At 64.0% G+C, this 55,720-nt stretch carries 57 protein-coding genes and 1 tRNA gene (2 of these 58 cut by a window edge); 30 read left to right on the forward strand and 28 right to left on the reverse strand.

All coding sequences use genetic code 11. The annotated features are described in order from the left end of the window. From P6U30_RS14645 to P6U30_RS14655, 3 genes are all read right to left on the reverse strand, one after another. Positions 1-131, reverse strand: the beginning of a protein-coding gene (locus tag P6U30_RS14645) for a transglutaminase domain-containing protein (RefSeq protein ID WP_407169685.1). 709 nt of this gene lie to the left of the window's left edge; 131 of the gene's 840 nt are visible here — the first part of the coding sequence; its start codon is at positions 129-131; the stop codon falls past the left edge of the window. Positions 132-170: 39 nt separating this feature from the next. Then, complete coding sequence (locus P6U30_RS14650; protein WP_407151751.1) at positions 171-1,115, reverse strand: alpha-E domain-containing protein; 945 nt, start codon at positions 1,113-1,115, stop codon at positions 171-173. Between the two features lie 387 nt (positions 1,116-1,502). Further along, entirely contained in the window at positions 1,503-2,921 is a 1,419-nt protein-coding gene (locus P6U30_RS14655) for a circularly permuted type 2 ATP-grasp protein (protein WP_407169686.1), read from the reverse strand. 225 nt (positions 2,922-3,146) lie between these two features. On the opposite strand from P6U30_RS14655, the gene P6U30_RS14660 reads away from it, so the two are divergent. The 3 genes from P6U30_RS14660 (at position 3,147) to P6U30_RS14670 (ending at position 5,140) form a co-directional block, all read left to right on the forward strand. Continuing rightward, positions 3,147-3,902 carry a competence/damage-inducible protein A gene (locus P6U30_RS14660; protein WP_407169687.1) on the forward strand — a complete coding sequence of 252 codons (756 nt, stop codon included), beginning with the start codon at positions 3,147-3,149 and terminating at the stop codon, positions 3,900-3,902. A gap of 6 nt (positions 3,903-3,908) precedes the next feature. After that, the gene (gene gpt, locus P6U30_RS14665) at positions 3,909-4,436 is read left to right on the forward strand and encodes a xanthine phosphoribosyltransferase (RefSeq protein ID WP_407169688.1); all 528 of its coding nucleotides are present in this window, start codon (positions 3,909-3,911) and stop codon (positions 4,434-4,436) included. Between the two features lie 80 nt (positions 4,437-4,516). After that, positions 4,517-5,140: a hypothetical protein gene (locus P6U30_RS14670; protein WP_407169689.1), complete on the forward strand. Its 624-nt coding sequence runs from the start codon at positions 4,517-4,519 to the stop codon at positions 5,138-5,140. Between the two features lie 17 nt (positions 5,141-5,157). Here the strand turns inward: P6U30_RS14670 and P6U30_RS14675 are convergent, their stop codons facing one another. After that, positions 5,158-6,180, reverse strand: coding sequence for a methionine synthase (locus P6U30_RS14675; protein ID WP_407169690.1), 1,023 nt, complete (start codon positions 6,178-6,180; stop codon positions 5,158-5,160). Between the two features lie 110 nt (positions 6,181-6,290). Here P6U30_RS14675 and P6U30_RS14680 point away from each other — a divergent pair, with 110 nt between their 5' ends. Beyond that, positions 6,291-6,902, forward strand: coding sequence for a 2-hydroxychromene-2-carboxylate isomerase (locus P6U30_RS14680; protein WP_407169691.1), 612 nt, complete (start codon positions 6,291-6,293; stop codon positions 6,900-6,902). Then, positions 6,902-7,876, forward strand: coding sequence for an NADPH:quinone oxidoreductase family protein (locus P6U30_RS14685; RefSeq protein WP_407169692.1), 975 nt, complete (start codon positions 6,902-6,904; stop codon positions 7,874-7,876). Before P6U30_RS14680 ends, P6U30_RS14685 begins: the two co-directional genes overlap by 1 nt. Before the next feature lie 201 nt (positions 7,877-8,077). Here the strand turns inward: P6U30_RS14685 and P6U30_RS14690 are convergent, their stop codons facing one another. From P6U30_RS14690 to P6U30_RS14725, 8 genes are all read right to left on the reverse strand, one after another. Then, a complete protein-coding gene (locus P6U30_RS14690) occupies positions 8,078-8,968 on the reverse strand; it encodes a crotonase/enoyl-CoA hydratase family protein (protein WP_407169693.1) in 891 nt (296 codons plus the stop codon). Between the two features lie 133 nt (positions 8,969-9,101). Continuing rightward, entirely contained in the window at positions 9,102-10,523 is a 1,422-nt protein-coding gene (locus P6U30_RS14695; protein WP_407169694.1) for an amidase, read from the reverse strand. Beyond that, complete coding sequence (locus P6U30_RS14700; RefSeq protein WP_407169695.1) at positions 10,516-11,688, reverse strand: M20 aminoacylase family protein; 1,173 nt, start codon at positions 11,686-11,688, stop codon at positions 10,516-10,518. The genes P6U30_RS14695 and P6U30_RS14700 overlap by 8 nt, the downstream gene beginning before the upstream one ends. A 7-nt stretch (positions 11,689-11,695) precedes the next feature. Then, positions 11,696-13,216, reverse strand: a complete 1,521-nt coding sequence (locus tag P6U30_RS14705; RefSeq protein WP_407169696.1) for a M81 family metallopeptidase — start codon at positions 13,214-13,216, stop codon at positions 11,696-11,698. 165 nt (positions 13,217-13,381) lie between these two features. Further along, positions 13,382-15,046, reverse strand: a complete 1,665-nt coding sequence (locus tag P6U30_RS14710; RefSeq protein WP_407169697.1) for an ABC transporter ATP-binding protein — start codon at positions 15,044-15,046, stop codon at positions 13,382-13,384. Beyond that, the gene (locus tag P6U30_RS14715) at positions 15,043-15,930 is read right to left on the reverse strand and encodes an ABC transporter permease (RefSeq protein ID WP_407169698.1); all 888 of its coding nucleotides are present in this window, start codon (positions 15,928-15,930) and stop codon (positions 15,043-15,045) included. The genes P6U30_RS14710 and P6U30_RS14715 overlap by 4 nt, the downstream gene beginning before the upstream one ends. 3 nt (positions 15,931-15,933) lie before the next feature. After that, positions 15,934-16,875, reverse strand: a complete 942-nt coding sequence (locus P6U30_RS14720) for an ABC transporter permease (protein WP_407151766.1) — start codon at positions 16,873-16,875, stop codon at positions 15,934-15,936. A gap of 214 nt (positions 16,876-17,089) precedes the next feature. Continuing rightward, entirely contained in the window at positions 17,090-18,220 is a 1,131-nt protein-coding gene (locus tag P6U30_RS14725; RefSeq protein ID WP_280977205.1) for a M20/M25/M40 family metallo-hydrolase, read from the reverse strand. Positions 18,221-18,486: 266 nt separating this feature from the next. Here P6U30_RS14725 and P6U30_RS14730 point away from each other — a divergent pair, with 266 nt between their 5' ends. Continuing rightward, the gene (locus P6U30_RS14730; protein WP_407169699.1) at positions 18,487-20,085 is read left to right on the forward strand and encodes an ABC transporter substrate-binding protein; all 1,599 of its coding nucleotides are present in this window, start codon (positions 18,487-18,489) and stop codon (positions 20,083-20,085) included. A 117-nt stretch (positions 20,086-20,202) separates the two neighbouring features. Here P6U30_RS14730 and P6U30_RS14735 read toward each other — a convergent pair whose 3' ends face one another. Beyond that, a complete protein-coding gene (locus P6U30_RS14735) occupies positions 20,203-20,490 on the reverse strand; it encodes a hypothetical protein (RefSeq protein ID WP_407169700.1) in 288 nt (95 codons plus the stop codon). A gap of 291 nt (positions 20,491-20,781) precedes the next feature. Between P6U30_RS14735 and P6U30_RS14740 the strand changes: the two genes are divergently transcribed. After that, positions 20,782-21,069 carry a PilZ domain-containing protein gene (locus tag P6U30_RS14740; RefSeq protein WP_407169701.1) on the forward strand — a complete coding sequence of 96 codons (288 nt, stop codon included), beginning with the start codon at positions 20,782-20,784 and terminating at the stop codon, positions 21,067-21,069. A gap of 77 nt (positions 21,070-21,146) precedes the next feature. Here the strand turns inward: P6U30_RS14740 and P6U30_RS14745 are convergent. Further along, a tRNA-Leu gene (locus P6U30_RS14745) sits at positions 21,147-21,233 on the reverse strand. A gap of 223 nt (positions 21,234-21,456) precedes the next feature. Here P6U30_RS14745 and P6U30_RS14750 point away from each other — a divergent pair. Further along, on the forward strand, positions 21,457-21,888 hold the full coding sequence (locus P6U30_RS14750; RefSeq protein WP_407169702.1) for a twin-arginine translocation pathway signal: 432 nt from the start codon (positions 21,457-21,459) through the stop codon (positions 21,886-21,888). A gap of 81 nt (positions 21,889-21,969) precedes the next feature. Here the strand turns inward: P6U30_RS14750 and P6U30_RS14755 are convergent, their stop codons facing one another. Together P6U30_RS14755 and P6U30_RS14760 are read right to left on the reverse strand one after the other, a co-directional pair. Next, positions 21,970-23,172 (reverse strand): FAD-dependent monooxygenase, encoded by a 1,203-nt coding sequence (locus tag P6U30_RS14755; protein ID WP_407169703.1) that lies wholly within the window; start codon positions 23,170-23,172, stop codon positions 21,970-21,972. A 7-nt stretch (positions 23,173-23,179) separates the two neighbouring features. Further along, positions 23,180-23,425, reverse strand: coding sequence for a zinc-finger domain-containing protein (locus P6U30_RS14760; RefSeq protein WP_407151773.1), 246 nt, complete (start codon positions 23,423-23,425; stop codon positions 23,180-23,182). A gap of 237 nt (positions 23,426-23,662) precedes the next feature. On the opposite strand from P6U30_RS14760, the gene P6U30_RS14765 reads away from it, so the two are divergent. Then, positions 23,663-24,796: a hypothetical protein gene (locus P6U30_RS14765; protein WP_407169704.1), complete on the forward strand. Its 1,134-nt coding sequence runs from the start codon at positions 23,663-23,665 to the stop codon at positions 24,794-24,796. Between the two features lie 76 nt (positions 24,797-24,872). Then, a complete protein-coding gene (locus P6U30_RS14770; RefSeq protein WP_407151775.1) occupies positions 24,873-25,625 on the forward strand; it encodes an alpha/beta fold hydrolase in 753 nt (250 codons plus the stop codon). Here P6U30_RS14770 and P6U30_RS14775 read toward each other — a convergent pair. Then, positions 25,611-27,005, reverse strand: a complete 1,395-nt coding sequence (locus tag P6U30_RS14775; RefSeq protein WP_407169705.1) for a hypothetical protein — start codon at positions 27,003-27,005, stop codon at positions 25,611-25,613. The genes P6U30_RS14770 and P6U30_RS14775 overlap by 15 nt on opposite strands. A gap of 195 nt (positions 27,006-27,200) precedes the next feature. Between P6U30_RS14775 and cysE the strand changes: the two genes are divergently transcribed. Both cysE and P6U30_RS14785 read left to right on the forward strand, forming a co-directional pair. Beyond that, positions 27,201-28,028 carry a serine O-acetyltransferase gene (gene cysE / locus P6U30_RS14780; RefSeq protein WP_407170453.1) on the forward strand — a complete coding sequence of 276 codons (828 nt, stop codon included), beginning with the start codon at positions 27,201-27,203 and terminating at the stop codon, positions 28,026-28,028. Between the two features lie 183 nt (positions 28,029-28,211). Beyond that, the gene (locus P6U30_RS14785) at positions 28,212-28,424 is read left to right on the forward strand and encodes a DUF3126 family protein (protein ID WP_066511091.1); all 213 of its coding nucleotides are present in this window, start codon (positions 28,212-28,214) and stop codon (positions 28,422-28,424) included. A gap of 151 nt (positions 28,425-28,575) precedes the next feature. Here the strand turns inward: P6U30_RS14785 and P6U30_RS14790 are convergent, their stop codons facing one another. Continuing rightward, positions 28,576-29,286: a hypothetical protein gene (locus P6U30_RS14790; RefSeq protein ID WP_407169706.1), complete on the reverse strand. Its 711-nt coding sequence runs from the start codon at positions 29,284-29,286 to the stop codon at positions 28,576-28,578. A 219-nt stretch (positions 29,287-29,505) separates the two neighbouring features. Here P6U30_RS14790 and P6U30_RS14795 point away from each other — a divergent pair, with 219 nt between their 5' ends. Together P6U30_RS14795 and P6U30_RS14800 are read left to right on the forward strand one after the other, a co-directional pair. Further along, entirely contained in the window at positions 29,506-29,835 is a 330-nt protein-coding gene (locus P6U30_RS14795) for a DUF6949 family protein (RefSeq protein WP_407169707.1), read from the forward strand. Between the two features lie 190 nt (positions 29,836-30,025). Continuing rightward, complete coding sequence (locus P6U30_RS14800; RefSeq protein WP_407169708.1) at positions 30,026-30,556, forward strand: gamma carbonic anhydrase family protein; 531 nt, start codon at positions 30,026-30,028, stop codon at positions 30,554-30,556. Positions 30,557-30,563: 7 nt separating this feature from the next. Here P6U30_RS14800 and P6U30_RS14805 read toward each other — a convergent pair whose 3' ends face one another. Next, the gene (locus P6U30_RS14805) at positions 30,564-30,800 is read right to left on the reverse strand and encodes a hypothetical protein (RefSeq protein ID WP_407170454.1); all 237 of its coding nucleotides are present in this window, start codon (positions 30,798-30,800) and stop codon (positions 30,564-30,566) included. A 71-nt stretch (positions 30,801-30,871) separates the two neighbouring features. On the opposite strand from P6U30_RS14805, the gene P6U30_RS14810 reads away from it, so the two are divergent. Further along, a complete protein-coding gene (locus tag P6U30_RS14810) occupies positions 30,872-31,192 on the forward strand; it encodes a hypothetical protein (RefSeq protein ID WP_407169709.1) in 321 nt (106 codons plus the stop codon). 253 nt (positions 31,193-31,445) lie between these two features. Then, complete coding sequence (locus tag P6U30_RS14815) at positions 31,446-32,003, forward strand: hypothetical protein (RefSeq protein ID WP_407170455.1); 558 nt, start codon at positions 31,446-31,448, stop codon at positions 32,001-32,003. A gap of 1,203 nt (positions 32,004-33,206) precedes the next feature. On the opposite strand, the gene P6U30_RS14820 is transcribed toward P6U30_RS14815, so the two are convergent. Continuing rightward, a complete protein-coding gene (locus P6U30_RS14820) occupies positions 33,207-33,689 on the reverse strand; it encodes a hypothetical protein (RefSeq protein WP_407169710.1) in 483 nt (160 codons plus the stop codon). Positions 33,690-33,931: 242 nt separating this feature from the next. Between P6U30_RS14820 and P6U30_RS14825 the strand changes: the two genes are divergently transcribed. The 5 genes from P6U30_RS14825 to P6U30_RS14845 all read left to right on the forward strand — a co-directional run bounded on the left by P6U30_RS14825 (position 33,932) and on the right by P6U30_RS14845 (position 36,184). After that, the gene (locus P6U30_RS14825) at positions 33,932-34,342 is read left to right on the forward strand and encodes a hypothetical protein (RefSeq protein WP_407169711.1); all 411 of its coding nucleotides are present in this window, start codon (positions 33,932-33,934) and stop codon (positions 34,340-34,342) included. Between the two features lie 116 nt (positions 34,343-34,458). Next, the gene (locus tag P6U30_RS14830; RefSeq protein WP_407169712.1) at positions 34,459-35,244 is read left to right on the forward strand and encodes a sterol desaturase family protein; all 786 of its coding nucleotides are present in this window, start codon (positions 34,459-34,461) and stop codon (positions 35,242-35,244) included. 17 nt (positions 35,245-35,261) lie between these two features. Then, complete coding sequence (locus tag P6U30_RS14835; protein WP_407169713.1) at positions 35,262-35,639, forward strand: hypothetical protein; 378 nt, start codon at positions 35,262-35,264, stop codon at positions 35,637-35,639. Positions 35,640-35,652: 13 nt separating this feature from the next. After that, positions 35,653-35,850, forward strand: coding sequence for a hypothetical protein (locus P6U30_RS14840; RefSeq protein WP_407169714.1), 198 nt, complete (start codon positions 35,653-35,655; stop codon positions 35,848-35,850). 25 nt (positions 35,851-35,875) lie between these two features. Continuing rightward, positions 35,876-36,184, forward strand: a complete 309-nt coding sequence (locus tag P6U30_RS14845; protein WP_407169715.1) for a DUF6166 domain-containing protein — start codon at positions 35,876-35,878, stop codon at positions 36,182-36,184. Between the two features lie 27 nt (positions 36,185-36,211). On the opposite strand, the gene P6U30_RS14850 is transcribed toward P6U30_RS14845, so the two are convergent. From P6U30_RS14850 to P6U30_RS14860, 3 genes are all read right to left on the reverse strand, one after another. Continuing rightward, on the reverse strand, positions 36,212-36,970 hold the full coding sequence (locus tag P6U30_RS14850) for a GntR family transcriptional regulator (RefSeq protein ID WP_407169716.1): 759 nt from the start codon (positions 36,968-36,970) through the stop codon (positions 36,212-36,214). A gap of 258 nt (positions 36,971-37,228) precedes the next feature. Continuing rightward, positions 37,229-37,843, reverse strand: coding sequence for a transglutaminase-like cysteine peptidase (locus P6U30_RS14855; RefSeq protein WP_407151789.1), 615 nt, complete (start codon positions 37,841-37,843; stop codon positions 37,229-37,231). Between the two features lie 332 nt (positions 37,844-38,175). Continuing rightward, positions 38,176-38,793: a PilZ domain-containing protein gene (locus P6U30_RS14860; RefSeq protein WP_407169717.1), complete on the reverse strand. Its 618-nt coding sequence runs from the start codon at positions 38,791-38,793 to the stop codon at positions 38,176-38,178. 187 nt (positions 38,794-38,980) lie between these two features. On the opposite strand from P6U30_RS14860, the gene P6U30_RS14865 reads away from it, so the two are divergent. From P6U30_RS14865 to P6U30_RS14885, 5 genes are all read left to right on the forward strand, one after another. Then, positions 38,981-40,132 (forward strand): zinc-binding dehydrogenase, encoded by a 1,152-nt coding sequence (locus tag P6U30_RS14865; RefSeq protein ID WP_407169718.1) that lies wholly within the window; start codon positions 38,981-38,983, stop codon positions 40,130-40,132. 112 nt (positions 40,133-40,244) lie between these two features. Then, a complete protein-coding gene (locus P6U30_RS14870; protein WP_407169719.1) occupies positions 40,245-42,167 on the forward strand; it encodes a cyclic nucleotide-binding and patatin-like phospholipase domain-containing protein in 1,923 nt (640 codons plus the stop codon). A 116-nt stretch (positions 42,168-42,283) separates the two neighbouring features. Then, positions 42,284-42,742 carry a serine hydrolase domain-containing protein gene (locus tag P6U30_RS14875; protein ID WP_407169720.1) on the forward strand — a complete coding sequence of 153 codons (459 nt, stop codon included), beginning with the start codon at positions 42,284-42,286 and terminating at the stop codon, positions 42,740-42,742. Beyond that, positions 42,724-44,043 (forward strand): serine hydrolase, encoded by a 1,320-nt coding sequence (locus tag P6U30_RS14880; protein ID WP_407169721.1) that lies wholly within the window; start codon positions 42,724-42,726, stop codon positions 44,041-44,043. The genes P6U30_RS14875 and P6U30_RS14880 overlap by 19 nt, the downstream gene beginning before the upstream one ends. 22 nt (positions 44,044-44,065) lie before the next feature. Next, positions 44,066-45,205, forward strand: coding sequence for an amidohydrolase/deacetylase family metallohydrolase (locus P6U30_RS14885; protein WP_407169722.1), 1,140 nt, complete (start codon positions 44,066-44,068; stop codon positions 45,203-45,205). Positions 45,206-45,234: 29 nt separating this feature from the next. On the opposite strand, the gene P6U30_RS14890 is transcribed toward P6U30_RS14885, so the two are convergent. The 3 genes from P6U30_RS14890 to P6U30_RS14900 all read right to left on the reverse strand — a co-directional run bounded on the left by P6U30_RS14890 (position 45,235) and on the right by P6U30_RS14900 (position 48,323). After that, positions 45,235-46,275: a PAS domain S-box protein gene (locus tag P6U30_RS14890; RefSeq protein WP_407169723.1), complete on the reverse strand. Its 1,041-nt coding sequence runs from the start codon at positions 46,273-46,275 to the stop codon at positions 45,235-45,237. 912 nt (positions 46,276-47,187) lie between these two features. Next, entirely contained in the window at positions 47,188-47,388 is a 201-nt protein-coding gene (locus P6U30_RS14895; protein ID WP_280975967.1) for a DUF2905 domain-containing protein, read from the reverse strand. Between the two features lie 335 nt (positions 47,389-47,723). Further along, positions 47,724-48,323, reverse strand: a complete 600-nt coding sequence (locus tag P6U30_RS14900; RefSeq protein WP_407169724.1) for a glyoxalase superfamily protein — start codon at positions 48,321-48,323, stop codon at positions 47,724-47,726. 237 nt (positions 48,324-48,560) lie between these two features. On the opposite strand from P6U30_RS14900, the gene P6U30_RS14905 reads away from it, so the two are divergent. Further along, the gene (locus P6U30_RS14905) at positions 48,561-49,484 is read left to right on the forward strand and encodes a hypothetical protein (protein ID WP_407169725.1); all 924 of its coding nucleotides are present in this window, start codon (positions 48,561-48,563) and stop codon (positions 49,482-49,484) included. 97 nt (positions 49,485-49,581) lie between these two features. Here P6U30_RS14905 and P6U30_RS14910 read toward each other — a convergent pair whose 3' ends face one another. Both P6U30_RS14910 and P6U30_RS14915 read right to left on the reverse strand, forming a co-directional pair. Next, complete coding sequence (locus tag P6U30_RS14910; protein WP_407169726.1) at positions 49,582-50,148, reverse strand: hypothetical protein; 567 nt, start codon at positions 50,146-50,148, stop codon at positions 49,582-49,584. A 671-nt stretch (positions 50,149-50,819) separates the two neighbouring features. Further along, positions 50,820-52,430 (reverse strand): ABC transporter substrate-binding protein, encoded by a 1,611-nt coding sequence (locus P6U30_RS14915; RefSeq protein WP_407169727.1) that lies wholly within the window; start codon positions 52,428-52,430, stop codon positions 50,820-50,822. 378 nt (positions 52,431-52,808) lie between these two features. Here P6U30_RS14915 and P6U30_RS14920 point away from each other — a divergent pair, with 378 nt between their 5' ends. The 3 genes in view from P6U30_RS14920 to P6U30_RS14930 are tightly spaced (at most 4 nt apart) and all read left to right on the forward strand, a layout consistent with a single transcriptional unit that may run on beyond the window. Next, positions 52,809-53,669, forward strand: a complete 861-nt coding sequence (locus P6U30_RS14920; protein WP_407170456.1) for an FAD binding domain-containing protein — start codon at positions 52,809-52,811, stop codon at positions 53,667-53,669. A gap of 4 nt (positions 53,670-53,673) precedes the next feature. After that, entirely contained in the window at positions 53,674-54,156 is a 483-nt protein-coding gene (locus P6U30_RS14925; RefSeq protein ID WP_407169728.1) for a (2Fe-2S)-binding protein, read from the forward strand. Beyond that, on the forward strand, positions 54,153-55,720 hold the 5' portion of the coding sequence (locus P6U30_RS14930; protein ID WP_407169729.1) for a xanthine dehydrogenase family protein molybdopterin-binding subunit. The gene runs 691 nt beyond the window's last position; 1,568 of the gene's 2,259 nt are visible here — the first part of the coding sequence; its start codon is at positions 54,153-54,155; its stop codon lies off the right edge, out of view. Before P6U30_RS14925 ends, P6U30_RS14930 begins: the two co-directional genes overlap by 4 nt.

Consider the following 55,720-nt stretch of genomic DNA (forward strand, 5'->3'; position numbering starts at 1 on the left):
GAGACGTCGATCTGCCACTCCGCGACATACTGGCTGTCATGACTGCCCGGCGTCATCCGCAGAATCTGGATCACGCCGGAGGCCGCCGGCTCGTAGCGATAGGTGGTGGTGTGGGCTATCCGCAGGCGCATGGCACCGGTCCCGAAATCCCTGGAGCAGCGAAGCTGGGGCTAGATCAGATACTGCTTGGTGACGATCTCACCGAGCCGCGAATTATCCGCGATGAACTCCTGGATGAACTCGTGCACGCCACGCTGGAAGATATCGTCCATATGGCTGTGTTCAAGCCGGTTTCTGATGCCGCGAGCGTGGCGCTGGGCGGCGCCCTGGCGGCCATAGGCGACGCCGATCTGGTCCAGATTGCGCACCAGGTTGCTGTAGCAGCTTGCGAGCGACCGCGGCAGCGTGTCGTTGAGGATCAGCAGATCGGCGATCAGCCAGGGCTTCAAGGTTTCGCGATAGACCCAGTGATAGGCCGTCAGCGCCGAGACCGAGCGCAGGATCGAGGTCCACTGGTAATAGTCGAGCGGACCGCCGATATGCTCCTCCTCGGGCAGCAGCACATGGTATTTCACGTCGAGAATGCGCGCGGTATTGTCGGCGCGCTCGAGATGCACGCCGAGCCGCGAGAACCAGTAGGCGTCGTTGCGCAGCATGGTCCGATAGGCCGAGCCGTCGAAGCGCAGCGAGGTTTCCTGCACGAAGCGCAGGAACTTGGCCAGCTCCTCGCGGTTGGCGGGGCCCTTGCTCCAGACCGCCTGCAGTTCGATCCAGGCCGAGTTGATGGTGTCCCACATCTCCGATGTCAGCGCGGTGCGCACTGAGCGCGAGTTGAGCCGGGCCGCCTCGATGCAGTTCTTGATCGAGGAGGGGTTTGCCGACGAGAACGAGAGATACTCGACGACGTTCTGCTGGTTGGCTTCCTGGTAGTGATCATAGAAGCTCGCGCCGACGCCGGCGGTGAGCAGCGCGGAATCCCATTCGTTGGTCTTGCCGACATAGGCCGCGGGCAGGGCGGTGACGCGCAGCGTCGCGTCAATGGTGCGCGCCAGATATTCGGCGCGTTCGACATAGCGGGCCAGCCAGAACAGGTTTTCGGCAGTGCGCGACAGCATGCGACAATCCCTACAAAACGCGACTTATCTTGAATTCACCTTCCCCTGAAAGGGGGAGGTCGGCGCGCAGCGCCGGCCGGGGGTTCTCTCTCCATTCGGCGTATGCGGCCGACCCCCATCCCGACCTTTCCCCTTTCAGGTAGGCAAATTGCATTTGGGAAAAAAGCGCCCTGCGGCCCATCCTTCGAGACGCCCGCCCTTGGCGGGGTCCTCAGGATGAGGTCTTGTTTTGCGGCACAATAGTAGACCCTCATGGTGAGGAGCGCCGCTTGCGGCGCGTCTCGAACCACGAGGCCGAGTACGTGCGCAGCCGCCCAAAGCGGGCATATGCGATAGCCCTGCCCTTTCAGGGGGAAGGAGTCCGTCCGTGCCATGCTCCGATTCAAATCACTCACTGAGTATCCAGGTGTCCTTGGTGCCGCCGCCCTGACTCGAATTGACCACGAGGGAGCCTTCCTTGAGCGCTACGCGGGTCAGTCCGCCGGGTACGATGGTGGTGTGGCTGCTGCCGGTCAGCACGAACGGCCGGAGATCGACATGGCGCGGCGCCAGGCCCTTGTCGGTGCAGGTCGGGCAGGTCGAGAGCGCCAGCGTCGGCTGGGCTATGAAGCCTTCGGGCTCGCGCTTGAGCTTGTCGCGGAATGCCTCGATGGTCGCTTTGGTGGAGGCCGGACCGATCAGCATGCCATAGCCGCCGGAGCCGTGCACTTCCTTGACGACGAGGTCGGCGAGGTTGTCGAGCACGTAGGACAGATCCTGCGCTTCCCGGCAGCGCCAGGTCTGCACGTTCTTCAGAATCGGCTCCTCGCCGAGGTAGAACTTCACGATGTCGGGCATATAGGAGTAGATCGCCTTGTCGTCGGCGATGCCGGTGCCGACCGCATTGGCGAGCGTGATGTTGCCGGCGGCATAGGCCGACATCAGCCCGGGCACGCCGAGCGCGGAATCGGGGCGGAAGGTCAGGGGATCGAGGAAATCGTCGTCGACGCGGCGGTAGATCACGTCGACCCGTTTCAGCCCCTCGGTGGTGCGCATGAACACCTCATCGTTCTTGACGATGAGATCGCGCCCCTCGACCAGCTCGATGCCGAGCTTGTCGGCGAGGAAGGAGTGCTCGTAATAAGCCGAGTTGTACACGCCCGGCGTCATCAGCGCGACGGTCGGCTCGGCGGAAGCGCTGTGCGGTGCGACCGAGCGCAGCGCCGACAACAGCTCGTCCGGATAGCGCTCCACCGGCGCGACACGGTGCCGCGCGAACAGGTCCGGAAACAGCCGCATCATGATCTCGCGGTTTTCCAGCATGTAGGACACGCCGGACGGCGTGCGCGCATTGTCCTCGAGCACGATGAAGTTTTCCGGATCGGTGCGGATGATGTCGATGCCGGCGATGTGGACGTAGATGTCGTGCGGCACGTGCTGGCCGTTCATCTCCGGACGGAACACCGGGTTCTGGAAGATCAGATCTTCGGGAACGACGTTGGCGCGCAGGATGTCGCGGCCGTGATAGATGTCCTTGAGGAACAAGTTGAGCGCGAGCACGCGCTGCTTAAGGCCCTTTTCCAGCAGCGTCCATTCGTTCGCCGACATGATGCGCGGGATGACATCGAAGGGGATCAGCCGCTCCTGGGCTTCGGCATCACCATAGACCGCGAAGGTGATGCCGATCCGGCGGAACAGCAGCTCCGCCTCCTGCCGCCGATATTCGAGCGCGTCCGGCGGCGTCTCGTTGAGCCAGCGGGAGAGCTCCTGGTAGGCCGGGCGAAGATCGTCGCCGAGGCCGTTCATCTCATCGAACGCAACTGCCATAAAGCCCGCCGCCCTCCGAAGCCGTGTGACACAGTGCATGACTTGACGGGATGGTAGCAAGGGGCGGGCCAGCGCTGTATGCATTGCCTTGCGGCATTTGCCGGGGATGACCCGGCGGACTGCCTGAAAAACCGGCGAAGATCTGCTTATTTCGGCGGCAAAACCCCGTGACATCAAAGCATTGGACCGGCAATGTCAGGGGGACCAAGTTTAAGGAATGAGAACATGAGCGAGATCGTCACGGCAGGACTTCTGGTGATCGGCGACGAGATCCTATCCGGCCGGACCAAGGACAAGAACATCGGCTTCATCGCCGAGTACCTGACCAACATCGGCATCGACCTGAAGGAGGTGCGCGTCGTCGCCGATGACGAGGCCGATATCGTCTCCGCCCTTGATGCGCTGCGGCATAGGTACACCTACGTGTTCACCACCGGCGGCATTGGGCCGACCCATGACGACATCACCGCCGACAGCGTGGCGAAGGCGTTCGGGGTCGATATCCGCCATCATCCGGAGGTGGTGGCGCGGTTCAGGGAGCGCTGGAGCGGGCAGGATCTGAACGAGGCCCGGCTCAGGATGGCCCGCGTGCCTGACGGCGCCGAGCTGATCCAGAGCGCGACCATTCTCGCCCCGGGTTTTAAGCTCGGCAACGTCATCGTGATGGCCGGCATTCCGACGATCATGCAGGCGATGATGGACATCGTGGCGCCCACCCTGAAGTCCGGCGTGCGGATGCTGTCGGATTCGGTCCGTGCCGACGCGCGGGAGGGCGACATCGGCGGCCCGTTGCGGGCGATCGCGGAAGCGCATCCCGACACGATCATCGGCAGCTATCCGTTCCAGGACGAGAACCAGAAGCCGAACACCAATCTGGTGGTGCGCTCGCGCGATCCGGAAAAACTTGCGGCGGCGATGGGCGCCGTGAAAGACATGCTGAAGCAGGTGCAGGCCGCACAGAAGAAGCCAGCGGCGGGTTGATACGGTATGGTTGAGAAGAATTCGGAACCAAGCGCGCAGGAACGGGCCGGCAGGCCCTTTCCGGTCTCGTGGGATCAATTCCACCGGGATTGCCGGGCACTGACCTGGCGGCTCAACGAGGTCGGGCCGTTCCACGCGGTGATTGCCATCACGCGCGGCGGGCTGGTGCCGGCGGCGATCGTCGCGCGCGAGCTCGGGCTGCGGGTGATCGACACCGTCTGCGTGGCGAGCTACGACCACGACAAGCAGGGCGATCTGCAAGTGCTCAAGGGCATTTCGGAGCAGACCGCAAAGCTCGGCGGCGGCACCGGCAAGGGGTTGTTGATCGTCGACGACCTCGTCGACACCGGCAAGACCGGCAAGCTGGTGCGCGAGATGCTCCCCGATGCGCATTTCGCAACTGTCTACGCCAAGCCGAAGGGCCGGCCGCTGGTCGACACCTTCATCACCGAGGTGTCGCAGGACACCTGGATCTTCTTTCCATGGGATACCGCGCTGTCGTTCCAGCCGCCGATCCGCGACGGCGCGGCGTGAACAAGAGCGAATAGCGAGTAGGAAGTAGCGAATAGCCTATTCGCCATTCGCTACTCGCCATTCGCCGCCGAGAGCACCGCATGCCCCTGCAAAACCGCGTCACGCCGACCGGTGACATTGTTGCCACCGAGCATCGCGGGATGTTCACCGGCAATCGCGGCATCATCCATAATCCCGCGACGCGAACGCTGCTGAACAAGCGCTGGTCGACGCCGGCCTGGCTCACCTGCGTCTGCGAATTCAGGGGGCGGCGGCGCAAGGTGATGAGCCGGCAAAGCTGGACCGAACTGTTCTTCCTTGACGAGGCGACTGCATTTGCCGCCGGGCATCGGCCCTGCTTCTACTGTCGCCGCGACGATGCCAAGCGCTTTCGCGCCGCCTGGGAGGCGGGCAACGGCGTCGGTGATCTCAGCGCCAAGGCGATGGATGCGGTGCTGCATGTCGAGCGGCTCGATCGCGGCAAGAAGCGGCTGCATCCGCTGCCGACATCAGTCGACCAGTTGCCTGATGGCACGATGGTGCAGGCGAACGGGGACAGCTATCTCGTCGCCCATGGCACGACGTTGCGCTGGTCATTTGCGGGCTACAGCGCTGCCGGTGCTGCCGCTCCCGCCATGCTGCTGACGCCGCCGTCAACCGTCCGCGCGTTTCAGGCCGGCTACCGGCCGGTGCTGCACCCGAGCGCGGCCGCCGCGCCCTGCTGAACCTATCGGCGCAGCGCTTACGCCAGCCGCTGGCGCGCCAGCCTGGCGCCTGCGCCGAGCGCGATCAGCTTGGCTTCGGCAATATCCCGCCGCATCGGCGCCATGCCGCAATTGGTGGTCGCGATGATGTTGCTCTTGGGCACGAACTTCGACACCGCCTCGATCACCTTGACGACGTCCTCGGCGGTCTCGACCTCGTCGCTGGCGACATCGATCACGCCGGCCTGCACGATCTTGCCGGGCAGCGCGGCCAGCAATTCCAGCGGCACTTTCGAATTGCGGCATTCGATCGCGACCTGCTGGATCGAGCTTTTGTCGATCACGGGAAACGTCTCTTCATACTGGCGCCACTCGCCGCCGAGCGTCTGCTTCCAGTCGGTGTTGGCCTTGATCCCATAGCCATAGCAGATGTGCACGGCAGTGACGCAGGTCAGCCCTTCGGCCGCACGCTCCAAGGCCTTGATGCCCCAATCGCGGACCTGATCCATGTAGACGTTGAAGGCCGGTTCGTCGAACTGGATCATGTCGACGCCGTCCGCCTGCAGCGCCTTGGCTTCCTGGTTCAAGAGTTCGGCGAAGGCAAAGGCCATCTTGACGCGGTCGCCGTAGTGGCGGTCGGCGATGGTGTCGATGATGGTCATCGGGCCGGGCAGGGTGAACTTCAGCTTGTTCGTCGTGTGCGCGCGTGCGGCGCGGGCTTCGGCGTCGTGGACGCGGCCCTTCAGCCTGAGCGGCGCCACCACCTGCGGGACCATCGCCTTATAGCGATCCTTGCGGATGCCCATCTCGACCTTGTGCGCAAAATCGATGCCCTCGATCTTCTCCAGGAAGCCGTGCACGAAATGCTGCCGCGCCTGCTCACCCTCGGTGACGATGTCGACGCCGGCATCCTCCTGCAGCTTGACCGCAAGCACCGTGGCGTCGCGCTTGGCGCGGGCGAGCTCCGCGCCTTGCGATTTCCACGGCGCCCACAGCATGTCTGGCTCGGCCAGCCATTCCGGCTTGGGCAGGGAGCCAGCGATCGTGGTTGGAAACAACATGGGAGCCTCCCGGGCGGTTCGGATTGAGCGCCTGTGTGCCATGTCCTAAGGTGAAGGTCGACAACAATGACGACGCAGAGAGCATCAAACATCATAACAAAGGAAACGCCATGATCGAATTCTTCTTCGACTGTTCCAGCCCCTGGACCTATCTCGCCTGGCACAACATCCAGCCGCTGGCGAAGGAGTTCGGCGCCGAGATCACCTGGCGGCCGATCTTGGTCGGCGGCATCTTCAACACGGTCAATCCGTCGGTCTACGCGCAGCGCGAGAAGCCGGTGCCGCTGAAGGCGCGTTACATGAAGAAGGATCTTGCCGACTGGGCGCGCTCGGCGGGACTTGCGATCAAGATGCCACCGACCGTGTTTCCGGTGAACAGCGTCAAGGCGATGCGCGGCTGCATCTGGCTCGGCAACGAGAAGATGGTGTCGTTCGCCCGCACCGTGTTCGAAGCCTATTGGGGCGACGACAAGGACATCTCGCAGGACGCGGTACTGAGCGAGATCTGCGGCAAGCTCGGCATCGACGCCGCAAAGTTCTTTGCCGGGATTGGCGACCAGGCGGTGAAGGACCAGCTCAAAGCCAACACCGATGAGGTGATGGCGCGCGGCGGCTTCGGCTCGCCCACGATCTTCATCGACAAGACCGACATGTATTTCGGCAACGACCGTCTGCCCTTGATCCGCGAGGCATTGGCACGTCTCAACGCGCGGGCTGCCTGATGCCGAAAGCCGTCGTCTGCCGCGAACTCGGGCCGCCCGAGCGTCTGCACCTGGAAAGCTTCGCCTCGGTGCCGCTGAAGCCGGGCGAGGTCCGTGTCGCGATCCGCGCCGCCGGGATCAATTTCCCCGACATTCTGATGGCCGCGGGCGAGTATCAGCTCAAGCCGCCGCTGCCGTTCACGCCGGGCTCGGAAGCCGCCGGCGATGTCGTCGAGATCAACGGTGCCGCTGATGTCGCCGTCGGCGACAGGGTGATCGTCAAGATGCGCTTCGGCGCCTATTGCGACGAGACGGTCGCAACACCATCGCAACTTGTGCCGGTGCCGTCGACGTTCGATTATGCTGAAGGCGCCACCTTTCTCGCGGCGCACGGCACCGCGTACCACGCGCTGATCGACCGCGGGCAGATCAAGCCGGGCGAGGTGCTCCTGGTGCACGGCGCCGGCGGCGGTGTCGGGCTTGCCGCCGTCGAGATCGGCAAGCTGCTCGGCGCCACCGTGATCGCGGCGGCTTCCAGCGAGGAGAAGCTCGCCATTGCGAAAGCGCGTGGCGCTGATCACGTCGTGCTCTACGAACGCGAACCATTCCGCGATGTCGTCAAGCGCCTCACCGAGGGCCGCGGCGCCGACGTGGTGTTCGATCCCGTCGGCGGCGAGGTGTTCGAGAACTCGATGCGATGCATCAACTGGGGCGCGCGGATCCTCGTCGTCGGCTTCACCGGCGGCATCGGCCTTGCCCGCACCAATCTCCTGATGATCAAGGGCGCGAGCGTGCTCGGCGTTCGCGCCGGCGAGGCGGTGCGGAAGAACCCCGCGCTCGGCGACGTCAGATTCAAGGCGCTGAGCGAGTGGGCGGAAGCCGGCAAGGTGCGGCCCAACATCTCACATCGCTTGCCGCTCGAGGATTACGCGAAGGCGATGCGGCTCCTGATCGAGCGCAAGGCGATCGGGCGCGTGGCGCTGCTGACTGGGTGAAGTGCGTAGAGTCGTAGGGTGGGCAAAGGAGCGCAAGCGACGTGCCCACCACCATGAGTAACGCAAGACCTGGTGGGCACGCTTCGCTTTGCCCACCCTACCAATTGACTCAGTAGCTCGTCGTCGAAGAAAGCGCCGTCCTGCTGATGTCGCGCAGCAGGACGACGCCGCCTGATGTCGACGTCGCGGAACGTCGTTCGTTCACTTGTACTCGCGCTCTTGCCACCACGGGAAATAGTCGGGCATGTCCGACGACACCTTGTTCTTGAACTGCGCGGGACGCTTTTCGAGGAACGACACCACGCCTTCCTTGACGTCGTCGGAACGGCCGCGGGCGTAGATGCCGCGGCTGTCGACCTTGTGCGCTTCCATTGGATCGTCGGCGCCCAGCATGCGCCACATCATCTGGCGGATCAGCGCCACCGACACCGGCGCGGTCTTGGCGGCGAACTCCTTGGCGAGCGCCCGCGCCGTCGGCAACAGCTCGTCCGGCGGCACCACCTTGCTGACGAGCCGGCCGGCAAGCGCTTCCTGCGCCGGAAAGACGCGGCCGGAATAGCACCATTCCAGCGCCTGCGAGATGCCGACGATGCGCGGCAGGAACCAGCTCGAGGCGGCCTCCGGCACGATGCCGCGCTGCGAGAACACGAAGCCGAAGCGCGCGGCCTCGGAGGCGATGCGGATGTCCATCGCAAGCTGCATGGTGACGCCGATGCCGACCGCCGGCCCGTTCACGGCGGCGATCACCGGCTTCAGGCACTTGAAGATGCGCAGCGTCACCTGGCCGCCGCCGTCGCGCACCTGCGGATCGCTGTAGTCGACGCTGCCGTCGGCATTCCGCCGCACCGGCCCGCGCCGCGCATCGCGGTCGAAGGTGTTGGCGCCGGATGACAAGTCCGCGCCGGCGCAGAAGCCGCGGCCCGCGCCGGTGACGATGATAGCTCTGACATCGTCATCCTTGTCGGCTTTGTCGAACGCGTCGATCAGCTCCTGCTGCATCGTGGCGTTGAAGGCGTTGAGCTTGTCGGGCCGGTTCAGCGTGATGGTGAGAATCTGCTCGGCGACCTCGTACTTGATCGTCTCATACGCCATGGGGATGATTTCCTCTCGGTTTTTTTGGATGAAGCGCAATGCGCATCTTCATCCAGATAACCCGGCAATGCATCCCTTGGGAAGAAGCGCGATGCGGGGAACGCCTCCGCGCATCGCGACTTGCGTTGAGGCGCTATTTCTTCGGCGGCGTCGGCCACGGTTTCTGCGCGCCGCGCAGGCTCTCGAAGGCCTTGCCCATGCCGAGCACGCCGATGTCGTCGAAGCGGCGGCCGACGATCTGGACGCCGATCGGAAAGCCCTTCTTGTCGTAGCCGCCGTTGATCGACAGCGCGGGATTCTCCGACATATTCCACGGCACGGTATAGCAGATGTGCTCGAACGGTTTTGCCGGATCGTTGAGCGGCGCGGCGAACTCAGCCGGGAAATTCACGACCGGCGACACCGGCGAGATGACGTAGTCGATCTCGCAGAACAGCTTCGCCGCCGCCGCCCGGATCGCCATCGTCTGGTTGAAGCCGCGCACGACGTCGACACCGGAGAGCTTCGCTCCGGCCGCACCCCATTTGAGGATGTAGGGCAGGGTTTTGTCGCGCTCGGCGGCCGGCAGCTTCGAGAGATCGTCCCACATCCGGGCACGCCAGAAATTGTCGAGGCCCTCGAGCATCTCCTGGGTCAGGATGCCGTCGATCTCGGTGATCACGGCGCCGGCGGATTCGAACGCCTTCGCCGCCTTGACGACGACGTCACGAACCTCCTTCTCGAGCTTCTGCCCGACGCCGAGATCGAGCATCAGGCCGATGCGAAGCTTGCGCGGTGCCTTCTCCAGCGCCTTCCAGTTGACCTCGAGCGCGGCCGGCAGGCTCATGCCGTCGCGGCGGTCGGGGCGCGACAACACGCTCATCATCAGCGCGGCGTCGTCCACCGTGCGGGTCATGGGACCGGCAACGCGGCCGACATAGGGCGGGTCGATCGGCACGCGGCCAAGGCTCGGCTTCAGGGCCACGAGACCGCACCAGCAGGCCGGCAGCCGCACCGAGCCGCCGATATCTGTGCCGAGATGCAGCGGGCCATAGCCGGCGGCACCGGCCGCACCCGCGCCGGCGCTCGATCCGCCGGGGTTCTTGCTGACATCCCAGGGATTGCGGGTAAGGGGATGGAACGAGGACAGGCCCGACGACAGCATGCCGTAGTCGGGCATCGTGGTCTTGGAGAAGATCACGCAGCCCGCTTCGCGCAACCGCGCGGCAGGCGGTGCGTCCTTCAGCGCCGGCGCGAGCTTGACGCTCGCTGAACCCAGCGGCACCGGCTGGTCCTTGGTTGCGACATTGTCCTTGATGGTCGCGGGAACGCCGTCGAGCGTGCCCGCGGGCTCACCCTGGTTCCAGCGCTCGGTCGAGGCCTTCGCAACCTTGCGCGCCCCGTCGGGATCGTAGAGGTACAGCGCCTTGATGTGCGGCTCCCATGCCGCCACGTGGGCGATGATCTCTTCCAGGACCTCCGACGGCGAGAACTGCTTCGCACGATAGCCGGCGAGCAGGTCGACGGCGGAGAGGTCGTGCAGCGAGGTGATGGCGTCCTGAGTGGCCTTATGCATGGGCACCTACCGGCATGCGTTTCTCGATGATGCGGGCGAACATGCTGGCGCCGATCGGCAGGATCTTGTCGTCGAGAACGTAACCGGGGTTATGCACGGGCACCGAGCCGTCATGGCCGACCCAGAAATAGGCACCGGGAACGGCCTGCATCATGTCGGCGAAATCCTCGCTGCCCATCTTCGGCGTCGAGCGGGTGATCACCTTGGCGGGATCGACAACGGTGCGCGCGACGTCCTCGACGACGCGGGACTGCTCTTCCTGATTCACCAAGACGCTGAAGCCGTCGCGGATCTCGACCGAGATTTCGGCGCCATATGCCGCCGCAATGCCGGCGGAGATTTCGCGCATGCGCTTGCGGATCAGCGCGCGGATCTCGTCGGAGAAGCAGCGCACCGTGCCGCACATCCAGGCTTCGCCTGGAATGACGTTGTACGCCGACCCGGAATGGATTTGCGTGATCGACAGCACCGCAGCCTGCAGCGGATCGACGTTGCGGCTGACGATCGACTGCAACGCCTGTCCGAGCGTCATTGCGATCAAGACCGCGTCCTTGGAGCGCTCCGGCATCGCGCCATGCGCGCCGTAGCCCTGAATCCTGATGTCGAAGAAGTCGGCTGCGGCCATTGCCGGGCCCGGCAGGATGGCGATCTCGCCGTGGTTGAGGTCGGGCGCGTTGTGCAGGCCGTAGACCTCGTCGCAGGGAAATTTCTGGAACAGGCCGTCCTTGATCATCGCGCGCGCGCCGCCGAGGCCTTCCTCGGCCGGCTGGAAGATGAAGTGCACGGTGCCGTCGAAGTTGCGGGTCTCGGCCAGATAGCGCGCCGACCCGAGCAGCATCGTGGTGTGGCCGTCATGGCCGCAGCCGTGGAAGCGGCCCGGAATGGTCGAGCGCCACTTCAGATTGGTGTTCTCCTCCATCGGCAGCGCGTCCATGTCGGCGCGCAGGCCGATCTTCTTGGTGCCGTTGCCCTTGCCCTTGAGCACGCCGACCACGCCGGTGCCGCCGAGGCCGCGATGCACCTCGATGCCCCAGCTCTGCAGCTTGTCGGCGACGATGCCGGACGTGCGCACTTCCTCGAAGCCGATCTCGGGATGCGCGTGCAAATCCCGCCTGATAGCGGTGAGTTCGTCGGCAAAGCTGTCGATGCGCTCAATTGTGGGCATGGTCTCTCTATCCGTTGGTGCGTGATGGGGAGGTGGGCGTGAAGGCGGGACCGTTCGGCTTGATGCGAATGCCCGGCCGCAGATGCTTCCAGGGCAACGAGGCGGTATCCGCCGGCATCGCGCCGGGTGCGGCGCAGATCAGGAGTTTTGCCGCGATCGGCTCGAAATCGGCGCGGAAGTGCACCGAGCTCTTGTTGACCAGGATCTTCTGCGACGTCGGTTCGATGCCGACATAGCGATACATCGACTGGTCGGCGAGTTGGGCCTTGTAGGAGCCGACGACGACGCGGACGTCGCCGATGCGCAGGCATGCGGACGGCCCCATGTCCATGTCGCGGCCGCCATAATAGGGGCCGGGCGCGACGAACTTGCCGTCGGAGAGCTGTTCGACGACGAAGGTCTCCTTGTACGGCGCGTCGCCGGGAATTCCCGACTTGCCGCCGAGATCGAGCGTGACGGTCGCGCCGACGCCGGCCGCGTGCGCGGCCTTGGCCGATTGCGGATCGTAGATCACGCCGGTCGCGGCGCTGGCCTTGTTGCGCACCAGCGCGCGCAGCATGCCGGTGGTGTCGGAATCGCCGCCCGCGCCGGGATTGTCCTGTGTGTCGGCAATGATAATCGGCTTGCTCGCCGATTGCGCGAGCTCCATCGCCAGCCGCACGCCTTCGTCGGGCGAATAAATGCGGCCGTCGAAATCGTCTTCATGGCTTTTGACCAGCGCGACGATGCGGTCGGCTGCTGCGTCCGCATCGGCTTGGGTCCGGCCGTAGGCGAACACGCTCGGGCCGCAATCCCTGAAGTCGGCGGCCGGAAAGCCCGGCGCAAACGAGAGCGTCGGCACGGCGTCGCTCTCCAGCGCGGCGAGCTTCTGATAGATGCCCTTGGTCGGCTGGTCGTTGGTGCATTGCCAACTGATCGGGATCAGGAACGGCAATTGCCGGAACGCTTTCGCAAAGCGCTGGCCGGTCTTGAGCAGCAGCGCCAGATGTCTCGCGCAGGCGCGGCCGGTGTCGGCCATGTCAACATGGGGATAGGTGCGGTAGGCGATCAGCGCATCGGCATGTGCAATCATCTCGGGCGAGACGTTCGCGTGCAGGTCGAGGCTCGCGACCAGCGGCAGGTCCTTGCCGATCACCTTGCGGACGCGGGCAAGAATTTCGCCTTCGCCATCGTCATGGTGCTCGGTCACCATCGCCCCGTGCAGGTCGAGGTAGACGGCATCGATCGGCCCGGCCGCGGCGATGCCATCGATCATCTCCTTCACGATCCGCTCGAATGCGTCCTTCGTCACATGCGCCGACGGGCTCGCAGCGGCCGAAATCGTCGGCACCAGCTCCCAGCCATTGGCCTCCGCAGCCTCGACGAAGCCGGCGAGGCCGACATTGATCTTGCGCATGACCTTGAGCACGTCGGCGCCGTGCGCCATCGACGGCCAGCCGCCGCCATGCACGAAATCGTCATAAGTTGCCTTCGTCGGCGCGAAGGTATTGGTCTCGTGCAGGAAGCCGCCAACGGCAATGCGGGTCATCAAGTCGGTCTCAACACGTTTTCATTGATCATGATGCGACGGATCATGCTCTAGCGCGCGACGTTAAGCGTGTCGTCGCGCCAAGCGCAAGCCGTGGAGCACTTCCGGATTTGCATGCCGCATGGGCGTATCGAAAGGCCAGGCCAAGGCACTACGGCTAAAGACTTAGGCCGTTGCGCCAATGCCTTCCGAAACGGGGCGGAAATTCGCGAAGTCCCAGCCGCGCCCGGGGGCCGCATCGAGCAAGGCCCGGGTATAGGCCTGTTGTGGATTGGTCAGGACCTCGGCGGCCGGCCCCTGTTCCACGACACGGCCATGCTGCATCACGGCGACGTCGTCGCAAATCTGTGCGGCAACGCGCAAATCGTGGGTGATGAACAGCAGCGCGATGCCGAGCCGCTTCTGGATTTCGTCAAGCAGATCCAGCACCTGCGCCTGCACCGAGACGTCGAGCGCGGAGACTGCTTCATCCGCCACCAGCACGTCGGGATCGAGCGCCAGCGCGCGTGCGATCGCGATGCGTTGGCGCTGGCCGCCGGAGAATTGGTGTGGATAGCGCGAGATCGCGTCGGGCGGCAGGTGGACCAGCTCGAGCAGCTCGCGGGCTCGCGCAAGCGCGTCCTTGCGCGGCATGCCGTAATTGATCGGGCCCTCCGCGATGCTCTCGCCGACGGTGACGCGCGGATTGAGCGAGCGGTACGGATCCTGAAAGACGATCTGGATCTTCTGGCGATGCGGCTGCAACAGCCGTCGCGACAAATCGGAGATCTCGCGGCCGGCGAGCCGTACGCCGCCGGAGGTCGGGTCGATCAGGCGGACGATGCAGCGCGCCACCGTCGATTTTCCCGAACCGCTTTCGCCCACGATGCCGAGCGTGCGGCCCTTGCGCAAGGTGAGGGTGACGTCCTGCGCAGCGGCGACCTCGCGGGCTTTGCCGAACAACGAGCGCTCCCGGTAGACCTTGCCGAGCTCGTTGGCCTCCAGCACGACCGGTTCGGTCGTCTCCGGGCGCGGCGCACGCGGCACGAGGCTCGGCACCGAGGACAAGAGGTTGCGAGTGTAATCCATTTTCGGATTGCGCAGCACGTCGTCGAGCGCGCCGGTTTCGACCAGCCGGCCATGGCGCATCACCGCGACGCGGTCGGCGATCTCGGCGACCACGCCCATGTCGTGGGTGATGAACAGCACGGCGGTGCCATGATCGCGCTGCAGGTCGCGGATCAAGGTGAGGATCTGCTTCTGGGTGGTGACGTCCAGCGCGGTGGTCGGCTCGTCCGCGATCAGGAGCTTCGGCTCCAGCACCAGCGCCATCGCGATCATGATGCGCTGGCGCTGCCCGCCCGAGAGGCGGTGCGGATAGGAGGCAAAGATGCGCTGCACGTCGGGCAGCCGCACATGCTCCATCATCGCCAGGATCTTCTGCCGCCGCGCGCGGGCATCAAGATCGGTGTGGGCGCGCAGCACTTCGTCGATCTGGCGGCCGACCGGCACCACCGGATTGAGCGCGGTCATCGGCTCCTGGAAGATCATCGCCATCCGCGTCGCGCGCAATTGTCGCAGCCGCCGGTCGCCGGCAGTCAGCAGGTCCTCGCCGACCAACTTGATGCTGCCGCCGGACGGCACCAGCGTGCCTTTCTGCTGCAGGCCCATCACGGTGAGCGAGGTCACCGATTTGCCCGAACCGCTTTCGCCGACGAGGCACAGCGTTTCGCCCTCGCGCACCTGTAGCGACAGGTCGTCGATGATGCGATGAGCGTCCGTCTTGCGGCCGAGGCTGACGACGAGGTTGTTGATGTCGAGGACGAGGTTGGTGGACTTGGCTGCGGTCACTTGCCCTCACGCTGCTTCATGCGGGGATCGAGCGCGTCGCGTGCGGCGTCGCCGATCAGATTGACGCTGAGAATGGCGATCGAGAGCAGAAGTCCCGGCCAGAAGATCAGCGATGGCTTGACCTGAAAATAGGCGCGGCCTTCGGCCATGATGTTGCCCCAGGTCGGCGTTTCCGGCGAGATGCCGGCGCCGAGGAACGATAGGATCGCCTCGGTGAGGATGGCGGATGCGCAGACATAAGTGCCTTGCACGATCAAGGGCGCAATCGTGTTCGGCATCAAATGCCGCCACATGATCTTGGGCAGACTGGAGCCGAGCGAGATCGCCGCCTCGACATAGGGCTCCTCGCGCGCGGTCAGCACCACCGAGCGCACCAACCGCGCCACACGCGGGATTTCGGGGATGGTGATCGCGATCATCACGGTCCAGATGCTGGCGCCCGACAGCGACACCACGGCGATCGCGAGCAGGATCGAGGGGATCGCCATCAGGCCGTCCATCACGCGCATCATGACCGCATCGACCCATCGGAAGAAGCCGGAGACGAGTCCGATGAGGAGCCCGATGCCGATCGAGCAGATGGCGGCGCCAAGCCCGATCAGGAGCGAGATCCGGGCGCCGTAGATGATCCGCGACAGCACGTCGCGGCCATAGGCATCGGTGCCGAGCAGGAACTGCGCTGACGACGGCTTCAGTCGCTGCGCCGGTGTCAGCAGCAGCGGATCGTGCGGTGCGAGCAGCGGCGCGAAGATCGCCATCAGGATGATGAGCACGAGACAGATCGTCGCAATCGCGATGATCGGCGTCGCCGTCAGGAAACCGAATTTCGGCCGGAACGGCCGGGTGACCGGAAGCGAGGACTCGGGAAGGGTATCGATCGCCATCGCTCAGTACCGGATACGAGGATCGAGCAGGGTGTAAGCAACGTCGATCAGCAGGTTGACCCCGACATAGATGCCCGACGTCAACAGGATCATTGCCTGGATCACCGGATAGTCGCGCGCCAGCACCGCATCGACGGTGAGACGGCCGATGCCGGGCAAGTTGAAGACGCTCTCGGTGACGACCACGCCCGAGATCAGCAGCGCGAAGCCGGAGCCGATCACGGTGATGACGGGCACGGCCGCGTTGCGCAGCGCGTGACGCAGCAGCACGCCGGTCTCGCTGATGCCCTTGGCGCGCGCGGTGCGCACGTAATCCTCGCCGAGCACATCGAGCATGGAGGCGCGCGTCATGCGCGCGATCAGCGCGACATAGATGAAGGAGAGCGTGCAGGTCGGCAGGATGATGCGCTCGAAGAACGGACCGAAGCCGGCCGAGATGCTCTTGAAGCCCTGCACCGGCAGCCAGCGCAAATCAATCGCAAAGACCTGGATCAGCACGTAGCCGATCACGAACACGGGCACGGAGAAGCCGAGCACGGAAAGGCCCATCACGCCGCGGTCGATCCAGGTGCCGTGCTTCCATGCCGCAATCACGCCAAGCGGCACCGCGACCAGGATCGACAGCACGATGGTGGTCAGCGCAATCGAGATCGAAGGCTCGACGCGCTGGCCGATCATCTTCAGGACCGGCACGTTGGAGATCAGGGAGACGCCGAGATCGCCGTGCAGCAGCTTGACGATCCAGGTGTAGAACTGGATGTAGATCGGCTCATTGAGGCCGAGCGAGGTTCTGATGCGTTCGAGCTGTTGCGGTGTCGCGTTGTCGCCGGCGAGGATCGCGGCGGGATCGCCGGGCGTCAGCCGCAGCAGCAGGAACACGAACAGCGCGACCACCCCCATCACGGGAACGGCGGCCAGGATGCGGCGAATGAGATAGCCGAGCAAATGCACTCCGTTGGATTGTGGTCAGTAAAGTCCCCGGCGGACCGTAGCACCTCAGCAAGTCCTGTGCCATCGGGGCCGGCATTTTTGCGGTGCAGCTAATCCCTCCGGGATTATTCCCGTCGTGAAGCGCGAGGTCGTCCACTGAATGGTGGATTGCATTCGCGCTTCGTTGCTGATCTCGCCGCAAGTAACCCGTATGGGTTCGCAACGGAGTTTATTCCAGCGTCGCCAACAGCGCCGCCATCAGGCGGCCGCGCTCGGCGAGGCTGTCGACCTCGATATGCTCGTTGAGCGTATGCGCGTCGGCGCCGCGAACACCGAGGCCATCGAGCGTGGGGATGCCCATAGCCCCCGTAAAGTTGCCGTCAGAGCCGCCGCCGGCGCTGCCGTGCGGCAGATCGAGGCCCATCTCGCGGGCAAGGCCCTTTGCCTTCTCGTACAGCGCCATGGTGCCGGCATCGGGTTCCCAGACCGGACGGGTGACGCCGCGCGTCACCTTGAAGGTCACGTCGTTGCTCGTGCCTGACAGCGCCAGCATCCGCTCGACGCCGCGGTCGAGATCGGCCTGACGCTTGGCCATGCTGAGAGCTTCACCGGTGCAGGTTGTTGCAACGCAATTGACCCATTGGCCGCCATGCACGATGCCGACCGAGAAGGTGCAGTCCTCGGTCGTCATGCCGTCGATGGCGAGGATCTGCCGCGCCATCTCGCGGATCGCGGAGCGGCCGGACGAGAGCGTGGCGCCCGCATGGCTGGGCTTGCCGATCGCTTCCAGATTGAAGCGCGCGATCGCGTAGCGTCCGGTGACGACGCCGTTGTTCGGCCGGCCCGGCTCGGGCACCAGAACATATTTGTTGCGCGCCGCTTCCGCCTCGATGATGTCGCGCGTCGACGGTGTGCCGACCTCTTCGTCCGGAGTGAACAGCACTGTGATCGGCAGCGGCGTCGTGAATGATGCGCGCGCCAGTTGTCGGATCGCTTCCAGCGACAAGTAGTTGCCGCCCTTCATGTCGAAGATGCCGGGGCCGTAGCACTTGTTGCCTTCGCGCCGCCATTTCAGTTTCTCGATCGTGCCGACCGGATGCACGGTGTCCAGATGTCCGGCAATCAGGATTCCGGGCTGGCCTTGCTTGGGATGGGGGAAGCGGGCACGCACGCAGCCTGCGAAACCCTGCCGTCCTGCGATGCGCTCGATGGTCGCACCCATGATCGCCATCTCGCGCGCGGCGAGGTCGAGCATGCGCTCCACGGCCGCAGCGTCCCAAGTCGGACTTTCACACTCCACCCAGCCGCGCAGGCCCTGCAACATCGCTTCGGAATCGAACGGAAGATTGGCTGGGTTCATGGTTATTCTCGCTTCGCTTCTCTGACCGCGCCGGCATCGCGCAGGCCTACGAAAATCTTACGCGGCGATTTTGTAAAGCCAAAATGCAGCGCACCATGAAATTCGTTTGTGTACGTCCGATCGCGACCAAAACCCGATTGACGCGCAAAGCACTTGGTGCAAGTCTCGATTTCGCAAGCCATACAGCGTGTTAGTTCGCTTAAATAACGAACCGCATGCATAACGAATAAGCTGGCTTTGACCACTTTCACGTCAGGAGAGATTGCATGTTCCTCAGCTCGCGTTGGAAGCACTACACGATAGCGGCCGCGCTGTCGGTGCTTGCGCTGTCGTTTGCGCCGAAGGCGATGGCCGCAGAGAAGACCATCACCGCGGTGATGCATTCGGATTTGCGCATCATCGATCCAATCCTGACCACGGCTTATATTACGCGTGACCATGGCTACATGGTCTACGACACGCTGATTGCCACCGACTCCAACTTCAAGATCCAGCCGCAGATGGCGGACTGGAAAGTGTCCGACGACAAGCTCACCTACACATTCACGCTGCGGGACGGCCTGAAGTGGCACGATGGAACGCCGGTGACGGCCGAGGACTGCGTCGCTTCGCTGAAGCGCTGGGCCAAGGTCGACGGCATGGGCCAGAAGCTGATGGACTTCACGGCCAGCCTCGAGGCTACTGATGCCAAGACGATCACGCTGAAGCTGAAGGAGCCCTATGGCCTGGTTCTGGATTCGATCGGCAAGCCGTCGTCACGGGTCGCCTTCATGATGCCGAAGCGGCTCGCCGAAACGCCGCCCGACAAGCCGATTCCGGAGCAGATCGGCTCGGGTCCCTTCAAGTTCGTCCAATCTGAATTCCAGCCGGGCGTGAAGGCGGTGTATGTGAAGAACAAGGATTATGTGCCGCGCAAGGAGCCGGCGAGCTGGACCGCCGGCGGCAAGGTCGTGAAGGTCGATCGCGTCGAGTGGCTGACGATGGCAGATGCGCAGACCGCGATCAACGCGCTGCAGTCGGGCGACATCGATTTCATGGAGAATCCGTCGTTCGACATGTTGCCGGTCCTCGAAAGCAATCCGGACCTCAAGGTCGAGACGCTGAACAAGTTCGGCTTCCAGACCCTCGGCCGAATGAACTTCCTCTATCCGCCCTTTGACAACGTCAAGGTCCGTCGCGCCGCGCTGCTGGCCGTCAACCAGAAGGACGTGCTCGATGCGCTGGTCGGCAATCCCAAATACTACAAGACCTGCGTCGCTTTCTTCATCTGCGACACGCCGTTCGCGACCGATGCCGGCGGTGAGACGCTGCTGAAGGGCGGCAACATCGCCGAGGCCAAGAAGGCGCTCGCCGAGTCCGGCTACGATGGCACGCCGGTCGTGATCATGGCGCCGGGAGACGTCACCACTCTGAAGGCGCAGCCGGTCGTCGTCGCCCAGCAATTGCGGGAGGCCGGCTTCAAGGTCGACCTGCAGGCGACCGACTGGCAGACCGTCGTCAGCCGGCGCGCCAGCCAGAAGCCTCCGAAGGAGGGCGGCTGGAACATGTTCTTCACCAACTGGGTCAGCGCCGACGTCTCCAACCCGATTGCGAACCTCTCGATCGGCGGACAGGGCAAGAATGGCGGCTGGTTCGGCTGGGCCGAGGACGCCAAGATCGAGCAGTTGAAGGACGCCTTCGTTCGTGCGCCGTCGCTCGACGAGCAGAAGAAGATTGCAACCGAGATCCAGAAGGAAGCCTACGACCAGGTGATCTACATTCCGCTCGGCCAGTATCAGGGGCCCAGCGCGTGGCGGAAGTCGCTCACCGGCGTGCTCGACGGACCGGCGACCCCGATCTTCTGGAATATCGACAAGTCGGAGTAGGGTGCCGCAAGCCTCATCCGAGACAAATGGCCGGGCTTGTCCCGGCCATTTTTCGTTTTCGCAGACCGCATGGGTCCCGACGGGCGTGCCCCTTCGACGTCGTTCCGCCGGGTTCTCTTATCGGGAGGCGGCGCGGTCTGACAGGCTTGTCAGCTCGATCGAGCCGATGCGCGCATGGTTGAGCGAGATCAGCACGGCGCCCGCCAACAGCAACGTGCCGTAGAAGGCGATCGCGCCGCGGGCCCATCGCCGGAAGACCGCGCGCTCCTCCGGCGTCGCCTCGCGGAATGTGCGTGCGCTCAATCCGTTGCTGCAATGAGCGGCGTCGTCTCCGTAAGCATTCATCGAAGCGGCGGCGTTGTGCGCCTGGCTATCGGGGATCGCATTGGGATCGGCAATGGCCATGGGGCAAATCTCCGATTGAAATCAATTTGGGATACGAGGACCGCGAAAAAATGCGGCCGGAGCTTCCGGCGAATGACAGCTACGCCGCTTCGCGATCATCTCCTGTGAACTGCATCACAGCCGCGGGACACGATGCGGTGACGGGCGTGCGACTCGTGTCGTTGGCGGCATTGCCCCATTGATTGGCAGGCCAATCTGCTGGGGCCGACATCGAGGTTGTCTATGCGTAAGTCTCGTGTCAGGTTTGCGCGGTAATCTAAATGCCCGCCTCTGTGCATATCGCGACAATCCATGGCCGAAGACGACATCAACTCCGCGCCGATCGGCGCACAATGGCCGGCTGCCATCTCGGACCGGCGCGCCACTCGGCGCCGCCGGATTCTCAAGTCCGGGGCGATCGAATTCGGCAGCGAGGCGATTCCATGCACGGTCCGCAGCCTCTCCGCAGAGGGGGCCGGGATCGAGGTCAACTCGCCGCTCTGGTTTCCCGACCGCTTCGTGCTTGCCGTCGAGGGCGAGCGGCGATCGTCCCGGATTGTGTGGAAAAAGGGAAAGCGTCTCGGACTGGCGTTCGATTGATGCCCGCGCGGCCATGCCAGCGGTGGCCGAAACAGACCGCCGTGCCTCGGTACGGCCGGCTCACCCCGAGCGAAGGGTGGTGCGGGCGGTGGGAGTCGAACCCACACGACGTTGCCATCGAGGGATTTTAAGTCCCTTGCGTCTACCAGTTCCGCCACGTCCGCGTTGCGCCAGGCGCGCCGACTTCTAGCGCGTTTGGCGGCCGAGTGGAATTGGCATTATCCTGAGCGAACGGATGCGGGTTCAATGGCTTAGCGTTTCGCTGCCATGCCAATTGCGCAACGCCTGCGCCACGGGATAAGGCAAGGCGCTGCCGCGAAGAAGCCTCAATCCGGACATCGCTGGCTGCTTTAGGCAATCTCAACACTGTCTGACTAAGAAAGCTGCATGTCCGTTCGCAATTCACGCCGCCGAAGCCTGTCGCGCGCGGCCCTCATCGCTGCGTTGCTCGCCTTGGCCGCGGGCGCATCCGGCTGCGCTCAGATCGGCGACTCGATGTCGTCAGCTTTCGCCGATCCCGCCAAATACGAGCTCTATGATTGCAAGCAGCTCGAGGCCGAGCGAAAGAGCCTTGCGAGCCGTGCGGCGGAGCAGGAAGGGCTGATGGCGAAGGCCCAGACCGGCGTCGGCGGTGCCGTGGTATCGGAGTTGGCCTATCGCAACGAGCTGATTGCGATCCATGGCCAGCAGAAGTTCGCCGAGGAAGCCTGGCGCAAGGGCAGGTGCCACGAAACGCCGCCGGACACCCCTGCGGCGACACCGGCTCCCACGCCGGCGCCCAACGCGAAGGGCTCACGGACGCGTTCCGGGCTCCACTAGCGTCTTTCCGGTGGATTTCCCGATTGGCTGGCGTGAAGCAAACGCGTCAGGTCGAGTCCGAAAGGCATCCCGGAGCGAGCCTCACACGCGCCAGTCGTAGATCCAGCCCTGCCGCGCTAGCATGCGCTGCGGTCCCATCGCGCGGATGGCAAGGTCGCGCGCGATCGCGGCGGCCCCGCTTAGGTGATAGATTCGGCCCTGTCGCCGGGCGAGGCGCTGCACCTGCAACACACGCGCACGCCGCATCTGCGTATAGCGCGCCAGCGCGGCCGGAATGTCCGATCTGCTTTCGCCGGTGCTGTCGCGCAGAGTCTGCGCGAGCACGGCTGCGTCCTCGATCGCCATGCCGGCCCCCTGCGCGGCAAATGGCAGCATCGCATGCGCGGCATCGCCGAGCAGCGCCACCGCACCTTCGTTCCAGCCGCCGATATCAGGCAGGGTGAAGAGCGCCCATTTGCGCCAGCCGTCGACTGCACCGACCAGCGTCTGCGCGACCGATGGCCAGCGCGACTTGGCGAATACGCCGTTGATCTCGTTGCTGTCGCCGGGTGCGCTCCAGCCCGGCTGGTTCCACGCGCCGGCTGCGATTGCGACGACGTTGATCTGTCGTCCGGCCGAAATCGGATAGACCACGAGATGCGCATCGGGCCCCATCCAGAGCTGCACGCACGGAGCGGCGTCTTCCTGCGGTAAGGCGCTCGCCTCCAGCGTGCCGCGCCAGGCGATCAGGCCCGAGAACTGCGGCTGGAGATCCGGGAACAGTTGCCTGCGCACCGACGACCAGATGCCGTCAGCGCCGATCAGCGCCGCCGCCTGTTCCTGCTGCCGTGCATTGCCGCGCCGCTGCACCACCGTCAGTCCTTCGGCGTGCTCGGTGACGTCCTCGAACTGGCAGCCCAGGCGGAGATCGATCTCGGGGTGGTCGTCGACCGCGGCCTGGAGCGCGGCCTGCAGGTCGGCGCGATGGACCACCCAATAGGGGGCGCCCGCCCGCGCCGCAGCGGCTTCGCCGAGCGGCATTCGCGCGATCTCGCCGCCGGCCCGCGTGCTCATGATGTTGACGGATTCCGGCGTCACCGCGCGCGGTGCAAGCCGCTCCCTCAGCCCGAGCTCGACCAGGATTCTGCTGGCGTTGGGTGAGAGCTGGATGCCTGCGCCGGCCTCCTCGAGCCGCTCGGCCCTTTCGAGCACCACGACGCGGAAACCTTGCGCCGCCAGCGTCAGCGAGGCGGTCAGTCCTCCGATTCCGGCGCCTGCTACGACAACGGTTCGCGTCAGCGCCACGGAGCGGTCAGGCGACCTTGTCCTTCACGACGCATTCCGGAGGGCGCGCCTCACCGGGACCGAGGTCGGTCGCGAAGCGATAGAGCGTCGAGCAATACGGACAGATGATCTCGTTGTCGTTGCCGAGGTCGAGGAACACGTGCGGATGGTCGAACGGCGGGTTGGCGCCCACGCACATGAACTCCTGCGAGCCGATCTCGATCACTGAGACACCGGCATCGTTGTGGAAGTGCGGGACGACGTGGTCGGACATATTCTCACCTTGGTGGCAACGGCAGACGAATGCATTCAGCAGCGTGCAGCCCTGCGAAATGCGGCGCACCATACTGGCGGGAACAATTGATTCCTAGAGCCCCGATCGCTCATCTGCTCATGCAAATTCGACACAATCTTGTCGTCCCAGAGAAGCCCTCCTTTGGTCGGAGCCGTTGTGTCGCAAAAACGGCACACTATGTCCAAGACGAATTAAACTCGAGGTTCCTTCGCTGAAATGAACCGGATGCGTCTCAGCTTCGCGGTGGCTGGCATGGTGGCAAGCGTTGCGCTTGGCCTCGCCATCTGGCCGCATGCCCGCGATGCTGGCGTCGTGCTGGCGGCGCAGGACGATGCCGCGGCGCTCGCCGATGTCAGGCTGAATTCCGTCCTGCGGAGCAATCCTGCATTGCTCGCCGAGAATATCGAGGCGGCGCTGGCCTCCCACGATGCCGATCTCGCGGCGAGCTTTGTCGCGCTCGCGCGCGAGAAGAACGCCGCGCTCAGTGACGATCTCATAGCGCGCGTCGACGATGCGGTCGCCGAACAAAATTCCACCACGCATTTTGCCAAGGGCTTCGCCACCGGTCTCGTCACCGGCAACGCCGACGACGTCGCAGGCCTGTCCGGCACCATCGCGGGCGATCTCTTCGTGTTCGGCGACGTCAGGGATGTCGTGCGCGAAGGCAAGCACCTGGCGATGGGTGAGGATACCGACCGTCTGGTGCTCGGGCTTGCGGCCGCTGGCCTCGCGGTGACCGCGGCGACCTATGTGTCGGTCGGCGGCGTCGGGCCGTTGCGCGCTGGATTGACACTGGTCAAGGACACGCGCAAGGCGGGACGGCTGAGCGAGGGGCTGGTCGCATGGGCCGGCCGCTCGACGCGCGACGTCGTCGACACGCCGGCGTTGCGAGAGGCGGTCGCATCCGGTTCGGTCTTTCGGCCGAGAGAGACCGCGAGCGCGATCCGCGCCGCGTTCCGGGCCGAGAAGGCCGGCGCGCTGGTGCGCGCTGCCAAGGATGTCGGGCGCATCGGCGAGGCCGCCGGCATGCGCGCCGCGCGCGACACGCTGAAGATCGCGGAGAACCCGAAAGACCTGGCGCGCGCCGCCCGGCTTGCGGAAGCGAAGGGTGGCCAGACCCGTGCGATCCTGAAACTGCTCGGCCGCGGCGCGCTGCTGCTCGCGGCCGGGACATTCAACCTGACGATGTGGCTGTTCGGTGCGCTGCTCACGCTGTTCGGCTTCCTGTCGTCGATCAAGGCGACCGCCGAGCGGGCCACGGCCTCGTGGCTCAGGCGGAGCAAGGCGCGCCGCCTGCAGCGGCAGATGGCGGCCCAGGTTGCGCTGGCGGGTCCTGCCGCCCAGGGCTAGGTTTGCGATCGCGCGTCGATCGCCAATCCCCAATCCTCCAAAAAACCAATCCCCCCAAAAAACAACGGAATGGATGATGCCGAGTTTTCATCACGGCGATGTTGAAATCGCCTATCTCGACGAGGGTGAGGGCGAGCCGATCGTGCTTGTGCATGGCTTTGCGTCGAGCAAGAACGTCAACTGGATCTACCCGACATGGGTGTCCGAGCTCGTCAAGGCCGGCCGGCGCGTCATAGCGCTCGACAATCGCGGCCACGGCGAGTCCACCAAGCTCTACGATCCCGCCCAGTACGAAATCGCGATCATGGCGAGCGACGTGATCGCGCTGATGGATCACCTTGCGATCGCGCGCGCCGATGTCATGGGCTATTCGCTGGGCTCGCGGATGACCGCGATCCTGGCGCGGGAAAATCCCGAGCGGCTGCGCTCGGCGATCCTGGGCGGCATCGGCATCGGGCTGATCGAAGGCGGCGGCCCCGGCGAGAACGTCGCGCTCGCGCTGGAAGCGCCGTCGTTCGACGACGTCACGGATCCGGTCGGCCGCACCTTCCGCGCCTTTGCCGACCAGACCCGCTCCGACCGCCGCGCGCTCGCGGCGTGCCTGCGCGGCTCGCGCCGCCTGATGACACGCGCGGAGGCTGCCGGCATTCGCGTGCCGGTGTTGATTGCGGTCGGCAGCAAGGACGAGATCGCCGGCTCGGCGGTGGCGCTCGGCAAGATCATTCCGGGCGCGGAGGTGCTCGACATTCCGAACCGGGACCACATGCGGGCGGTCGGCGACAAGGTCTACAAGACCGGAGTCGCCGAATTCCTGTCACGGCGAGCCTAGTTCGCCGGCGTCACGTTCGCCGAACAATCGCGTAGCCGCGATCAACACCACGAAGGTGGCGATCCAGACCAGGCGTGCGCCGTAGCGGTCGTGCGGACCGGAGATCACGCCGCAGATCACGGCGTTGCCGAGCAGGGCGAGCGTGACGGTGCCTGCGAGCAGGGTGAGATCGTCGCGCCGTCGCCGCCACAGGCCGTAGCCGAACAGGATCGCAACGATGAGCATCGAGCCCAGCGCGACCGGCACGTGGACGCGGTTCATTGCAGTGAAATCCAGCCGCCAGCGCTGCTGGCGCGCCGCGCGCATCTTCGTGACCTGCGATGGAATATAACGCTCGATGATGCCGTAGGTATGCGGAATCCAGCCGTTGGTGCCTTCTCCGGTTGCCACATGCACAAGCTGGTCCGCGGTCGCGGCGAGCGCTGCCTTGGCCTGCCATGCAGGGTATTCGGCAAGCGACCGCACCACGATGTGGCCCATCTCGTCATTCAGGCCCGCGAAGCGCCCGAGCTTGTCGAACATGCTGTGGCCCCACAGGAAGTCATCGGCGGTCGGCGGCAACTCATTGCGATAGGGACACAGCTTGAGGTTCTCCTTCGCGCAATGGTCGTGCAGATATTGCGTGACGATGCCGTCTTGCAGCATGCGGCCGAAGGCGACGCCGTAGCCGCCGGGCGTCCAGGCGAGGTGTCCGGAGAGCGCAAAATTCGCCGCCAGCAGCATGATGGCACCCGCCGCGATGGTCAGGCTGCCTTGCAGCAGGCTGGCGACCGGGATGCGTTTGCCGAGGAACGGACGTGTAATCCAGCCGACGCAGCATAGGCCGAGCAAGATTGCGAGCGTCGCGCTGTGGGTCGCGCCCGCGAATGCGATGAACGCGAACAGCGCGCATTTTTCCAGCGTCGCGATCTTCCCGCTATGCAGGACGAGGACGAACAACGCGAGCACCGACAGGCCGGCAAAGATGTCGGTCAGCAGCATACTGGCGAGCCAGGGCAGGGCGGTGGTCAGGATCAGGATCAGGCCGATCGGGACCAGCCGGACGGTCCGGGCAAGGCCGAGCACGCGCAGCGTCAAGTACAGGATCCACAGCGTCGCCAGGGCCTGGATGCCGAGGTTGAGCCAGAAGCTCGATCCCTCGCCAACATGCAGGTAGATGCCGAACACGGTGGATCGGCTCGGCACCAGATACCCCTCGTACCAGCGGGCCAGATAGCCGCCGGTATCCCATTGGAGCAGCGGATAGCCGTTCCAGAATGCGGGCGCGAGCAGCAGCAGGGGAATGGCGATGGTGGCGACCCAGACCGACCATGCATCGGTCAGGCGCGCGCGTAAAATCTGCGTGTTGATGATGTATCCCCCCGTATTGGGGCCGACCATGCCCAGAACTGCGGTAGGGAAGAAATCCGCCAATAGTTGCAGAAGCACGGCTTGATTTCGGCAAAATCCCGACCACTTGCCCTAGACGGCCGCCAGCGCGCGTTTGGCCGGGGTCACCCTGCCGAGCCGTCCGGGACGGGCCTGATCCGTCGTGCTATAACGCGCAACCGAACAACCGTATTGCGAGAGCAGGCTATGGCAGTTCATCAGGTCAATCCGCAGGGTGGGAAGCTTGCGGCGCTCGATCCGATTTGGGACCGCGTGCGCGGCGAAGCGGAGGACATCGTCCGGCGCGAGCCGGAGCTTGCGTCCTTCATCTATTCGACCGTCCTGCATCATGACCGTCTGGAAGATTCGGTGGTGCATCGCCTGGCCGAGCGGCTCGACCATGCTGCATTGTCCGGCGACCTGATCCGCCAGACTTACGACGAGGCGCTGCGCGATACGCCCGATATCGGCAACGCCTTCCGCGCCGATCTTGTTGCGGTCTACGACCGCGATCCGGCAACGTCGCGCTTCATCGATCCCTTGCTCTACTTCAAGGGCTTTCATGCGCTGCAGACCCATCGTCTCGCGCACTGGCTCTATCAGAGGGGCCGCAAGGATTTTGCCTACTATCTGCAGAGCCGTTCCTCCGCGGTGTTCCAGACCGACATCAATCCGGCCGCACGGATCGGCCGCGGCATCTTCCTCGATCACGCCACCGGCTTCGTCTGCGGCGAGACGGCGGTGATCGATGATGACGTCTCGATCCTGCACGGTGTGACGCTTGGCGGCACCGGCAAGGAGAACGAGGATCGCCACCCGAAGATCCGCCATGGCGTCCTGATCGGTGCCGGTGCCAAGATCCTCGGCAATATCGAGATCGGCCATTGCGCGCGCATTGCCGCGGGCTCGGTCGTGGTCAAGCCGGTGCCGCACAACGTCACTGTCGCGGGTGTGCCCGCAAAAATCGTTGGCGAGGCCGGCTGTGCCGAACCGTCGCGCACGATGGACCAGATGCTCAACGCAACCGGGCTTTGATTTCGCTCGTATTCTGACCGCAGCGCGCGTCAAATCAGGAATCTGGAATTTCGGTTCTGATTGAGCAGAACCGAAGCTCTGGCAAAAAAATATCGCGTTGTCGGAGCCTGAAAAGGCTCTGGCGGTCTTCGGCGTCTCGTCCTAAAACTCCCCGGAAAATCATCGACCCGATTGGAGACGGCTGTGGACGTTCAGGAAGTCAGGAAGCTCGACGCGTATCTCAAACGCGTCTTCGGCAATCCCAAGATCCGCGTGGTGCCGCGGCCGAAGAAAGATGACTCGGCCGAGGTGTATGTCGGCGAGGAGTTCATCGGCGTGCTGTTCGTCGATGACGAGGATGATGATCGTTCATTCCAGTTCCAGATGGCCATTCTGGAAGAGGATCTGAGCGAGTAGGAGCTCGGCGAGAAACCGCAAGAAGCCGTGTAGGGTGGGCAAAGCGAAGCGTGCCCACCATCGCGGCTTGAATCTGGACGGTGGGCACGGTGCTGCGCACCTTTGCCCACCATACGACATCTACCAAATCTTGATACGTCGTGACGCGAGATTATCCCTTCGCGCTGTGCATCTGCGCGGAGAGACGATCCATTGCCGTCGCGATATCGCGCCATTGCGCAAGCCAACTGCGCGGAAAGCGGAATGTCAGGTCGGCACCCTCGATGCGCCGCTCGCTCAGGCACATGCCGGGCGTCGAGGTGTCACGCGAGCAGCGCGCAGTCAGCGCGGGTTCACTCGCGGTGACCAGGTCCTCGCCGCCATAGGGCGTGCCATCGCGAAACGCGCGCATGGCCAGGCCGTCGTTGGTCGCTTCGGCGTCGTTCAGATAGCGCGGATAGATCGTGCGAAGTCGCATGTCCGGCGCGAGCGAGTCGTGATGCGCCGCGATCGAGACGAAGATCCGGTCGATCGGCTGCACCTTGTCCTCGATCGTGTCAGCGCTGTAGTGCTTCGGCGCGGCCGGTGCTTCGAGAGAGGGGTAGAGGAAGCTGAGGTCGACGCGCTCCTGCGGTCCGGAATGACGCTGGATCTTCATGCGCACCGCCAGGGTCGGCACGTTGAACAGCGTGCCGCCGACGCTGACCGGCAATCGCGACGGATCACTCGGCGGCACGGTGGCGTAGGTCGGCCACAACAGATAGGCGACCAGTGCGATCGCCGATGCGGCGATGACGGCCGAAAGGATGATCGGCAGCAGATGTGCGCGCGGATTGCGCCGCGTGTCGCGGGCGAGATGCTGGGCCGTTGCAAGCAGTGTCATGAGCGAGGCATTGGATCAGGTCGGAGGGCCGAATCACTTGCCGAATATGCCATGGGGCGGCAGCGGATTCTCGTATGATTCCAATGCAGTCCGCACCAGCTATGCCGTGTGCGGGCGCTGCTCTGCTCCGTCGGATTAACCCTTTCTTAAGGATGATGTGGCGGCGGCCCGGTAATTTTGCGAAGCAGGGCGGTGGTCTGTTGCGTAGCGGAAGTTCCAATGTCGCCCGATACCCTGAATTCGCTGTTCTCGCTCTGCATTGGTTTCGCTCTCGCAGGCGCCCTCGCCAACGGATACCAGGCGATGGCGGCGCGTCCGGCCGGGTTCGGCCTGCTCCAGGAGGGGGTGGCGACGAAGGCCTTCGCGGCCGTGCCGTTTCTCGTCTTCGCTGCGCCCTTCATCATCATGCGCAATACGCTGCGTGGAGCGCGCATTGAGCGCCGACGATTCGAATTCGTGATGATGGCAACCATCATCGCCGGCTTCTGGAGCCTGATGTCCGGCACCGTCTTCCTGATGACGCTGCGTGCGGCCGGTCTGTTGGCTTGATCGGATCATGATCCGCCCTCGATCATGATGTCCCTCGCTTGAAACCACGCGCGCCGCTGTGCCAAGGTCGCTCTGACCAGAGCTGTGGTTCTGATTGAATCGGAGCCACAGCTCTGAATTCTCGTTTCGATGCGTTTTCTTCACGCGAAGCGGTATCCACTTCGCTCGAAAACGCTCCAGGGAGACCTTCATGCCGATCTACGAGCTCGACGGGCAGGCGCCCGACCTTCCCTCTGACGGTAGCTATTTCATCGCCGACACCGCCGTCGTGATCGGCAAGGTGCGCCTCAAGCCGTCGGCGAGCGTCTGGTTCGGCGCAGTCATTCGCGGCGACAACGAATGGATCGAGATCGGCGAGGGCTCCAACGTCCAGGACAACTCGACCCTCCACGTCGATCCCGGCTTTCCGCTGACGATCGGCAAGGACGTGACCATCGGCCATAACGCGATCGTGCACGGCTGCACGCTCGAAGACGGCGTGCTGATCGGGATGGGGTCGATCGTGATGAACGGCGCGCGAATCAGGCGCGGCAGCGTCGTCGGCGCCGGTGCCGTCATCACCGAGGGCAAGGAATTTCCGGAATATTCGCTGATCATCGGCGCGCCTGCGCGCGCAATCCGCACGCTCGATGCGGCCCAGATCGAGGCGCTGTCAAGGCCCGCGAAGTCCTATGCCATCAGGGGACCGCAGTACAAGGCAGGGCTGAAGAAAATCGGCTGAGCCGGCGTCAGGTCTTCCGGCCTCGCTTGCTTCTGTCCTTCGACGTTGCGGCGCTCCGCTTCGGCGCGTCCTGTGCTCTTGCGCTCTTGCGCAATGCATCCCTCAGGTCGATCGGAATACCGTGCTTCTTGAGCAGGTCGGCGAAGGCCTCGTCGGCGAGCTCCTGAAGCGTCGCCATGCGGTCACGACCAAGCTGCTTCAGCTTGTCGAACGTATCGTCGTCGAACTCGATCAGCTTGCGCAAAACCGCATTGCTCCAATGCTTGGCGGAACCGCCATCTTGCGGAATCGTTGACATCCGCAAGGAGAATTTCCATGCGCAAATTATCGGCCACCGCCGCCCTGGCGACAATCGCAATTCTGCTGGCGTCCCCGGCGGCCCTGTCCCAAGGCACGGGACAAGGCGCGGGACAAGGCGCAGGACCAGGCGCAGCCAGCCCATCGTCTCCGCAACTCACCTCGCCACCGCCGCCCGGCACCAACAGCGCCGGCACTGCCCAATCCTCCGGAGGCAGCCCCAACACGCGCGAAGGCGTCACGACCGGTTCGGCAAGCAGTCAGGGCGTCGACCAGGCCATCGAAAAGGAGAACCGATCGATCGACCAACGGCTGAAGGGCATCTGCCGCGGCTGCTAGAGCGTTTTCGAGCGAAGTCGATACCGGCTCGCGTGAAGAAAACGCGTCACAACAAGAATCTAGAGCTTCGGTTCTGATTCAATCAGAACCGCTCTAGGGACTACGATTTTGAGGCTATCGGCTCGATGAACGCCGGTCGCGCAGAAGTGAGCGCGACAGCGCGCGCGGGCGTGCAGCCGCGACCTTACTTTGGGATTAAGACGATAGGGCGCAGGAGTGCTTCGACGTTTTCTTTGAGAAGGAGTGACGGGTGATGTTGCGTAACATGATGGTCGCCTTGATGGCGACGGCCTCGGTCAGTTTGCTCACGGTTGACACCGCGTCGGCACGGGGTGGTTTTGGTGGCGGTGGCTTCCACGGTGGTGGTGGATTCCACGGTGGTGGCGGCGGCTTCCACGGCGGTGGGTTTGGTGGTTTCCGTGGCGGCGGCGTGGGCTTCCGCACTGGGGGATTTGGCGGCGGCTTCCGAACCGCAGCGATCGCGGGTCCCGGCTTCCACGGCGGATGGGCGGGGCGCGGCTGGGCAGGACGCGGTTGGGCCGGTGGCGGCTGGCGCGGTGGTGGCTGGCGCGGCGGCTACTGGCGTCATCGCGGTTGGGGCTGGGGTTTCCCGCTCGCAGCGGCAGCGGTCGGCTTTGGATTGGGCTACGGTGCCTATGACTACTATGACGGCGACTACGGCTATCCGTACTACGCCGGCTACGGTTACAACGACGACTACTACTATGGCGGCAGCAGTTGCTACATTGTCCGTCGCGGCGTGATGACGCCATTTGGATGGCGAATCCGGCGCGTGCAGGTTTGCGATTGAGCTGATGCGGCAGCGCATGGCACGGCTGAATCGCTGTGCCGGCTGTTTTGGAATTTTTGTCGCGGCCTCGGTATCGCTATGCCGAGGCCGTCTCGTTTAAGGCGCCGCCGGTATGCGGCTTGCATCGACTTCCGACTGTCAGCGTGAACGCGCTGCGAAACAAGCAGCGGTGCTGCGATCACAGCCAAGCCTCAGAGGATATCGGAGATGCTAACAATTCCTGATCTGACATTGTTGTTCATGGGCATCGTTTTCAGTCTCGCAGTCGCCTTGATCTGGATGCTCTGCGAGTTAGAGCCCAAGCTTGCGCGGTTGCGGCACGATCGCATCTCACGCGATCGCATCGAGTAGAGTCGTAAGCAGCTTCGCCGCGAGACGTACGCCGCTGTCGTTGGCCGCGAGGGCTTGGTTGAATGCATCGACGCTGGAAACTGGAATGCCGGTATCGGCTTTCCCATGGAGGTCGAGGCCGTGCCTTCATCATGGGCGGGAGAGCATCGAGCTGGTCGGCCGGAGCAGGTTCGGGTGGGACCATAAGGCGCTGTGGTTGCGAGGCGTCGGGCCTTTCCGAGGCTATGAACATAGTTCCGCCTCGTGGCCTGCGCAAAACCATTGAGCCGGGAGCGTGGGGTGAGCAAAATGAAGAAAGCAGATGTAACGTGTCCACATTGTGGGGCCGGTTTCCGCCGGCTCGAATTGTCATCCGGATCCGGCAGCAGGGGCGAGTATCACTGCCCGGCCTGCGACACCGTGTTGGAGCGATTTGAGGGTGACAGGCTGGTTGCCTATCGTCTGACCGTCCAGCCTTCAATTCGAGGGCTCAAGGGTTAGCGGGAGCGCCCGTCGCCCAGAGCATGCACTTGCAGCGCCCGGCGCGGGGCCGCGTGATTCCGTGGCTCCAAAAGAACAAGGCCGTCGACGCAGTATACCGTCAACGACCTTGCCAGCCCCGGATATTGAAATCGGCTCACGCCATCCGGTGACCACAAGATGGCCCGAATTCGAGGCGGGACGTGTGAACCAGTTCACAAAGTCGCGATTAATTCACGCTACCGGGCGCTCGAGATTGGGGCTCGGGTGGATCAGAAACGGCGCAAATCCAAGTTTTGACGGGTTTTTGACATTTTTGGTGAGCCGACCCGCGATCGACCGCGGCGGAAACCGTTGGGCCCGATGGCTCGGGCTGGCTGCCGATCCGAAGGATCAGCTCCGCGATCTGCCACGCTTGCGGTGGGCGGTCCGTGACCGCTTGCGCGGCGACTGATCGGCTGCGGACGGTTCAGTGGCCTGGGAGCTTGCGAAGGATTGGCGCAGGTTCTCGACCGCCTCGGTCAGCGCCGTGACCTGGTCGGAGAGCTTCTTGGTGTCGGCCTGTTGGGCGGCGATCTGCCGGCGCATGGTCTGCACCTGGTCCTGCAGCTCCTGCAACTGGTCAATCGACTCCTGCTGGGTTGCCTCGATCCCCCGGGTCTTTTCCGCCAGCCCATCGGAGACCTGCGCGGTGCGGGCCTGCAACTCGCGGAAGGCAGCCGCGCGATCCGGTTCGGACGTGTTGCCGAAGGCGCGCCACAATCCGATCGAGCCGATCCCGAACAGCACGAGCACGAGCGCCACCGCAGCGATCGCGATCGGCTGGACGCCGATGCCGCTGCGCGGCTGCGAATCCTCGGGGGCTAGATCGATCATGCGGCCAGGACCGGGCATTGATTGAATGGCCCCGCATACCACAACCGGAGCGGGGCTAAAACCGTGGATTCGGATGGGGATGCGGCGGCGGTCGCAGGGCTGCGACGAAGGCTGCAACTTGGTCAAATTGGTTCCGTCTTTTGCAGTGCGCAAAGGCGGCACGGAGCGAGGTGCCTCCGCGGCTTCATTCATGCTACCAGCCATGGTGTGAGCTCGTCCGATCGACTGGTGCGGGGCAGGCGATGGTGTTCGCGATCAAGGCCGAGATACGCAATCCACAGGCCAAGACGTTTGCGTTCCCGGCACAAAAGACCATGTACGGCGGCAGGCGTATTGCCGCCGGCGACATCGTTTTCGTGTTTGCGAGCGAGAACGAGGGCGGACAGGGCCTGATCGCACGGGCGGTCGTGACCTCGGCCGAACCGGTCCCGCGGAAGCCCGGCATCCTCAGGCAAACACCCCGGGTGAGCATCGCCGTCAGGCGCGAGGCGCTGGCGAAGCGTCGCCTCGGGCGGGCCGAGCTCAAGCGATATGGCGACTGGAGTGACGGCCGTCCCGAGACCGAGCTCAACTTCAAGTTCTACCGGCAGGCCACCAACAAGATCATCGGGATCTCGGACGAGGCGGCCGCCTATCTCGGCGGCTTCTTCTGACGTCGTCTCCCGAGGCTGCCCGCACCGCGAGACCCCCACCCGGGACCAACCCGGCTTGCCTTCGGCATCTGATGTGCTACTGATATGTCAGAAGCAAAAACCATGGGAGGACCGCGATGGAGTTGGCCGCGACCGGAATGACGGAACGCCAGCGCAAATATCGTGCGACCTACCGCGAGCGCGTGGCCGGCTGGTACAATGGCTGGCTGCATGTGGTGCTGATCTACACGATCGGCTTCACGGCGCTGTACGTCTATCTCGCCAACCTGCACGACGTGCGCTGGTGGGAATACATCACCATTCCCGTGGTGTTCCTGATCGCAAATTTCTTCGAGTGGGCGGTGCATCGTTTCGTCATGCACCGGCCGTCAAATGTGCCGGTGCTGCGCGCGATCTACAATCGCCACACGCTGATGCACCATCAGTTCTTCACCGAGCAGGAGATGCGCTTCGCCGATCACTACGACTGGCGCGTGACGTTCTTTCCGCCCTATGCGCTCGTGGTGTTCACGCTGATGTCGATCCCGCCGGCCATCGTGGCCGGGCTCGTGATCTCGGCCAATACGGGCTGGCTGCTGATCACCACGACGACCTCTATGTACCTGATCTACGAGTTCATGCACTTCTGCTGCCACGTGGAAGAAAGCGCCTTCGTGCGCAACACGCCGTTCGTCAACACCATCCGCAGACATCACACCGCGCATCACAACCAGTCGATCATGATGGAGCGGAACATGAACCTGACATTCCCCGTGATGGATTACCTGTTCGGCACCTCCGACCTCAATCGCGGTCTGCTCGGTCACATCTTCAACGGCTACAGCACGCGATATGTGAAGACCGACATGCGGCGCACGGCACGGACCCCGCGCGTCGGCGGCATCGCTGCTCCTGCCGAATAGCGGGTCGGAGGAAGCCCATGACGCAGCTTGAACCAAATCTCGGCGCGCTCGTCTGGTTCGGCCTGTTGTGGAGCGTTTGCTGCATCAGCTTCCTGCAGCTCGTCGGAATGTATCCGTTGCAGCGGCGCTCCGGCGCGGCGGTCATTGCCGCGACGCTGCTGTGGATTGCATTGTCCGCCGGGACGATCACGTTCGCCGCCGTCGAATTGCGCTGGAGCACCATCGTCGTGGTGGGCGGCGTGCTGTTCCTGTTCCTGCCCGAGCTGTTCCAGGCGCTGCCCCGGCGTTGGCGTGACGGACCAGCCGGGCTTGCGATGTCCGGCTGCGTGATGATCGTAGCGCTCGCGTTGCTCGCGCAGGTCGCTTCGCCGTCGTTTCATACATGGCTCGTCTGAAGGGAGGTCCCGAATGCCAAGCCGCATCAAGCTCATGTTGTCGGTGGCGTGCCTCGTGACCGCGGCCTGCGGGTATTGGTTCATGGTCTATCTCGGCCGGCAGGGCCCGAGCTACGCGGTCGCGTTCCTCGGCGTGTTCGCCACCGTCGCGATGTGGATCTTCCCCGAGGTCGTGAGGAAAGACGTCAAGACACGGCTGCCGGGATCCTGACACGCCGCAGCGGAAGGAGGGGCCGATGGCCAACTATACGGGCGACCGCACCATTGACGGCATCTCCGTCCTGGTCGATGGGCGGCCGCTGTCGCCACACTACGATCAGCTTCGGTTGACCGACCACGGCTTCGAATGGAGCTATGAGGGGCCCGAGCCGGCCCAGTTGGCGTTCGCGCTGCTCTACGAGCACCTGAGGGACGCTGCCGCAGCGAAGGCGCTGCATGAGAGCTTCATGCGCGGTGTGGTCGCCAATTTCGACAATGAATGGGAGTTGAGCTCGGCCGATCTCGACGAAGCGGTCGCGGCGCTCAGGGCGGGACGGGCGGCGTAACGGTTCTCCGCGCTGCCGCGTGCAGCCTCACAGCGTCGATCGCGCAAAGCTTTCGATGTAGTCGATCAGCTTGTCCGAAGCCTCGCCCGCCGCATCGACACGGTGCTCGACGATCGCTTCGGCGACTTCGGCATGCAGGCGGGCGGCAAGCGGCAGATCGGCCGCTTCCTTGTAATGCTGATACCAGAAGCGACGCGACAGCCCATGCATCAGCCCCATCGCCCGGCTGGCGAATTCGTTGCGTGATGCGGCCGCTACCAAGGTGTTGAATTTCTGGTCGAGGCGCATGAACAGCAGGTCATCGGACTTGCTCGCCGCCTGCCGCATGCCGGAGGCGATCTCCGAGAACTGCGCCCGCTGCTCGGGGGTCGCCCGTTCGGCGGCCCCGCGTGCCATCAGCCGTTCCAGCTCGCGCCGCACTTCGAGCAGGCGGAGCTGAGCGCGCAGATCGATCTCCGACACAAGGACGCCGCGGCGGGCGAGAATGTTCACCAGGCCATCGCGCGACAGCCGCTGCAGGGCTTCGCGGATCGGCGTGCGACCGATGCCGAGGCGGTTGGCGAGTACGAGTTCGGACAGCGCGGTGCCCGGCGGCAGTTGCAGCGTCACAATCAGCTCTTCCAACTCGGAATAAGCCCGGTCGGTGAGCGTCACGTCGTTCTGGAGAAAAGGTGCCTGCTTCGAGAAGCGCGACTTTTCGATGGTCGCGGCGGACTTACGCCTTGGTCGGCTGGTTCCTGCAAGGGCAGCGCGCGCGGTACCGGATCGTTTGCTCGAATCTGCCATAGACAATGATGCTGCTGATACGCAGCAGATATGTCACAGCTCCGATGGCGCTGACAAGGCCGGCGACCAGCGCAGGGCGCTTGACCTCCGGACTTCGATGATGCCGGCCGTCAGCGCGGGATGCTTTCGAGTGCCTCGGTGTGCGCCCAAAAAATGGTGCGGCCAGGCTTTGGGGGGAGCCTGGCCGCGCGCGAACCGGTCTGGGACGGGGAGGGGTGGGGATGTGACCGGTTCGCGTGTTCGAGTGATCCCTTGGTTTTACTTCGAGCTTGCGGTTGCGACGGCCGGGCGATTGTCGCCGAGCGAGACCCACACATTGGGATCGCTCTGCGACTGCCGCTTCACGAAGCGGTAGCCGGTCTCGGTCCAGGCGACGATGCTCTCGTTCTGGTTATCGAGCACGAACTCGCCCTTGTTGGTCTTCACCGTCAGCACTGCGTGGCCTTCGCCCTTCTTGTCGCGGACGACCGTGATCAACAGCGCCTCGCGCGGCCAGCCGGCATCCATCAGCATCTTGCGCTTCAGGAGCACGTAGTCCTCGCAGTCGCCGTAGCCGTCGGTCGGCAGCGACCATTTCTCGACGACGCCCCAGTGATCCATGTCGGTCATCGGCTTGATCGTCTCGTTGACCCACTTGTTGACCCGCACCAGGTCGCGCCATGCGGTCTGCGACAACACGATGTCGCGTGGCTGCGTCGCGCCGCCGCGACATTCGCCCGGATTGTCGGTGCAGAATTCGACCCAGCCGATCGGCGATCGCGCAACGTCGCCCAGGCTGGCGTAGAGCACGTCGCCGGCCTTGGCCGAGACGCAAGTCGCAAACAGAATGGCGGCAACCGCCACTGCTTTCCCCTGTCCCCTGAACCCAAACATCGTGGCCCCCGTTCTTTTTGTTGGGACCATGTTTCGCACAAAGGATTTGCGCCGCCGCTAAGTATGCAAAGTAGATTTGACGCGAATACTCGTAAAAGCCTCGGCGTATTCGATCTGTACTTGAATCGAACTCGCCTAAAATTTGAAACAACTGCAATTGATTCAAATTTTATGCATTAACGCGCGAAGCGCTGGTACGGCGCAATTTGTTGTCCGGGATGCTCCCGGCGTTAACCGCAAAGCGCGCAGCCCAAATGCGTTGAAGGCGGCCTCCGGTGCTCCGGAGACCGCCTTCAACGGCCGAAATTCAAGGAGTAGGACGGCTTGCCGCTTTACCGGGCGGTAACGCTCTCCTCGAGCGCTTCCGCGACCTGCTCGTGAACGAACTCGAGGGCGAAACCTTCCTCGAGGTTTCGCACCACGCGGGCCTGCACCTTGCCGAGCATCACCAGCGACTTCAGCGGCGGGCGGTTCTCGGCGGCGATCGCGGCGCCAGAGAGTGAAAGGTCGATGATCCGGCAGGTCATCCGCGAGCCGTCCTCCTGCGTCAGCAGGGCGATCGGATTGCGCGGCACGATACGGTCGTGGCGCCGATCCTCCGGCAGATTGAGGATGTCGCGGTTGGCGAGCCAGGTGAGCTGTGCCGCGAGCTTGTCGCGCTTGCGTGCGGTGGCGCCGATCGTCATCGCAAAGCCATTGTCGATGATGCGGGTGATGCGGCCCTCGACCCGGCCGATATGGTCGAGATAGGCGATCACACGGTCGCCGACATTGCCGATGCCCGGCGCCAGCAGAGCCAGGCCCCCGGGGGACATATTGATGATCTGGCAGGGAAACTCGCGCCGGTCGGGCAGCATGTAGCGGCCGAGCAGGTGCACCTTCACGCGCTGGAAGCGCCGTCGCTCCTCGGCCACGGGGACGACGGAAGGTTTCTTCTGTGCAAACGACATCACCGCAACCCGACCACAGGCTTCGCCGCACGACCCTAAGGCTGATAGGGTTAACGAGCCGTTATCGCCGGGTGCATCAAGGGTAGGCCGGAGGGTTGCGGTTGAGTGATGCTGGGTTGCAGGCCGCCCGATTTCACCACCCGAAATCCGAGCCGCGACCACCGACGACGACAGGGAGGACAGGCCGATGCAGGAGATCCGCGTATGCACCCATGAGGGGCCCGGGGCACAGCCCGTGATCCGCACCGTGCCGTGGCCTGAGGTCGGCAAGAAGGCCGCCCTGATCAAGGTCGGCGCCTGCGGCGTCTGCGGCACGGACCTGCACATCCTGAAAGGGCACTGGCCCAAGCCGCTGCCATGGCCGTTCACGCTCGGCCACGAGCTCGGCGGCGTGATCGTCGAGTGCGGGCCTGAATTCACCGAGGACTTCATGAGCAAGCCGCTTCAGGTCGGCTCCAAGGTGATGATCCCGCCCTTGATGCCGTGCGGCCGCTGCTACTACTGCATCCATTATCCGGAGAACGCCAACAAGTGCCTGACGCCGGTCTATTACGGCCGCTACCTCGGCTTCGACAAACCTCCGCACATGTGGGGCGGTTGGGCCGAATACGTCTATGTCGACCTCGACATGCTGCCGGGCACCAAGATCTACAAATTGCCCGACGACATGTCGCTGCGGTTGGGAGCGTTGTCGGAGCCGCTGACCTCGTGCATCCGCGCCTTCAATCGCGCGACGCGCGCGGGTGGCTTCCACTGGGGCGACACCGTCGTGATCCAGGGCTCGGGCCCGATCGGCATCCTCGCGGTGGCCGCCGCGCAGGAGATGGGTGCCGGACGCGTGATCTGCGTCGGCGCGCCGGAAACCCCGCGTCTGGCGCTGGCGCGCAAATTCGGCGCGGCGGCGACCGTCGATATCGAAGCGCTGACGACGCCGGATGAGCGCATCAAGGCGGTGCGCGACATCGTCGGCGGTTTCGGTGCCGACCTGGTGATGGATTGCTCCGGCCATCCGAGCGCGGGGCCCGAGGGCATCGAGATGCTGCGCGACGGCGGCACCTATGTCGAGATGGGCCAGTTCACCGACGCCGGCTCGATCAATACGTCATGGCATCGGATCTGCACCAAGGACCTCAACGTGCTCGGCTCGTGGGGCTTCACCGGCAACGACCTGCCGCTCGGCGTCGACATGCTCTACCGCACCCGCGGCAAATATCCCTGGCTCGAGATGCAGACGATCTATCCATTCACGGAGCAGGGAGTTGCCAGCGCGGTTGCCGATGCGATGGCGATGAAGACGGTGAAGTCGACCATCGTGCCATGGCCGGAACTGGTCGGCTGATCCCGGCGAGCAGCGGTGCTGCAAATCCTGTTGCACCGCTCCAAAAATAGTGATGCCGCGGCGGCCTCCTTATTTGCTCGCCGCGGCGGCGGCTCGGCGCTAACATAGCGATATGCAATCCAACCGGGTGCCGCCCGCGCAAGGGACGAGCGCAACATTCGCGCTGGGAAACGCGTCGGAGGACTTCGCGCTGTTCAGAACGCTCAGCGCGGAGCAGCGGTTGATCGCCTTCGGTGCAATGACCCGGCAGGACCTCGTGCGCGGCCAGTTGCTGGTCGAGCAGGGCGGCGCCTCGGACGCGTTGTTCCTGGTGCTGCACGGCGCACTCGCCGTATACAGGACCGATCATCCCGAACCGATTGCGGAGCTTCGCGCTGGCGAGCTGGTCGGTGAGATCGGCTTCTTTGCCAATATTCCGCGCACCGCCAACGTGATCGCGATCCGCGACACCAGCGTGCTGGTGTTGACGCGCGCGGCCTATGCGACGCTGGCGCAGCAAACGCCTGGTATCGTCGAGGCGTTGCTTGCAGCCCTTGCACAGCGATTTGCCGTCCAGACCGCGCGCCTGTTGCCCGCGCGGGCCTCACCCAAGGCGCGGACCGTCGCGGTGATATCAGGCGGACGCACGGCGGCGCCGGCCGAATTTGAACATCGGTTGCGCCGGCGGCTTGCCGCCGTTGATGCGGAGATTGTCGACCTCGCGCGCCTGCAGGCCCTGTTTCCCGGCCGCGCGCTCGATACGTCCGAAGTCGCCGACTGGCTCAACAGGATCGAGTATGACGCACCGCTCGTGGTCTATTTGGGCGGCGAGGATGCATCGGAATGGGCGCGCAAAGCCATTCGCCAGGCCGATCTCGTGGTGTTCGTTTGCCGCGGCGATGCGCCCGGGCCTGATCTCACCGAGATCGAGCGCTTCGCCTGCGGGGTGCATCCTGTGTCGGCGCGACGGCTGGTTCGCGTCCACGATCGCCGGCGCCACGAAGTCAGCGGCACCGCGGCCTGGCTGGCGCGGCTGCCGTGCTTCATGCACCATCATGTCGCGCTCGAGGACGATGTCGATATCGATAGTCTGGTTCGCTTCTTGTGCGGTCGCGCGGTCGGGTTTGTCGCCGGCGGCGGTGGCAGCCTGGGTACCGCGCATGTGGGGATCTACAAGGCCTTCCGCGAACGCGGCGTGATGTTCGACATCTTTGTCGGCACCAGCGTCGGTTCGGCAATGGCGGCCGGCTTTGCCAAGAATTTCGACGCCGAGCATCTCGAGCGCGGCACGCATGAGATCTTCGTCGCGAGCCGCAGCTTCCGCCGCCCGACCTGGCCGCGCTACGCCCTGCTGGATCACAAGGCGTTCGATGCGGCCCTTGCCGAACAGTACGGCCACAACTGCCGGATCGAGGACTGCTGGCGGCCCTTCGCGGCGGTCGCGACCAATCTTTCGACGCACAGTCTCGAACTGATCCGCACCGGCCTGCTCTGGCAGGCGGTGCGCGCATCGAGCGCCATTCCCGGCCTGCTGCCGCCGTTCTATACGCGCGACGGTGTGATGCTGGTCGACGGATGCCTCGTCGACAACGTTCCGCTCGCGCAAATGCATCAGTTGAAGAGCGGTCCCAATCTCGTGGTCCATTTCGGGGAGCCGGCAACCGAGATGTTCGACGTCGACTATGCCGCGCTGCCGGGTCGCCTCGAACTGCTTGCGGCGATGCTGATGCCGTTCCGGAGGAAGTCGCTTCCCGCCGCGCCCAGCGCCGTCAACGTGTTGTGGCGAAGCCTCGTCGCGCATCAACGTTACGATACGCTGCCGACCACGCCGCTCGACATGGTGATGCGCCCGCCAACTCCTGATGGCATCGACGTGACCGATTTCGATCGCCACCAGGAAATCTTCGAATCGTCTTACCACTGGGCCCGCGAGACGATCGCCGCCCAGGAGGTGGCGCAGCATCCGGCCATTGCAGCCATCGTCGCGTCCGCCAAGGGCGCAGATCAAGCGGCGCCGGTTACCGTGGCTGCTTCGCAAGAGGCGCTGCTCGGTTGAGGCGCTTGCAGGCGGTGGAGAACTCGATCATCGTGCCGCGGCCGGACCTGGTGAGATAGCCCCGCCAGGCCGAACCGGCGAGCACTGACGATGCGCAGGACCCAATGAGCCTGGCCATGACCGAGCCCTCCGAGCAGCCGGCCTTATCGATCGAGGCCGTGATCCCCGATCTCGACCGGCTCGCCGCTGATCTCATGGACGACTGGAAAGTGCCAGGGGTGGCGCTGGCCGTGGTGCAGCACGGCGAGGTGACGCTGACGCGGGCCTACGGCCAGCGTGATGTCGAGGCGGATCTGCCGATGACACCGGCGACCCATGTCGTGATCTGTTCGATCACCAAGACCTTCACCGCGAGCGCAATCGCGCTGCTGCATAGCGAGGGACGGCTCGACTGGACCAGGCCGGTCCGCGACTATCTGCCGGAATTCCGCCTCAGCGATCCGGTCGCGACCGATCGGGTCACGATTGAGGATTTGCTCAGCCACCGGTACGGCTTGCCGCGTCACGACTGGGTGCATCTTCCGGGGATCGATCGCCGGCCGAGTTGGTGGCGCCGATGCGCTATCTGGAGCTGAGCCGCGATATGCGTACCCATTGGCAGTACAGCAACCTCGGCTACAACGCCCTGGGACTGCTGATCGCGCGCGTCAGTGGCCACAGCTACGAGAGCTTCATCCGCAAGCGCTTCGCCGACCCGCTCGGCATGACCGTCAGCTTTTCGCTGGACGAACTTGAGGCGACGGAGGGAGCGGCGCGCTGCTACATGATCGACGGCGACACCCGGCTGCCGGGCCTGCGCCTGCCGATCCGCACCATGGCCGCCGGCGCGATCAATACGTCGGCTGCTGATCTTGCGAAATGGATGCGGTTGCATCTCGGCAAGGGCGAGATCGACGGCAAGCGCCTGTTGCCGGCCGCGGTGACGACCGAGATTCTGGTGCCCCGCGTTCATGTCGGTGCGTCCGAGCACGCAGAATTCGGCCATGGGCACTATTGCCTTGGCTTTCAGACCAACACCTATCGCGGCGACCGGCTGGTCTGGCATGGCGGCGGCTGGAACGGCTGGGGCCATCTGATGACACTGATGCCGGATCACGGCATCGGCGTTGTCGTCCTGACCAACCGCAGCGCCAGCCAGGTGCCGCCGGCGCTGACCTGGTCCATCATCGACCGGTTGCGCGGACGCGAGGCCGTCGACTGGCGTGCGCGGTTCCGCAAGCAGCGTGACGACTTCATCGCCCATATGCAGGCCGACAAGGATGCGCGCGAGGCGTCGCGCCACAAGGGCACGCACCCAGCGCACACGCTTGCGGCCTATGCCGGCGACTATGAACATCCCGCCTATGGCGTGATGTCGATCGAGGAGCGGGATGGCGCATTGCAATGGTCGTGGCGTGGCATGGCCGCGCCGCTCGCGCACCGGCACTATGAGACCTTCGAATTGCCCGAGATCGTTGGCCGTCTGCTGCCGGACCGGCTCAGCATCACGTTCCTGACTGATCGCGACGGCAATATCGTCAGCCTGTCGGCACCGCTCGAGCAATTGGTGAAGGACATCGTGTTCGCGCGGCTGGCCGGCGGCGAATGCACGGATGCGGCGTTCCGGGCGCGCTGCGTCGGCCGGTTCAAGGGCGCGGTGACGCACCACATCACGCGCGATCCGGAGGGCCAACTGGTCTGGAAGGGCGATTATCAGCCGGCCTATCGGCTTGCGCCGTTGCAGGGCAGGCGATTTCGTGTCGTCGAACTGGAGGGCTTCGCCGTCGAATTCCGCGGCGATGCGTCGACGGTGACGGAAATGGTTCTGCACCAGCCGTATGGCACCTTCATTGCCGCGCGCGTGGACGATGACGCAGCAACGGCGCAGCAACAGTGACATCCCACGTTCGGAGACGAGAATGCCTTTCGATTTGATCCTGCGCGGCGGCCGGGTGATCGACCCCTCGCAGAAGCTCGACGCCGTGGCGGACGTGGCGTTCGCCGGCGGCAAGGTCGCCGCCGTCGGCGACGGCTTGAAGCCTGACGCGTCGACCGAGGTGCGCGACGTGTCCCGATACATCGTCACGCCCGGGATCATCGACCTGCACACCCATGTCTATTGGGGGGGCACCTCGCTCGGCATCGATGCCGAGGAGTTCTGCCGTACCTCGGGCGTGACCACGGCCGTCGATACCGGCAGCGCCGGCCCCGGCAATTTCGCCGGCTTCCGTAAGCATGTGATCGAGCCGAGCCAGGTCCGCATCCTTGCTTATCTGCACGTCTCGCATGCCGGCATCTTCGGCTTCTCTGACAGGGTGATGGTCGGCGAGAGCGAGGAGTTGCGGCTGATGAATCCGGTCGATGCCGCGCGCGTCGCCGACGAGAACCGCGATCTGATCGTCGGCATCAAGGTGCGCGTCGGGCTGTTCGCCTCCGGCACCTCGGGCGTCGTGCCGCTCGACATCGCGCTCGAGGTCGCCGAGCAGGTCGGCATGCCCTTGATGGCGCATATCGATCATCCGCCGCCGAGCTATGAGGAGGTGCTGGCGCGCCTGCGTCCCGGCGACGTGCTGACCCACGCATTCCGTCCGTTCCCCAACACGCCCGCGACCGCGCAGGGCACGGTGAAGAAGGTGGTGCTTCAGGCGCGCGAGCGCGGTGTGCTGTTCGACATCGGTCACGGCAAGGGCTCGTTTGCCTTCAAGACCGCGCGTGCGATGCTCGCCAACGGCTTCTATCCCGACACCATTTCGTCGGACATCCATCAGCTCTGCATCCACGGCCCGGCCTTCGACCAGGTGACGACGATGTCGAAATTTCTTTGCATGGGGATGTCGCTGCCGGATGTGATCGCGGCCTCGACTGTCAATGCTGCGATGGCGCTGCGCCGCCCGGAGCTCGGCAGCCTCAAGCCCGGCAGCGTCGGCGACGCCACGCTGATCTCGGTCAGGGAAGGGCAGTTCGACTATGTCGACGTGGTCGGCGAGCACCTGACGGGGAATCGCAAGATCGTCTCCGAAGGCGTCGTCATCGGCGGCCGCTGGTGGCATCCGAGATAGGGCGCAGCGAAGCCCGGTTCGTTGGGGTTTCAGGTCGGAAGCGCAATTACGCAGACGAGACCTTCTGCGCGCCAGTCAAAGCGCACCTGGCCGCCAAGTGGGCTGATCGTTCCTTCGATGAGGCGGCTACCAAATCCCTTGCGTTCGGGCGCATTTACCTTCGGACCGCCCAATTCCGTCCAGCGGAGCATCAGCTTTCCATCTTCGCTGCGCGACCACGCCAACTCGATCCGGCCTTTCGCGTTGGATAGCGCTCCATACTTGGAAGCATTGGTTGCCAATTCATGCAAGACGACAGCAATCGCCTGCGCAGCGGTGGGGTCTAACACTGTTTGCGGACCCTCCATCCTGATCCGCTTGTCGTGGCTCGCTTGGAGATAAGGGGCGAGCTCCTGCTTGGCGATCGCCGAGACTTCGGCCCCTTTCCACCGTGATGCAACGAACAGCGAGTGAACATTTGCCATCGCTTGGATGCGCCCGGTGATCACTTCCTTGAGCCTGTCGCAGGTGTCAGATTGAGAAAGGTTGACGATAGCCTGTACGTTCGAAAGGATGTTCTTGCTTCGGTGCTCCGCCTCGCGAGCCAGAATGCTAATCTGCTCCTGAGCTCGTTTCTGCTCGGTGATATCTCTCGCGATCTTTGATGCGCCAACGATGTTGCCGTGGACGTCTTTGACAGGAGAAACGGTCAGCGAAATAGTGATTAAGCTACCATCCTTACGTTGCCGAACAGTCTCAAAATGGTCGATTCGCTCACCTCGTCGGATGCGGGCTAAAATCTCAGGCTCTTCGCTTTGCCGGTCTTCCGGGATCACGAGTGTAATGGGCTGACCGATCGCCTCGTTGGCCGAGTAGCCGAAGATGCGCTCAGCCGCCCTATTCCAGCTCGTAATGATGCCATCTAGATCCTTGCTAACGATCGCGTCGTCGCTGCACTCAACTATGGAGGCAAGTAGATTGGCCAAGCGCTCGGCGCGTTCCAGAGCCGGCTCCCTGACAATAGGCTTGCGTTGAAATTCCGATTCGCCTTTAGGCGCCAATGGCTTCCCCCCGAAATCTACATGCTGCACTGCGGTTGGTTCTCCAATCATAGCAGCAAGCGCAAAGGACGGAATGTTTTCGTTGGGTCAAAAACTGCCGATGGTGGCCGAATTGCTCAAAGTCCGCTTATCGCCGACCAGACGACGTGACCGATGCTCAAAGTGGATTCAGCTACGGGCCAACAGATGACATCAGCGAAACGAAAGAGGCCGCCGAGTGGAGCGGCCTTAGCGTTGCCGGAGCTGGCTCGACGCTCTTGTGAGCGCCGGGTCAATCTTCTAGTCCGGTACTAGTAGTCGCAACGGCGGACCCTGCGGACCGAACCATCGTCGCGCTCGATCGTGACGGTACGGCATCCGCGATATCCGCGGTCATATCCGTAGGCGCGATAGGCGGGTCGATCGTAGTCTCGGTAGTAACGCGGATGATTCGGACCCACTCTCACGCCGCCGAACGGAGTATCAACGGCAACTTGAGCTGACGCGGGTGTAATGGAGATCGGAGTGGCGATACCGAAACCAGCAACCGCCAGTACGCCAGCCAATAACAGAGTTCTCATAACATATTCCTCCCGAATTATGACGTTGCTTTCCAACATCCCAGGTAGAGCAAAGTTCCTGTTCGAAATTCATCCAAACGCGGGCGGCTCAGACTGAGTTCGCCAGCCTCCGCTACCCAGCATGGCCGAGGCACCGGATCACCTGGGGCTCGTAGTCTCGCTTTGGCGGGTGACCTGCTCGGCCCGTCGCAATAGCGTGTTGTCCTCCATGAACCCATAGTGCAGGACCGATTCATCGTGTTCCCGCGAGTACGGACAGCAGCCGCCGTCGCATATTCCTGAACCGACCAAATTCCGACCGGAATGTCCGTTGAGGGTCCGAAATCCGACGTTTCGACCCGGCGGCGAGTACATGGGCAGGCTCGGTCTCGTGCCGAGGAGTCTATCGATTGATCAACCAAAGGACCACGCTCAGGACGATGCTGATGATGAGCGACGTCATAAGCGGAAAGTAGAACGAAAAATTCGGCCGTTGGATCACGATATCACCAGGCAATCGCCCCAGACCAAGCCTGCCGATCAAAGGCCAGCAGATTCCAGTCACGACCAGGACAATTCCGAGGACAATAAGCGTGCGCGACATCTTGCGCTCTCCCTATACCTCGCATCCGCGCCTCGATGACAGCACGAAAAGCATGAGCATCTTAGGGTGCTATCAGCGCGACAAGAGCTACTGCAAACCACCAAACCAATGGATGCGCATTTAAGCGACCGCTTTCAAGGATGAGCGGAGCGACATCCGGGGCCGACACGCAGGCCGCAAGATCATCCCGCATATCGCTTCGCTCATGCGGGCGACTTGCTTAAGTGCTATCTTTAGGGCGGCGGTTCAACCGCTGGTGCTTATACAGTTGCACGGCGCCGCTCCCTTTGCGGTAAGCGATAAGGCCCAAGATATCCTGGCGGGTAATGCCCTGTTCAGCGAGGAACCAGCGCCGCTGGGCTTTCCGTTTCGAATAGTATGCTCTCAAGAATATTTACACCTGTGAGGGTGGAGTGGCCCAACTCCAACGCGCGATGCTGAGCGCGTTGAAAGACGCGCTGAAAAGCAGCAGTCGGCTTAGGGTCGCAACCGAAGTCGATCACCAGGATTCCAAGTTTGTTGTCCAGATGATCAACGAGTTTTCCCTCCAACGAGGCCAGATCAGCATTGTAGACGCTCATCGCAGCAGAAGCGTCCGCATCCTCTATTAGAGAAAGTAGAAGATGTTCTAGCGTCGCGTAGTCATGCTTCCGCTGGTCAGCAAAGCGAATAGCCCGTTCCCGTATTGCCGTAAGATCGGCAGAAACAGGCAGAACTGGGTTGCCCACTCCTGCCGCCGGCACTGCGGTCGAAGCTCTCTTTGGCGAGACAGACCTATCGGTCCGAATAATAGCAGCGAGGGTGTTCCAATCGGCTACGCCGAGCATCTCGGCGACCAATTCGAGACTTTGACTGGCGCTGATCTTGACGCTCTTGGCAGCAAGACCCGCGCGCAGCGTTTGCGCCATAGCTTTAGCATTGCGGAAATCGCGCATGTCTGCATCCTTTGCTTGAACGAGACAAAACTTGTTCGCCAGAGGCTTGCATTACTGGCCCGCTCGTTCGGGCAAAGGGCGACAAAGGCCGCGATACGTTCACCATCCCCGAAGGGCGCAAGCGGCAGGTCGTATCCACCTAAATATAAACTGGAGGAAATGCAGGTTCGTGTCAATGAGCTGCGGCGAAGCCAGAAGGTCCCCCGCTGTCCGTGAAGCCGTCGATGATGACCGATCTTGGCAACGACTGCTTCTCCAAAAGCCAGCTTTGTGAGTCCGCGGCAAGTCATTCGCAAATCTTTCGCGAGTAAGAGTGCGCGCTGGACGAGGCGACGGCGCAGCAAGCGTAGCCCGAATGAAGCGCAGCGTAATCCGGGGCCGGCAAGCGGCCGCAAGGTCAATCCCGCATATCGCTTCGCCCATGCGGGCTACTTGCTCAAAGTTAATCGGCGGCGCGCGTCGTTTCGAGCCGGCCGACTACGGCTCCTGCATCTGATTGAGCTCGGCGTTGAACACGGCCTTTGGCACCTGCACCCGCTCATCGGCAAAGAGAGCATTGAGTTCGTCGGCGTGAGCGTCAGGCGCGCGGCTGACCACAGCCAGTCGATCGAAGAAGGCGAGATCCAGCTCGCTGTCGCGCCGGCGCATTGCGCCCCAGATGTCCCACGGCAACATCTCGCGATTGTTCAGCGCGGCGATGTCGCGAACGAGATTGCCGGCGATGAACCAAAGTCCGTGCATGTCGAGAATGCCGAATGCGCTCGGGTCGTTGATTCCGTTGCGGCAGAGCAGCCAGGCATCACCGGCGACCACGAACTGATCGCGTGGGACGTTCGCCGTATCGAACCCGATCTTGAACAATTCGCGTTGATGATCGTCGATCTGCGCTTGAGCAGCATCCTCGCCGAGGTTCGCGCGCGCGGCTATGGCACTCGCGACGCCACGCATACCGGAGGTTACTATGGTGGTCCCCCGCATGCGGATGGTCTGTTCTCGATCGCGGTTCCCCTGCGCGATGGGCAGCGAGTCCTGGGCGCGATCAACATGCTCTGGCTAAAGACCGCCTTTTCTATCGAGGCATTTGCGGCCTTGCATCTCGGCGAGCTTCAGGACACGGCGGAGAAAATCGTTAATTCAGTCCGAGGTCGGAGAAGACGCTGACGTCGGCATGCGGCCCTTCGCTCGTTCGCTGCGGTTGCACAAAGGTGGTCGGTGTCGGCGCGAAGCGGACATCGCCGACGATTTATGAGTACGCGCCCTAGATCGTCCCGCCACCGGCGAAGATTTCGACGACCACGGCGCGATTGGCGGCCCTGTTCATCACGGTCGTGTTGTCCTTCAGATACTCGTAGTGCGGAGCGGGCTTGACGGAGAAGACGCGCGAGCGCGCGCTTGGGCCGAACAGGTGAAAGACGTTCCTGGCCCGGCCCGTGCGCAGGAAGACGTTGTTCCGTTCGCCGCCGGTGCTGTCGCTGAATCCGACGATCTGGAACTGCAACGACTTGTCGGTCTCGAATCGGATGAGCTGCGCTGCCAACAGCGGATCGCGCTTGGTGATGTTCTTGATATGCCGCCAGTCGACGCCGAAATCCCAGATGATGAGATATTGGCAGAGGCCGGCCGGCGGGACCAGACTGACGTCCACGCCGAGATGGCCGACCTCGGTGCGGGACGTCGCGACTTCGTTGGCGACGTAGGGAAAGACGGCGGCGCTGTGCACCTTGGCAAGCGGCGAGCATTGCAGTTGCGGCGCCGCCATATTCGGCATCTGTTCCACCGGGCCCGGCGGCGTGTATTGCGGCAGTGGCTGCGGCGCGCGTCCCATGGCATTTTCTCCCGTTGCTGGCGTGGCCTGCCTAACGCTGAGCACTGGAGGGAGCATCGGCTTCCACCACGGCTATGACTAGTAGTGACGTGAGCGGTCGGGAAAGTTCAAAGGCGAGGAGCGGGCGCCCTCAACAGTCATTCCGGGCGATGCGCAGCATCGAGCTCCTGTTCCGATGCTGACGGAGTGATTCTCTCGGTGTCATTCCGGGGCGCCCGAAGAGCGGCGGCTGCTTGCCCATCAGCTCGACTAAGATGAACAGTTCTCATACGGCCGAGCGGCTGCCATTCTCAAAATCCAACTTTGTCCGCTTCGGGTCCAGAAGCCGTCGATGACGACCGATCTTGGCAACGGCTGCTTCCCCAAAAGCCGACTTGGTGAGTTCAGCGCCAGTCGTCTCGCAAATCATTCGCGAGCAAGAGCGCGCGCTGAATGAGGCCAAGGCGACGACGGCGCAGACCGCGCTGATGCCATCGTCGGGCGAGGGGATGCGATTTCGGAATATTGGAAATATGCTCCGGAGTTGCCCGACATGTCAAGTCGCCCGGTCGAACGCCAGTGGCCCGCGGCTCCTTTGCATGGGGTTGTTTTCGATATTTTGCAGCGCCCACCTGCACGCGCCTCGGCCGGCCCAAAGTTGACCGGCGGCGCGCGGCTTCGGGCGGCCGCTTCTATTCCGTCTTGTCGACGTTCCAGAACACCGGCGGTGCCGGCCCTTCCAGCACGCCGGTCAGCGATGTGCGCCAGGCGCTCGGCGCGCGGAACTGACCGAGCGGGATATAGATCACCTGGTCATAGGCTTCCTTCTGGATGTCGGTCGCGAGCTTCTTTCGTTCCTCGGCGGAGGTCGCGCGCGCGAAGGCGTCGCGCATCTGCTCCAGCTTGGGATCATCAGGCCAGCCGAACCAGGCGCGCTTGCCGTTGGCGACGATCTGGTTGTTGACGATCGGGTTCATCGTTTCGGTGGCGCCGGTGAAGGTGAAGAACATGTTCCAGCCGCCTTCCTTCGGCGGCTTCTGGCTGGCGCGGCGGCTGACCACGGTCTGCCAATCCGTCACCTGGGCATCGACATTGAAGCCGGCCTCGCGCAGCAGCTGCGCCGCTACGGTCGGCGGCCCCTTCAGCGTCTGGACGTCGCCGGGCACCATGATCACAACAGGCGTGCCGTCATAGCCCGATGCCGCGAGCGCCTTCTTGGCTTCCGCCATGCCGGTGCCCTTGATCAGGGTCTCCGAGCCGACGTCGCTGGCAAGCGGCGTGCCGCAGGCGAAATAGGCGCCGCAGATCTCGTAAAATTTGGGATTGCCGACGGTGGCGTCGAGCACGTCCTTCTGGTTCATCGCCAGCAGCGCGGCGCGGCGGATTTTGACGTTGTCGAACGGCGGGTAGAGGAAATTCATCCGCCCCTCGATCTGGAAGCCGAACTTGTTCAGCACCGCGACCGCCAGATCGGGATTGGCTTCCAGCACCGGCAGCATATCAATCGACGGCTGCTCCAGGAAATCGATCTCGCCGGATTGCAGCGCGTTGATCGCGGTCTGCGCATCCGGCATCGTCACCCACTCGACGCGATCGACCTTGGCCACCTTAGCCCCGGAGGTCCAGTCCGGCTTCTCCTTGCGCGGGACGTAGTCGACATTCTTCTCGTAGACCGCTTTCACGCCCGGCTGGAATTCGGCGCTCACGAATTTGAACGGGCCGCAGCCGATCTGCTCGGCGATCTGCTTGCCCGGCGGCGTCTCCGCCAGCCGCTTCGGCATCATGAAGGCGACATAGGAGGAGGGCTTTGCGATCGTCTCCAGCACCAGGCCGTATGGCTCCTTGAGCTTGAGCACGATCGCCTTCGGTCCGGTGGCCTCGAGGGTTGCCGTGAACTCGGCCAGCTTCTGCGCCATGCCGTCAACCGCGCCCCAACGCTTGAGCGAGGCGACGCAGTCCTCCGCGGTGACCGGTGCGCCGTCATGCCATTTCAAGCCGTCGCGCAGCGTGAAGGTGTAGGTCAGCTTGTCGTCGGAGATGGTCCAGTCCGCCATCTGCGGCTGCACCTTGAAGCTGGCATCGATCCCGAGCAGGGTGTCGTAGACCATGTAGCCGTGGTCGCGGGTAATGTAGGCCGTGGTGAAACCGGGATCGATGATGCGCAAATCCGAATGCATCACCGCGGTGATGGTCTTGCCCTTGCCCGCCGCGGCGGCCCGTGACGTCCATATCGCTGGCGCGGCAAATGCCGGCGGCAGGCCGGCGGCAAGCTTGAGGAGGGTGCGGCGCGAAACGTAGGGCATTCGCTGTCTCCCGATGTGGCGCGAGCAGGATCGGTGGCGGTGATCGATCCCGTGTGCCGTACGGCCCGGCACATGCTGCGGCGATGGACATGTTTCCCTAATCCGGCATTTCAGGCAAGCAGCGGCCCGTGCGGCTGGTTGGCCGTCGCCGATCCTCACGATGTGAAAGATCGCTGACTGCGGCGCGGGCGCCGCGGCGGAGGCCGCACAAGTCCGCATCCTGCATAGGAGCCTGCCACTTTCCACCGCACCTCGGAGGCTGTTCCGACCCCGCCTCGCCGTGTAGGCTGTCGGTCCTGCCGGCCAAGCCAGCAAGGCCAACAACTATCCACAAGGGAACGGCAGGCGAGGGAGAACCGAACAACAGCCATGACCGATATCCGATACGTAGCACCGCGCACGCTTGATGAAGCGATTGGCGCATTCGCTGCCGCCGGAAGTGCCGCCCGCATTATGGCAGGCGGCACCGACTTATTGGTGCAAATGCGCTCCGGCCTGGTGCGGCCGGGACTGATCGTCGACATCAAGAAGATCGGCGAGATGACTGAGATTCAGGAGACCGCCGACGGCGGCTTCCGCGTCGGCGCCGCCGTCTCCGGCATGGCGCTCGCCGAGCACAAGCGCTTCGGCAAGGTTTGGCCCGGCGTGCTCGAGGCCGTGAACCTGATCGGCTCCAAGCAGGTGCAGGGCCGGGCCTCCGCCGGCGGCAATCTCTGCAACGGCTCGCCCGCAGGCGACAGCGTGCCGGCGATGATCGCGGCCGGCGCCATCGTGACCGTGCAAGGCCCGCATGGCCGCCGCGAGATCAAGGTCGAGGACGTGCCGGCCGGTCCGGGCCGCACCAACCTCAAGCCGGGCGAAATCCTCGTCAGCTTCGCCTTGCCGCCGTGCCCCGCGGGCTCCGGCGATGCGTACCTGCGCATGATTCCGCGCACCGAGATGGACATCGCGGTCGTCGGCCTCGGCGTCAATCTGACGCTGAAGGACGGCATTTGCACCGCGGCCCGGGTCGGGCTCGGCGCGGTGGCGCCGACCGCGCTGCTGGTCGAGCCGGCGGCGCAGGCGCTGATCGGCTCCAGGCTCGATGCAACAGCGCTGGAAGCTGCCGCCGCAGCGTGCCGCGCCGCCTGTCGTCCGATCGACGACAAACGCGGCACCATCGCCTATCGCACCAAGATCGCCGGCGTGTTGCTCAAGCGCGTCGCCGCGATCGCCGCCACGCGCGCCGGAGGGAATTAGCACCATGGCGAAACTGCACGTCACCACCACTGTCAACGGCGAGCCGATGGAATTCCTCTGCGAGCCCTACGACACCATGCTCGACGCGCTGCGCGGGCAGCTCGGCCTCACCGGCTCCAAGGAGGGCTGCTCGTCCGGCGATTGCGGCGCGTGCTCGATCACGCTCGACGATCGCCTGGTCTGCTCCTGCCTGATGCTCGCGGCCGAAGCCGAAGGGCACGAGATCAGGACCATCGAAGGTATCGCGAGCGGCGAGCGGCTGCATCCGCTGCAGCAGAAGTTCCTCGAGCACGCCGCGCTTCAATGCGGCATCTGCACCTCGGGCATGATCGTCGCCTCCGAGGCGTTGCTGCGGAAGAACCCGAATCCGACCGAAGAGGAAGTCCGTTTCTGGCTCGCCGGCAATCTCTGCCGGTGCACCGGCTACGACAAGATCGTCCGCGCGGTGATGGAGACCGCTGCCGAAATGCGGGAGGCTGCCCAATGAACGTCGTCGACAACAAGTGGATCGGCCAGCGCACCATCAGACCTGATGGCGTCGACAAGGTGACGGGCCGCGCGGCATTTGCCGCCGACACCACCATGCCCGGGATGATCTGGGGCAAGATCCTGCGCAGTCCGCATCCGCATGCGCGGATCAAGTCGATCAACACCGCGAAGGCCGAGGCGCTGCCCGGCGTCAAGGCGGTGGTGACCTCGCGCGACATCGTCGACTTCACGATCGAGAAGGGCGCGGTGATGCTCGGCATCCAGGATATGCGCTGGATGTGCCGCAACGTGATGGCGCGCGACAAGGCGCTGTTCCCCGGCCATCCGGTGGCGGCGGTGGCCGCGACCACGGAAGCGATCGCCGCGGAAGCCTGCAAGCTGATCGAGGTCGACTACGAGGTGCTGCCCTGGGCGATCGAGATCGACGACGCACTGAAGCCGGACGCGCCGATCCTGCATGAGTGGAACAAGGTCGACGGCAAGCCCTCGAACATCGTGGGCAAGCTCGAGGTGAAGAAGGGTGACGTCGCGCAGGGCTTCAAGGAAGCCGAGGTCGTGATCGAGCGCTCCTTCACCACACGCCCGGTGCACCAGGGCTATATTGAGCCGCATGCCTGCCTGATCTCGGTCGCTGCCGACGGCAAGACCACGATCTGGAGCTCGAGTCAGGGCCAGTTCATGGTGCGCGCGATGACGTCGATGCTGACGGGCATCCCGCAGAGCGACATCCGCGCCATTCCCGCCGAGATCGGCGGCGGCTTCGGCGGCAAGACCATCGTCTATCTCGAGCCGCTCGCGACCTTGCTGGCGAAGAAGTCCGGCCGCCCGGTGAAGATGGTGATGACGCGCGAGGAGGTGATGCGTGCGACCGGGCCGACATCAGGCTCGAAGAGCACGGTGAAGATCGGCGCCAAGAAGGACGGCACCATCGTCGCCGCCCACGGCACCTTCTATCTGCAGGCCGGCGCGTTTCCGGGATCGCCGATCCGCGGCGCGGTCGGTTGCAGCTTTGCGCCCTACGACATTCCGCATGTGCTGTCGGAAGGTTTTGACGTCTGCTCCAACCGCTCCAAGGTCGCGGCGTATCGCGCGCCCGGCGCGCCGATCGGCGCCTACGCGGTCGAGTGCGTGCTCGACGAGCTGGCCGAGGCACTGAAGATGGATCCGCTGGAGCTGCGCCTGAAGAACGCGGCCAAGCAGGGCACCAAGGCGGCGCACGGCCCGGTGTTTCCGCGCATCGGTTATATCGAGACGCTGGAGGTCGCAAAGAACCATCCGCACTATCAGGCGCCGCTCGGCAAGCTGCAGGGCCGCGGCGTCGCGTCCGGCTTCTGGTTCAACGCCGGCGGAGAATCCTCCGCGCAGGTCAACATCACCGAGGACGGCAACGTCGTCGTCACCACGGGCCACCCCGACATCGGCGGCTCGCGCGCCGGCATCGCCAACATCTGTGCCGAGCTGCTCGGCATCGACTACAAGCGCGTCTCCGTCATCATCGGCGATACGCAGACGGTCGGCTTCTCCAACCTGACCGGCGGCAGCCGCGTGCTGTTCGCCTCCTC

The sequence above is a fragment of the Bradyrhizobium sp. ORS 111 genome, assembly GCF_045571485.1.
Lineage (GTDB): Bacteria > Pseudomonadota > Alphaproteobacteria > Rhizobiales > Xanthobacteraceae > Bradyrhizobium.

Bases quoted from the DNA above. Each gene is read 5' to 3' on its own strand.
- P6U30_RS14650 (WP_407151751.1), bottom strand. From the start codon at position 1,115: ATGCTGTCGCGCACTGCCGAAAACCTGTTCTGGCTGGCCCGCTATGTC.
- P6U30_RS14655 (WP_407169686.1), bottom strand. From the start codon at position 2,921: ATGGCAGTTGCGTTCGATGAGATGAACGGCCTCGGCGACGATCTTCGC.
- P6U30_RS14660 (WP_407169687.1), top strand. From the start codon at position 3,147: ATGAGCGAGATCGTCACGGCAGGACTTCTGGTGATCGGCGACGAGATC.
- gpt (WP_407169688.1), top strand. From the start codon at position 3,909: ATGGTTGAGAAGAATTCGGAACCAAGCGCGCAGGAACGGGCCGGCAGG.
- P6U30_RS14670 (WP_407169689.1), top strand. From the start codon at position 4,517: ATGCCCCTGCAAAACCGCGTCACGCCGACCGGTGACATTGTTGCCACC.
- P6U30_RS14675 (WP_407169690.1), bottom strand. From the start codon at position 6,180: ATGTTGTTTCCAACCACGATCGCTGGCTCCCTGCCCAAGCCGGAATGG.
- P6U30_RS14680 (WP_407169691.1), top strand. From the start codon at position 6,291: ATGATCGAATTCTTCTTCGACTGTTCCAGCCCCTGGACCTATCTCGCC.
- P6U30_RS14685 (WP_407169692.1), top strand. From the start codon at position 6,902: ATGCCGAAAGCCGTCGTCTGCCGCGAACTCGGGCCGCCCGAGCGTCTG.
- P6U30_RS14690 (WP_407169693.1), bottom strand. From the start codon at position 8,968: ATGGCGTATGAGACGATCAAGTACGAGGTCGCCGAGCAGATTCTCACC.
- P6U30_RS14695 (WP_407169694.1), bottom strand. From the start codon at position 10,523: ATGCATAAGGCCACTCAGGACGCCATCACCTCGCTGCACGACCTCTCC.
- P6U30_RS14700 (WP_407169695.1), bottom strand. From the start codon at position 11,688: ATGCCCACAATTGAGCGCATCGACAGCTTTGCCGACGAACTCACCGCT.
- P6U30_RS14705 (WP_407169696.1), bottom strand. From the start codon at position 13,216: ATGACCCGCATTGCCGTTGGCGGCTTCCTGCACGAGACCAATACCTTC.
- P6U30_RS14715 (WP_407169698.1), bottom strand. From the start codon at position 15,930: ATGGCGATCGATACCCTTCCCGAGTCCTCGCTTCCGGTCACCCGGCCG.
- P6U30_RS14725 (WP_280977205.1), bottom strand. From the start codon at position 18,220: ATGAACCCAGCCAATCTTCCGTTCGATTCCGAAGCGATGTTGCAGGGC.
- P6U30_RS14730 (WP_407169699.1), top strand. From the start codon at position 18,487: ATGTTCCTCAGCTCGCGTTGGAAGCACTACACGATAGCGGCCGCGCTG.
- P6U30_RS14735 (WP_407169700.1), bottom strand. From the start codon at position 20,490: ATGGCCATTGCCGATCCCAATGCGATCCCCGATAGCCAGGCGCACAAC.
- P6U30_RS14740 (WP_407169701.1), top strand. From the start codon at position 20,782: ATGGCCGAAGACGACATCAACTCCGCGCCGATCGGCGCACAATGGCCG.
- P6U30_RS14750 (WP_407169702.1), top strand. From the start codon at position 21,457: ATGTCCGTTCGCAATTCACGCCGCCGAAGCCTGTCGCGCGCGGCCCTC.
- P6U30_RS14760 (WP_407151773.1), bottom strand. From the start codon at position 23,425: ATGTCCGACCACGTCGTCCCGCACTTCCACAACGATGCCGGTGTCTCA.
- P6U30_RS14765 (WP_407169704.1), top strand. From the start codon at position 23,663: ATGAACCGGATGCGTCTCAGCTTCGCGGTGGCTGGCATGGTGGCAAGC.
- P6U30_RS14770 (WP_407151775.1), top strand. From the start codon at position 24,873: ATGCCGAGTTTTCATCACGGCGATGTTGAAATCGCCTATCTCGACGAG.
- P6U30_RS14775 (WP_407169705.1), bottom strand. From the start codon at position 27,005: ATGGTCGGCCCCAATACGGGGGGATACATCATCAACACGCAGATTTTA.
- cysE (WP_407170453.1), top strand. From the start codon at position 27,201: ATGGCAGTTCATCAGGTCAATCCGCAGGGTGGGAAGCTTGCGGCGCTC.
- P6U30_RS14790 (WP_407169706.1), bottom strand. From the start codon at position 29,286: ATGACACTGCTTGCAACGGCCCAGCATCTCGCCCGCGACACGCGGCGC.
- P6U30_RS14795 (WP_407169707.1), top strand. From the start codon at position 29,506: ATGTCGCCCGATACCCTGAATTCGCTGTTCTCGCTCTGCATTGGTTTC.
- P6U30_RS14800 (WP_407169708.1), top strand. From the start codon at position 30,026: ATGCCGATCTACGAGCTCGACGGGCAGGCGCCCGACCTTCCCTCTGAC.
- P6U30_RS14810 (WP_407169709.1), top strand. From the start codon at position 30,872: ATGCGCAAATTATCGGCCACCGCCGCCCTGGCGACAATCGCAATTCTG.
- P6U30_RS14815 (WP_407170455.1), top strand. From the start codon at position 31,446: ATGTTGCGTAACATGATGGTCGCCTTGATGGCGACGGCCTCGGTCAGT.
- P6U30_RS14820 (WP_407169710.1), bottom strand. From the start codon at position 33,689: ATGATCGATCTAGCCCCCGAGGATTCGCAGCCGCGCAGCGGCATCGGC.
- P6U30_RS14825 (WP_407169711.1), top strand. From the start codon at position 33,932: ATGGTGTTCGCGATCAAGGCCGAGATACGCAATCCACAGGCCAAGACG.
- P6U30_RS14830 (WP_407169712.1), top strand. From the start codon at position 34,459: ATGGAGTTGGCCGCGACCGGAATGACGGAACGCCAGCGCAAATATCGT.
- P6U30_RS14835 (WP_407169713.1), top strand. From the start codon at position 35,262: ATGACGCAGCTTGAACCAAATCTCGGCGCGCTCGTCTGGTTCGGCCTG.
- P6U30_RS14840 (WP_407169714.1), top strand. From the start codon at position 35,653: ATGCCAAGCCGCATCAAGCTCATGTTGTCGGTGGCGTGCCTCGTGACC.
- P6U30_RS14845 (WP_407169715.1), top strand. From the start codon at position 35,876: ATGGCCAACTATACGGGCGACCGCACCATTGACGGCATCTCCGTCCTG.
- P6U30_RS14850 (WP_407169716.1), bottom strand. From the start codon at position 36,970: ATGGCAGATTCGAGCAAACGATCCGGTACCGCGCGCGCTGCCCTTGCA.
- P6U30_RS14855 (WP_407151789.1), bottom strand. From the start codon at position 37,843: ATGTTTGGGTTCAGGGGACAGGGGAAAGCAGTGGCGGTTGCCGCCATT.
- P6U30_RS14860 (WP_407169717.1), bottom strand. From the start codon at position 38,793: ATGTCGTTTGCACAGAAGAAACCTTCCGTCGTCCCCGTGGCCGAGGAG.
- P6U30_RS14865 (WP_407169718.1), top strand. From the start codon at position 38,981: ATGCAGGAGATCCGCGTATGCACCCATGAGGGGCCCGGGGCACAGCCC.
- P6U30_RS14870 (WP_407169719.1), top strand. From the start codon at position 40,245: ATGCAATCCAACCGGGTGCCGCCCGCGCAAGGGACGAGCGCAACATTC.
- P6U30_RS14875 (WP_407169720.1), top strand. From the start codon at position 42,284: ATGACCGAGCCCTCCGAGCAGCCGGCCTTATCGATCGAGGCCGTGATC.
- P6U30_RS14880 (WP_407169721.1), top strand. From the start codon at position 42,724: ATGCGCTATCTGGAGCTGAGCCGCGATATGCGTACCCATTGGCAGTAC.
- P6U30_RS14885 (WP_407169722.1), top strand. From the start codon at position 44,066: ATGCCTTTCGATTTGATCCTGCGCGGCGGCCGGGTGATCGACCCCTCG.
- P6U30_RS14895 (WP_280975967.1), bottom strand. From the start codon at position 47,388: ATGTCGCGCACGCTTATTGTCCTCGGAATTGTCCTGGTCGTGACTGGA.
- P6U30_RS14900 (WP_407169724.1), bottom strand. From the start codon at position 48,323: ATGCGCGATTTCCGCAATGCTAAAGCTATGGCGCAAACGCTGCGCGCG.
- P6U30_RS14910 (WP_407169726.1), bottom strand. From the start codon at position 50,148: ATGGGACGCGCGCCGCAGCCACTGCCGCAATACACGCCGCCGGGCCCG.
- P6U30_RS14915 (WP_407169727.1), bottom strand. From the start codon at position 52,430: ATGCCCTACGTTTCGCGCCGCACCCTCCTCAAGCTTGCCGCCGGCCTG.
- P6U30_RS14925 (WP_407169728.1), top strand. From the start codon at position 53,674: ATGGCGAAACTGCACGTCACCACCACTGTCAACGGCGAGCCGATGGAA.